The organism is Parabacteroides sp. Marseille-P3160 (assembly GCF_900162725.1).
Classification (GTDB): domain Bacteria; phylum Bacteroidota; class Bacteroidia; order Bacteroidales; family Tannerellaceae; genus Marseille-P3160.
The window spans coordinates 2,916,403-2,974,073 of sequence record NZ_LT799418.1 but is presented as its reverse complement, the minus strand read 5'-3'; the positions used below and the strand labels follow the sequence as shown (position 1 = coordinate 2,974,073).

Below are 57,671 nucleotides of genomic sequence, written 5' to 3'. Positions count from 1 at the left end.
GATGCAAAGATTCCCGTACATGCGAAATTGATTATCAATCCGGGATCGGAACAAATCCGTTATACCGCTGAGCGGGATGGAATCCTGGGTTCGTTCGAACAGCTCGGCGCCGTAATCATGGCCAATGCCTGCGGCCCTTGTATCGGACAGTGGAAGCGGCATACGGGAGATAACAACCGTCCGAATTCCATCGTCACTTCTTTTAACCGGAACTTTGCCAAGCGGGCGGATGGCAATCCGAATACTCATGCCTTTGTCGCTTCTCCCGAATTGACATTGGCTTTAACGATTGCCGGCAGCCTTTGCTTCAATCCGCTGACGGACTATTTGGCAAACCGGGACGGGAAACAGGTCAAGCTAGCTCCGCCCAAAGGAGTGGACTTGCCACCCAAGGGTTTTGCTGTGGAAGATTCCGGTTATATCGCCCCCTCGGCGGATGCAAAGGAAGAGGTAATCATTGCCCCTGATTCCAATCGCCTGCAGCGGTTGCATCCTTTTGCACCGTGGGACGGACAGGATTTATTGAATATGCCGTTATTACTTAAGGCGGCTGGAAAATGTACGACAGACCATATTTCGATGGCCGGCCCTTGGCTTCGCTTTCGCGGACATCTGGAAAATATTTCCGACAATATGCTGATGGGGGCAGTGAATGCCTTTAACGGTAAAACGAATTTCGTGCTGAATCAATTGACCGGCGCCTACGAAGCGGTATCCGCTGTTGCCAAACAATATAAGGCAAAAGGCATCTCTTCTGTTGTGGTAGCGGAAGAGAATTATGGGGAAGGTTCTTCGCGCGAGCATGCGGCTATGGAACCCCGCTTCTTAAATGTGAAAGCGATTCTTGTTAAAAGCTTCGCCCGGATCCATGAGACGAATCTGAAAAAACAGGGAATGTTGGCGTTAACCTTTGCAAATAAGGAAGACTATGATAAAATAAGGGAAGACGACCGGATCTCTATCCTTGGATTGGACGGTTTTGCTCCCGGAAAACCATTGGCGGTCCGCCTCCGCCATTCGGATGGAACCGAGGAAGATTTCGAAGCGAACCATACTTACAATGAATTACAGATTAAATGGTTTAAAGCAGGTTCGGCTTTGAACGCCATATCTTCGCACTAGGCGTTTATTCTATAAACACAAAACAAAAACAGAAATAAGGTCTTTATGGATAAGATTCAAAAGAAAGGCGACCGGCTCATTGTTCCTGATAGGGTAACAATTCCCTACATTGAAGGCGATGGCGTCGGCGCTGAAATTACGCAGGCCTCTCAAAGGATTGTCAACAAGGCAATCCGGCAAGTTTATGATGGAAAGCGGGAAATCGGATGGAAGGAAGTATTGGCCGGCGAAAAGGCCTTTCGCTCAACCGGTAATTGGTTGCCGGAAGAAACAATGGAAGCATTCCGTACCTATCTTGTGGGTATCAAGGGACCATTGACGACACCGGTCGGCGGAGGAATCCGTTCGCTCAACGTTGCTTTACGGCAAACACTGGATCTTTATGTTTGTCTCCGCCCCGTACAGTGGTTCAAGGGAATCGCGACCCCGATCAAGGAACCCTCGAAAGTCGATATGCATATTTTCCGGGAGAATACGGAGGATATCTATGCCGGCATTGAATGGCAGCAGGGAACGCCGGAGGCAGAGAAGTTTTTGCGTTTCCTGACGGAGGAGATGGGCGTAACGAAAATACGCTTTCCCCATACCTCTTCTTTTGGTGTGAAACCCGTATCTATCGAAGGAACCGAACGGCTTGTCCGTGCGGCCATCAGGTATGCGGTTGCCAGGAAGCTCCCCAGTGTTACCTTGGTCCATAAAGGCAATATCATGAAATTTACCGAAGGCGGCTTCAAGCAATGGGGATATGCTTTGGCGGAACGGGAGTTCGGAGAGCAGACTTTTCCCTGGCCCCGCTATGAAAAAATAAAAAAGGAACAAGGAGAAGCTGCGGCGAAACAGGCGCTCGNGGCGGACTCGGAAGTCATACTTCATCCGGAGGAATATTACGACCGGGTGATTGAAATTAATCTTTCCGAGCTGGAACCATACATCAACGGCCCCTTTACACCGGATGCAGCTACGCCGATTTCCGAATTTGCCGATAAGGTAAGGGCCAATCATTGGCCGGAGCAGATGGAAGTCGGCCTGATCGGCTCATGTACGAATTCTTCCTATCAGGATTTAAGCCGCGCCGCTTCTGTCGCGGATCAGGCGGCGGATGCAAAGATTCCCGTACATGCGAAATTGATTATCAATCCGGGATCGGAACAAATCCGTTATACCGCTGAGCGGGATGGAATCCTGGGTTCGTTCGAACAGCTCGGCGCCGTAATCATGGCCAATGCCTGCGGCCCTTGTATCGGACAGTGGAAGCGGCATACGGGAGATAACAACCGTCCGAATTCCATCGTCACTTCTTTTAACCGGAACTTTGCCAAGCGGGCGGATGGCAATCCGAATACTCATGCCTTTGTCGCTTCTCCCGAATTGACATTGGCTTTAACGATTGCCGGCAGCCTTTGCTTCAATCCGCTGACGGACTATTTGGCAAACCGGGACGGGAAACAGGTCAAGCTAGCTCCGCCCAAAGGAGTGGACTTGCCACCCAAGGGTTTTGCTGTGGAAGATTCCGGTTATATCGCCCCCTCGGCGGATGCAAAGGAAGAGGTAATCATTGCCCCTGATTCCAATCGCCTGCAGCGGTTGCATCCTTTTGCACCGTGGGACGGACAGGATTTATTGAATATGCCGTTATTACTTAAGGCGGCTGGAAAATGTACGACAGACCATATTTCGATGGCCGGCCCTTGGCTTCGCTTTCGCGGACATCTGGAAAATATTTCCGACAATATGCTGATGGGGGCAGTGAATGCCTTTAACGGTAAAACGAATTTCGTGCTGAATCAATTGACCGGCGCCTACGAAGCGGTATCCGCTGTTGCCAAACAATATAAGGCAAAAGGCATCTCTTCTGTTGTGGTAGCGGAAGAGAATTATGGGGAAGGTTCTTCGCGCGAGCATGCGGCTATGGAACCCCGCTTCTTAAATGTGAAAGCGATTCTTGTTAAAAGCTTCGCCCGGATCCATGAGACGAATCTGAAAAAACAGGGAATGTTGGCGTTAACCTTTGCAAATAAGGAAGACTATGATAAAATAAGGGAAGACGACCGGATCTCTATCCTTGGATTGGACGGTTTTGCTCCCGGAAAACCATTGGCGGTCCGCCTCCGCCATTCGGATGGAACCGAGGAAGATTTCGAAGCGAACCATACTTACAATGAATTACAGATTAAATGGTTTAAAGCAGGTTCGGCTTTGAACGCCATATCTTCGCACTAGGCGTTTATTCTATAAACACAAAACAAAAACAGAAATAAGGTCTTTATGGATAAGATTCAAAAGAAAGGCGACCGGCTCATTGTTCCTGATAGGGTAACAATTCCCTACATTGAAGGCGATGGCGTCGGCGCTGAAATTACGCAGGCCTCTCAAAGGATTGTCAACAAGGCAATCCGGCAAGTTTATGATGGAAAGCGGGAAATCGGATGGAAGGAAGTATTGGCCGGCGAAAAGGCCTTTCGCTCAACCGGTAATTGGTTGCCGGAAGAAACAATGGAAGCATTCCGTACCTATCTTGTGGGTATCAAGGGACCATTGACGACACCGGTCGGCGGAGGAATCCGTTCGCTCAACGTTGCTTTACGGCAAACACTGGATCTTTATGTTTGTCTCCGCCCCGTACAGTGGTTCAAGGGAATCGCGACCCCGATCAAGGAACCCTCGAAAGTCGATATGCATATTTTCCGGGAGAATACGGAGGATATCTATGCCGGCATTGAATGGCAGCAGGGAACGCCGGAGGCAGAGAAGTTTTTGCGTTTCCTGACGGAGGAGATGGGCGTAACGAAAATACGCTTTCCCCATACCTCTTCTTTTGGTGTGAAACCCGTATCTATCGAAGGAACCGAACGGCTTGTCCGTGCGGCCATCAGGTATGCGGTTGCCAGGAAGCTCCCCAGTGTTACCTTGGTCCATAAAGGCAATATCATGAAATTTACCGAAGGCGGCTTCAAGCAATGGGGATATGCTTTGGCGGAACGGGAGTTCGGAGAGCAGACTTTTCCCTGGCCCCGCTATGAAAAAATAAAAAAGGAACAAGGAGAAGCTGCGGCGAAACAGGCGCTCGCAGAGGCGGAGCAGGCTGGTAAAATCATTATCAAGGACGTGATTGCGGATGCTTTCCTGCAGAATACGATCTTAAAGCCGGAAGAATACTCCGTGATTGCGACATTAAACCTTAACGGAGATTATATCTCCGATCAGTTGGCCGCTTTAGTCGGCGGTATCGGTATCGCGCCGGGAGCAAATATCAACTATCAGACCGGGCACGCCATTTTCGAAGCGACGCATGGTACCGCTCCTGATATTGCCGGAAAGAATATCGTCAATCCCTGCTCTCTTTTGCTCTCTTCCGTTCTTTTGTTGGAATATATCGGATGGGCGGAAGCGGGCGAGCGTATTACCGCTGCAATGAAACAGGCCTTTTCAAATGGAGAGGCAACTTCAGATCTTGCCCGTTTCATGGAAAACGGGAATTCACTTGGCACAAGTCAGTTTACCGATCGTATCATATCACTTATTTAAAAGGAAAACAGGATGAAGAAAGAGTATTTGATTTATAAGTTGGCGGATGCCGTAAAGAGTACGTCTAAAATAGACAATGCGCTTTTTACCAAGTACAATGTAAAGCGCGGGCTGCGTAATGAGGATGGTACCGGTGTTTTGGTCGGGTTAACAAAAGTCGGTAATGTAGTCGGATACGAGCGAAAACCGGAAGGCGGATTAGTGCCTATACCGGGTAAATTGTTTTACCGTGGATATGATGTGGATGACATCGCGCATGATCTTATCCGTACCAAACGTTGCGGTTTTGAAGAGGTGGCCTATCTGCTTCTTTCGGGCAAATTGCCGGACAAGGACGAGCTTACTTCGTTCAAGGAATTGGTCAATGAAAACATGCCGTTGGAGCAGAAGACAACTATGAACATCCTCGACCTGCAGGGGCAGAATATCATGAATATCCTGGCGCGTAGCGTATTGGAGATGTACACCTTTGATCCGAATCCGGATGATACTTCCCGCGACAACCTGATGCGCCAATCGATCGATTTGATCTCCAAATTCCCGACGATCATTGCCTATGCATACAATATCCTGCGGCATGCTACCTTCGGCCGTTCCCTGCATATCCGGCATCCGAATGAAAAGTATTGCATTGCCGAAAACTTCCTTTATATGTTGAAGCGGGACTTTACGGATCTGGATGCGCGTACGCTGGATTTGCTCTTGGTTCTGCAGGCGGAGCACGGAGGAGGTAACAACTCCACCTTTACGGTCAGGGTTACCAGTTCTACCGGAACGGACACCTATTCTTCGATAGCAGCCGGCATCGGTTCGCTGAAAGGCCCGTTGCACGGAGGAGCTAACATTCAGGTCGTTGACATGCTGCATCACCTGAAGGAGAATATCAAGGATTGGACCAGCGTCTCTGAAATCGACGCTTACCTGATGAAGATATTGGATAAGAAGGCATATAACAAGACGGGACTGATCTATGGCATCGGACATGCGGTTTATACTATTTCCGATCCCCGCGCCGTCTTATTGAAGGAATTGGCGCGTGATCTGGCAAAGGAAAAAGACCGGGTAAAAGAATTCGAGTTCCTCGAATTGCTGGAAGAACGTGCGATCGAATGTTTCTCCCACTATAAAGGCAATAAATCGGGTAAGCGCGTTTCGTCGAATGTGGACTTCTACTCCGGCTTCGTCTATGAAATGATCGGTTTGCCGCAGGAAATTTATACACCCTTGTTTGCCATGGCCCGTATTGTCGGATGGACTGCCCACCGGATCGAGGAGTTGAACTTTGAAGGCAAGAGGATCATCCGCCCCGCCTATATGAATATCCTAGGCACACAGTCTTATGCCCCATTGGATGAACGGTAACTGAACTATTTCAAATTAAGAGAGACAGGAGGAAATCCGTATAAGATTTTCTCCTTTATTTTATATATCTCTGTGGATTTCGGAGGGTGGTTCTCCCGATCAGGCGATCGTAGCGGGCTCCCATGGGAGAATAGTAGACCGCAATCGTGTATTCGTTTTCCGTTTGGTAGTAATTGCCTTCGATGGGGCCGGTCTGGCCGGCCTGCTCTCCTTTGGGTACGTAGAGGTACTGATAGTTATAGTTGCCTCCCTTCAGTAGGACGGCCTTCTCATAGTATCCGCCCGATGCGTTATATTCCATCCGGTTGTTTTCGTCCAGCGTCTGGTTGAATAGGTCTCCGCTGATATAAATGTCGCCGTTCTGCAAAGGATTAGCGGCCAGCCTGAAATGGACGATGTAATAATCAGCTTCCGTATCGGGATCCGAACAATTGCTGCAGCGGATGAAATAACGGCCGTCCTGATCCTGATCGTATACATAACTTTTCCCCGAACGGAGCTCGTCTGTCATCACATCCNCATTAAACCTTAACGGAGATTATATCTCCGATCAGTTGGCCGCTTTAGTCGGCGGTATCGGTATCGCGCCGGGAGCAAATATCAACTATCAGACCGGGCACGCCATTTTCGAAGCGACGCATGGTACCGCTCCTGATATTGCCGGAAAGAATATCGTCAATCCCTGCTCTCTTTTGCTCTCTTCCGTTCTTTTGTTGGAATATATCGGATGGGCGGAAGCGGGCGAGCGTATTACCGCTGCAATGAAACAGGCCTTTTCAAATGGAGAGGCAACTTCAGATCTTGCCCGTTTCATGGAAAACGGGAATTCACTTGGCACAAGTCAGTTTACCGATCGTATCATATCACTTATTTAAAAGGAAAACAGGATGAAGAAAGAGTATTTGATTTATAAGTTGGCGGATGCCGTAAAGAGTACGTCTAAAATAGACAATGCGCTTTTTACCAAGTACAATGTAAAGCGCGGGCTGCGTAATGAGGATGGTACCGGTGTTTTGGTCGGGTTAACAAAAGTCGGTAATGTAGTCGGATACGAGCGAAAACCGGAAGGCGGATTAGTGCCTATACCGGGTAAATTGTTTTACCGTGGATATGATGTGGATGACATCGCGCATGATCTTATCCGTACCAAACGTTGCGGTTTTGAAGAGGTGGCCTATCTGCTTCTTTCGGGCAAATTGCCGGACAAGGACGAGCTTACTTCGTTCAAGGAATTGGTCAATGAAAACATGCCGTTGGAGCAGAAGACAACTATGAACATCCTCGACCTGCAGGGGCAGAATATCATGAATATCCTGGCGCGTAGCGTATTGGAGATGTACACCTTTGATCCGAATCCGGATGATACTTCCCGCGACAACCTGATGCGCCAATCGATCGATTTGATCTCCAAATTCCCGACGATCATTGCCTATGCATACAATATCCTGCGGCATGCTACCTTCGGCCGTTCCCTGCATATCCGGCATCCGAATGAAAAGTATTGCATTGCCGAAAACTTCCTTTATATGTTGAAGCGGGACTTTACGGATCTGGATGCGCGTACGCTGGATTTGCTCTTGGTTCTGCAGGCGGAGCACGGAGGAGGTAACAACTCCACCTTTACGGTCAGGGTTACCAGTTCTACCGGAACGGACACCTATTCTTCGATAGCAGCCGGCATCGGTTCGCTGAAAGGCCCGTTGCACGGAGGAGCTAACATTCAGGTCGTTGACATGCTGCATCACCTGAAGGAGAATATCAAGGATTGGACCAGCGTCTCTGAAATCGACGCTTACCTGATGAAGATATTGGATAAGAAGGCATATAACAAGACGGGACTGATCTATGGCATCGGACATGCGGTTTATACTATTTCCGATCCCCGCGCCGTCTTATTGAAGGAATTGGCGCGTGATCTGGCAAAGGAAAAAGACCGGGTAAAAGAATTCGAGTTCCTCGAATTGCTGGAAGAACGTGCGATCGAATGTTTCTCCCACTATAAAGGCAATAAATCGGGTAAGCGCGTTTCGTCGAATGTGGACTTCTACTCCGGCTTCGTCTATGAAATGATCGGTTTGCCGCAGGAAATTTATACACCCTTGTTTGCCATGGCCCGTATTGTCGGATGGACTGCCCACCGGATCGAGGAGTTGAACTTTGAAGGCAAGAGGATCATCCGCCCCGCCTATATGAATATCCTAGGCACACAGTCTTATGCCCCATTGGATGAACGGTAACTGAACTATTTCAAATTAAGAGAGACAGGAGGAAATCCGTATAAGATTTTCTCCTTTATTTTATATATCTCTGTGGATTTCGGAGGGTGGTTCTCCCGATCAGGCGATCGTAGCGGGCTCCCATGGGAGAATAGTAGACCGCAATCGTGTATTCGTTTTCCGTTTGGTAGTAATTGCCTTCGATGGGGCCGGTCTGGCCGGCCTGCTCTCCTTTGGGTACGTAGAGGTACTGATAGTTATAGTTGCCTCCCTTCAGTAGGACGGCCTTCTCATAGTATCCGCCCGATGCGTTATATTCCATCCGGTTGTTTTCGTCCAGCGTCTGGTTGAATAGGTCTCCGCTGATATAAATGTCGCCGTTCTGCAAAGGATTAGCGGCCAGCCTGAAATGGACGATGTAATAATCAGCTTCCGTATCGGGATCCGAACAATTGCTGCAGCGGATGAAATAACGGCCGTCCTGATCCTGATCGTATACATAACTTTTCCCCGAACGGAGCTCGTCTGTCATCACATCCACATGATAATAGGGAGCATGATAGGTGATCTTGTCGATATTCATCCCATTATAGCGGTTCGTCAGAAACTCGATCCGGCGGAATTCGTTTCCCGCCTCGAAAATCAACTCCCGGATATGTTCATAGGTCAATTGGTTACCGGCGATTCGCGTCGGTTGGATACTCGTTACGATCCTGTCCCGGCGATTATTTTGGTAAACTCTGATCTTCAAATCCGATTGGGGATAGGGGATGGAGAAATCTTTGGCATAAATAGAAAAGCTGAGTTGCTGATGCTCACGGTTGAAGTCGACATCCGTGTTGCTGCTAATGCTACCTGCCAGCGAAACCAACGGTTCTACCACGGAAAAGCAGGCCGTTAGGATGATTTCATCCGGATGATCCTCTTGGAAAAACTGAACTGCATAGTTTCCGGAAACCTTAAATTGAATCTCATCATTGGGAAGCAAAACGCGGTAGTTAGTATAATGCGTTATCGTTGCTCTCGACTGGGCATAATCATCCACATTCAGTCCCTGAAAACCGTTGAGATATTCGACCGGCAGCAACGGAGACGGAGTCCAGTCGGCATTGCAATGAATGATTTTATAGGCATAACGCTGAAGGTCATGTGTCGTTGCATCGAAATTGATCTCGATTTGTTCATTCCCGCTCAGTTCGATAAAGGGTTCGGATATTTCTTGTCCCGCCACTCTTACCTGCAGGCTACGTATTAACGGATTACTTACCTTTGTCCGGTAAACCGTCTGTGCCGGTAATAAGGAATAAGAGAAGCACAGCAAAAAAAGAAACATATGGGAGTTTGTTTTCATATTAATCGAGCCTTGCCACAAATGTAAATAATATTGATACAGCATGCAAGCCCTCGCGTTTCTTTTGTCCGGGTAGAAAGGTGATCTTTCAAATGCAGTATTTCTAATAAATAAACAGAAATAAAAAAAAGAATTAAAGCCACACAATTTTTCAGATAGATGCAGCGTTTATATGACAAGTTGCATCTATTAAATACAAAGCATAATTAATTAAGTGATGAAACCTTTGATATTATCTTTTTTTGGAGTTATTTTATGTTACTCCCTCTTCATAGATGACAAGCAGTCATCGCCGGAGATTGATACCCCGGGTTACTCGATCCGGTCAGAGATGCACGACCCCTCTCAGGTACCCGATTCTGTTCTTCTATATGCAGATTGGATGAGTGGAAATTTAGATTAGGTCTTGATAAATAGAAATATCTAAATCCTGTAATATTCTACAACCACGGATTTTGCGGAAAGAAACGGTCATGTTTCTTTCGGTGAAATCGATAGGATGAATAAGGCAATCTGTCTATCATCAATTTCGTCATTGACGGATAATACCTTTCAAAAAAGGCGTTTATCGAAAGAAAAAGAAGAATAAAAGTGACTTTCGAGGGTTCTAATGCATAATTAAATCAGAGGATCGGTTCTATCTGCTGATAATCCGGAATTTCTTTCAGATAGGCAAAACTAAGGGAATCGTAGTTCAGGCGGCAACAATAATGGACAAGCCCGTTACTGACAATCAGGTAGGGGACCTTGAGTTTCATGTTGTATCGTGCGATCTGATTGAACGCTTCCTCCGTAATGGCTATGGAGGGCGCTTTGTATTCCACAATCATTAAGGGATCGATGAAACGGTTATAGACAATCGTATCACATCGTTTGGAAAGCCCATTCAGTGTAATGCCGACCTCATTGGCAATCCGTTCGGGCGGGTAGGACTTATATTCCATCAGATAATGGATAAAGTGCTGGCGAACCCATTCTTCGGACGTAAGAGCGACATTCTTACGCCTCAACGGATCATATATCTTATATTTTCCATCTTTCACCGAGACTTTAGGTGTGAAGGATGGCAAATTTAATGTTTGCATTTACTATATTTGCTTACTTTTAAAAGAAACTGTTTTTCTTTTATCAAAGGTAGTTATTTATGAAAACGAAACAAGAAATTGTTGAAAACTGGTTGCCTCGCTATACCGACCGACAGTTGAATGAGTTTACGGAATATATCTTGCTGACTAATTTCACGAAATATGTAGAGCTGTTTGCCGAGCATTTTAATGTGCCGATCCGTGGGCTTAAAAATTCGATGCCCAACGCAACTTCTGATAAAATCACGATCATTAACTTCGGTATGGGAAGCGCCAATGCTGCCACTGTCATGGATCTACTGTCCGCCATCATGCCCAAGGCCGTTTTGTTTCTGGGAAAATGCGGTGGGGTGAAGAAAGCAAATAATCTCGGGGACTATCTGCTTCCGATTGCTGCGATCCGAGGAGAGGGTACGTCGAACGACTATCTACCGCCGGAAGTCCCTTCGTTACCGGCCTTTTCAATGCTTCGTGCGATTTCATCGGCTATTCGCGATTTTGGAAAGGATTACTGGACCGGAACGATTTATACGACAAACCGTCGTGTCTGGGAATATGACAGCGCTTTTAAGGAATATCTTGTGAAAACGCATGCTACGGGCGTGGATATGGAGACGGCAACCTTGTTTACCGCCGGCTTTGCCAATCAGATACCAACGGGCGCCCTTTTGATGATTTCGGATAAGCCGATGGAGGCTGACGGGGTAAAAACAGAGGAAAGCGATCGGCAGGTGACGCAGAATTTTGCAAAAGAGCATGTGGAGTTAGGGATCGAATCGCTAAAACAGATATTTGAAGAGAAGAAGACGGTGCGTCATATTCGTTTCAGCTGGTGATTTAAACGAGGAGAATGGCTAAAAAAGAACATACATTTGAGGAGATTTGCCGGGACATTCTTGTAAAGAAGTTCCTTCCGGTTTATGTTTTGATGGGAGAGGAGCCCTTTTTTATTGACAGGATTACCGATTTGTTGCTGGAGCATGTCCTGGAGGAATCGGAACGGGATTTTAACCAGATTGTGATATACGGAGCAGATGCAGACGCGGCTACCGTGCTGAATGCCGCCCGCCGTTTTCCGATGATGTCCAAATACCAATTAGTTGTTGTACGTGAGGCGCAGCAAATCCGGGATATCGAGTTGCTCGCCTCTTATGTCAAGAATCCGTTGAAAACGACCATTCTGGTCTTGAATTATAAATACAAGCTGCTGGATCGCCGCAAACTACTGGCCTCTGCCGCCGAAGCGAACGGGATTCTTTTTGAGTCGAAAAAGATTCCTGATTATAAAATGCCCGATTTCATCGTCTCTTTGGTGCATTCCTATCAGGTGGAGATTGAGCCGAAGGCGGCGCAAATGTTGGCGGATTTCCTGGGGAATGATTTAAATCGGTTGGCGAAGGAACTTGAGAAACTGACTATCTTGCTGGCGGATAAACCGAAGAAATTGATTACCCCGGAGTTGATCGAAGCGAATATTGGAATAAGCAAGGAATATAATAACTTTGAGCTGCTTAAATCGTTGGCCAATAATGATATCTTAAAAGCAAACCGGATCATCCAATACTTTGCTGCCAACCCGAAGAATAATCCGATACAGATGACCCTCCCCCTGCTTTATAATTATTACTCCAATTTATTGATCTGTTATTATTCGAAGGATCGCTCCGAAAGGGGAGTCATGCAGGCGCTGGAATTGAGAAGTCCGTTTCAGGCACGGGATTACCTAAGCGGAATCCGTCATTATACGCCCATGAAAGTTTTTAATATGATTCATGAGATCCGGATGACGGATGCGCACTCCAAAGGGATAGATAATTCCTCGGCAAGTGATGCCGACTTGCTCAAGGAATTAATCTATAAAGCTCTGCATTAATCCGTTTTCCCTATTTTTTTATGTTGGGTTTCTCCAAACCGTACCCTTTAATCCGGTCTTCCCTTTTAAGAAGGACAGCAACGATTAGGGCCAAGACACCGAAACAGGCAAAGATTGCCATCGGGAGAGTGAAGTCATAAGGTTTGTCCGGGTTTCCGGTTTGGCAATAAATATCCAGTACATAACCGATCAACAAGGGAACTAGCATCAATCCGATATTCTGAACCCAGAAGATTAGTGCGTAGGCGGATCCGATCTGCTTTTCAGGAATGATCTTCGGTACGGAAGGCCACATGGCGGAAGGAACCAGAGAGAAACCGATACCTAATAAGATCATCACGATCGTAGCAAACCACCATTCGTTCAGTATCGGAAGCATAAATAGCAAGTGTACGAGGATCAGCAGGGAGGCGCCGATAATCATGATCGTAGCTCCTTTCCCCTTTTTATCATAAATTCCTCCGAAGAGCGGCGTCAAAAGGATGGTTCCGAACGGAAGCAACGCCGGGATCGTTCCCGCCAGCTCAATATTAACATTGTACTTATTGACCATCAGGCTCGTTGCATATTTCAGGAAGGGAAATACGGCGGAATAAAACAAGACGCATAAGATGGCAATGAGCCAGAAGCCTTTGTTTTTTATGATCACCAGAACATCGCTCAGGCGGAAGGCCTCTTCCTCCGGTTCTGCCGAACTGTCGATGGATGCGTCTAATTTGCGATCCATCACGCAGAAGACAAGGAAGGCGATTAATCCGATACAGAGCAATACCAGACCAAATAGGATCGGAGCGGAAAGACTCTTAAAGTGCTGGGCGATCGGCACGGTTACGGAAAGCGCTAACGCTGTACCCAAGCGGGCGACCGCTACCTGCAACCCCATTGCCAATGCTATCTCATGTCCCTTGAACCAGCGGACCAGTACCTTGGTTACAGTAATTCCGGCAATTTCTACACCCATGGCGAAAAGAGCGAATCCGATAGAGGCAATCATCACTTGCGCCCTGATTCCTAAAAGCAGGCCTTCCATGGTGAAAAAGGAGGAAATAGCATAATACTTGAGCGAGCAGCCGATGATCATCAGGATGCAGGCCATCGTGCCGGTAAAACGAACTCCCATTTTATCTAGAATAAAGCCACCGAGAATGAGCATGAGGAAAAAGACATTAAACCATCCGTAAGCGGAAGTGAAAATGCCGTATTCCGTTCCGCTCCATCCGAATTGTTGTTCCAACATCATCTGCATTGGAGCCATTACATCTGTTATAAAATAGCCGCATAACATCGTCAGTGACACAATCACAAGTACGCTCCAACGGGCAACGGGAGAATCACTGAGTTTTTTTTGAATTTGTTCTACCATACACTCTGATTTATTAATTTAGTTATAATTCGCTTGGGAAAAGTGGCAATGCATCTGCAACCACAAAGGTACTTCCTCCGATAAAAATCAAATCATCTTCATTGGCCGCCGATAAGGCCGAATTGACTGCTTCGGGCACGGTCAGATATTCTGTTCCCTGCAGGCCGTGATTCCGGGCTTTAACTGCAAAATCTCCTACTAGGAATGCCCGCCGTACGGAAGCCTGGGTGAAATAATAGGTCGCTTTCTTAGGTGTTAACGCCAATACGCCGTCGATATCTTTGTCGTTAGCCATTCCTATGATGATATGTACCTGTTTATAGCTTTGGAGAGCCTGTTTCAATTGGAGGGCCAAATACTCCCAGGCGCCGATGTTATGCCCTGTATCGCAGATCACGTGGGGTTGTTCTTGTAGCGTTTGCCAGCGTCCCATCAATCCGGACAGTTCCACCACCCGGGCGAAGCCGGTATGAACCGCTTCCGGCGGAATCGTTATTTTTCCTTCAATCAAAGTACGTAGGGCCGTCAGGACGGTTTGGGCATTCTTTTTTTGCACGTTACCTCCCAATTCACCTTCCAGTTCACCGAAATCAGCCGTTCGGAACAGCCACTTCCCGTTTTCTTTCACCTTCGCTTCCTGCAGAACGTCCGATTCCTCTGCCCATATAATCGGCGCTTGCATCGTTCCGGCTTTTTCCCGGAAGACCTCCCTGACGTTCGGATCTGGAGCTTCACCGATGACAACCGGAACACCTTTTTTGATGATTCCGGCCTTTTCACCGGCTATTTTAGCCAATGTATTTCCTAAAAGCAGGGTATGCTCCAGGCTGATATTCGTAATGACGCTAAGGATCGGGGTAATGATATTGGTACTGTCCAACCGGCCGCCCAAACCTACTTCGATAATGGCAAAATCCACTTTTTCCCGACGGAAATAGTCGAAAGCCATGCTGGACGTCAGTTCGAAAAAAGACGGCTTCAGCGTTTCAAAGAAAGTATGATGGCGGGCTACAAAGTCAATGACATACGCGGAATCTATTTTCTGTCCGTTTACACGAATCCGTTCCCGGAAATCGACCAGATGAGGAGATGTGTAAAGACCTACTTTATAACCGTTTGCCTGCAAAATTGAAGCGATCAGATGGGATACGGAACCTTTCCCGTTTGTCCCTCCCACATGGATTGTCCGGTATGAACGATGCGGGTATCCTAAATATTCATCTAATGTATTACTGGTCGCAAGTCCCGGCTTATAGGCGGCGGCACCTACCTGATGGAAGACCGGCATGCTATCGTATAAATAACTCAGCGTTTCATCGTAAGTCATATTATTTCATTTCTTAACGCACAAAAGTAATGATTATAATTGGATCGGCAGTAAAATGACGATTTATCATTTTCTGTTAGCCTTTTTCATTTTACGACCCCTCTTGTAAAGCGGAAAGTGCGAAAACTTAATTCAAGATCGCATTGTTATATTTTAAATTAATTACTTGTTTTAAGAAGTATAACTTTATAACAATGATGACATGGGAGCGAAGAAAAACTTTGTGTTGGATACGAATGTGATTCTGCATGACTTTAAATGTATCGAAAATTTTGAAGAGAATGACATTTATCTTCCGATTGTAGTGCTTGAGGAGTTAGATAAGTTCAAACGTGGAAGCGATCAGATCAACTACAATGCTCGGGAGTTTGTCCGGGAATTGGACTTGCTTACTTCCAACGATTTGTTTTTAAAGGGGGCCTCTTTAGGACCGGGGAAGGGCATTTTACATGTGGTTACGGGAGATAAATACCAGGAACAGATCGCTTCTTCTTTCCCGGAGAAAACGCCGGATCACCGTATCCTTTCCTGTGCCTGGTATATTTCCGAGAAGTTTCCGAAAATGAAAACCATACTGGTAACCAAAGATGTCAACTTGAGGATGAAAGCGCGTTCCCTTGGCATTGAAGTGGAAGATTACATCACGGATAAGGTGGTAAACGTGGATCTTTTCGACCGGGCGCAGGAGATTTATGTCGATATAGATGCCGGATTAATTGATAAGATCTATGCTTCTCCCGAAGGTGTGGATGCTTCTTTATTGGAATTCAAAGATAAAATCGAACCGAATGCCTGCTTTATCCTGAAGAGCGTCCGCAACTCGGTGCTGGTTCGCTACAATCCTTTTACGGATAAAATAAAGAGAGTCGAGAAGGGAACCAATTACGGGATACAACCCCGGAATGCGGAGCAGAGTTTTGCCTTCGAAGTACTGAACGACCCGGAAGTCAAGCTGATAGGAATGACCGGTAAGGCAGGAACGGGTAAAACATTACTCGCCCTGGCATCGGCTTTGAAACAGACCGATAGTTACCGGCAAATACTTCTGGCGCGTCCCATAGTCGCCCTGGCAAACCGGGATATAGGCTTCCTACCGGGTACGGAGCAGCAAAAGGTGGCGCCTTATATGCAGCCTTTATTTGATAACCTGAATGTGATCAAGGCACAGTTTTCACCCAACAGCACAGAGGTAAAGAAAATTGACGAAATGCAAAATTCAAATAAGTTAGTCATCGAGGCGCTTGCGTTTATCCGTGGGCGAAGTCTCTCCGAAACCTTTTGCATTGTCGACGAGGCACAGAACCTGACGCCGCATGAGATAAAAACCATCATTACCCGTGCGGGAGAAGGTACCAAAATGGTCTTTGCGGGGGATATCCAACAGATCGACTCGCCTTATCTGGATGCCCAGAGCAACGGTTTAGCTTATATGATCGACAAGATGAAAGGGCAGGAGATATTCTCCCATATCAATCTTATAAAGGGGGAACGGAGCGCTTTGGCCGAATTGGCTTCCGATTTACTGTAAACATAGGAAGATCGCCGGTTAGATTGACAGATAAAAACGGAAGAGGAGCCATCGAATGATAACTCCTCTTTTTTTATTCGGATGGGTGGAGAATGGGGCTCGAACCCACGACCCTCAGAACCACAATCTGATGCTCTAACCAACTGAGCTACATCCACCATATAAAAGGTCTATACGACCGTTTTGTCTTAGACCGTGCAAAGATAGATATTCTTTTTTATTTGACAAGTAGATTGTTCAGAAAAGTATCTGCCTTTATTTATAAATTTCCTTTTTACCGGCCAAAAGTGTATTCCTCATCAGGCTGATGATGGTCATGGGACCAACTCCGCCCGGCACGGGACTGATATAGCTGCATTTAGGAGCGACTTCATTGAAAGCCACATCTCCGGTCAGTTTATAGCCGCTTTTTGTCGTACTACTCGGCAAGCGCGTTGTCCCTACGTCGACAATCACAACGCCTTCTTTGACCATATCTCCCTTCAGAAATTCAGGGACACCCAAAGCGGCGATGATAATGTCAGCCTGCAAGCACATCTCCTTCAGATTCTGCGAACGGCTGTGGCAGACTGTTACGGTACAGTCGCCCGGATAGGCTTTCTGCATCATCAACATCGCCATAGGCTTCCCGACGATATTGCTGCGGCCTAAGACGACGCAATGTTTCCCTTTCGTCTCGATATTATAACGTTTCAGCAATTCCAGAATCCCGGCCGGAGTAGCGGACAGGAAGCAGGGAAGTCCTAACGACATCCGGCCGACGTTGATGGGATGAAAGCCGTCCACATCCTTGCGATAGTCGATCGTTTCGATCACCTTTTGCTCGGAAATATGCGCCGGGAGCGGCAATTGTACAATAAATCCGTCGATATCCGCATCGTTGTTCAATTCAATTACCTTGCTGAGTAATTCTTCTTCGGTTACATCGTTTTCATAACGGATCAGCGTGGATTTAAAGCCGACTTCTTCGCAAGTCCTTACTTTATTTGCGACATACGTCTCGCTACCTCCGTCGTGACCCACAAGAACCGCTGCCAAGTGAGGTATCTTCCCGCCGTTTTTCTTTATCCGCGCGACCTCTTCGGCAATTTCTTGTTTCATCTGGGCGGCGACGACCTTTCCCTCCAATAGTTTTACTTGTTGTTCACTCATAATTCTCTTTTAATTATCTATTAGCGCTTGAAAGAAGGCATTCCCTTTTTGCCGGGCTTGCCGCCTCCTCCCGTCGTCATCATGCGCATCATTTTCCTCGTTTCTTCAAATTGCTTGATCAGCTTGTTTACTTCCGCTACATTGGTGCCGCTTCCGGCGGCAATCCGTTGGCGACGTGATCCATTCAGTATAACCGGATTAATCCGTTCGTCCGGAGTCATTGAATAGATGATGGCCTCGATGCTTTTGAATGCGTTATCATCGATATCCACATCTTTGAGCATCTTGCCGACTCCCGGGATCATGGATGCCAATTCTTTCAGGTTACCCATCTTTTTGATTTGATGGATCTGCGAAATGAAATCGTTGAAATCGAATTGATTCTTCGCAATCTTTTTCTGAAGCTGTCTGGCCTCTTCTTCGTCATATTGTTCCTGTGCGCGTTCAACCAAGGAAACGATATCGCCCATTCCAAGAATACGGTCGGCCATACGATCGGGGTGGAATATATCCAGCGCCTCCATCTTTTCGCCGGTTCCGACGAACTTGATCGGCTTGTTAACCACCGTACGGATTGAAAGCGCCGCACCACCGCGGGTATCACCGTCCAGTTTCGTCAGGACGACCCCGTCGAAGTTCAGTCGATCGTTAAATTCCTTGGCGGTGTTGACAGCATCCTGCCCGGTCATGGCATCCACTACAAAGAGGGTTTCATTCGGTTGGATAGCATTTTTAATCGCTTCGATTTCCTGCATCATCTGCTCGTCAACCGCCAGACGGCCTGCCGTATCGATGATCACCAGATCATAACCTTTTGCTTTCGCTTCTTTCACGGCATTCCGCGCAATTTCCACCGGATCTTTACTCTCCGGCTCGGAATAGACCGGCACACCGATTTGTTCGCCTAATATACGCAATTGCTCGACGGCCGCCGGACGATATACGTCGCAGGCTACCAAAAGGGGCTTCCGGCTTTTTTTCGTCTTGAGCATGTTGGCCAACTTTCCGCTGAACGTTGTCTTACCCGAGCCTTGGAGCCCGGACATCAGGATGATGGAAAGAGTCCGCTCGAGCGCTATTTCGGTCGTTGTTCCGCCCATCAGCTCGGCCAATTCGTCGTGTACGATTTTCACCATGAGCTGGTTGGGTTTCAGCGACGTCAATACGTTTTGCCCGATGGCTTTCTCCTTGACCGTATCAGTAAAAGACTTGGCGACCTTGTAGTTAACATCGGCGTCAAGTAACGCCCGGCGTACGTCTTTTAACGTTTCCGCCACATTGATTTCAGTGATCTTGCCTTCGCCTTTTAGCAGTTTAAACGATCTCTCTAACCTTTCGCTTAAATTCTCAAACATATTATCTTACGGTGTATTTGTTTTTATCTTCGGAGTTTCCCAATAATGGGTGCAAAGGTAAGAAAAAAGAGCAAATAGTCAATGTTTGATAGTTGGGAAAAGCTGATATATTTGTAACAGAGGGTAATGCCCGATAAACTATATAACCGTGATCTTGTTATTTCGAAATAAGACTCATCATTTACACCCTCTTATTCTATATACTTTTTTGAAGAAACTTTGTAGAGACACGAATCATAAGACAGTTAACGGCACAACGGGCTAATTTAAGTACGCCAGTGTGTTTCCAATCCTTGATTTCGAATGAATTCCTGAAATTCAGATAATGACTCTTTTCGTTCTCTAACAGCTTTGAGCGATATTTTTTTAATTTTTGCAAAGGAAATCAACATCCCAACGGCTTCTCCGATACTCCATTCTATCGGATGTAATCGATAACAACCATTAGTAATATGAGTCGTTCCGATGTTCTTATTTGCCGGTAATAAATTGTTAACCCTTTGGGGTAATAGTGCACCTAAAGGAATTTGAAATGGAAGAGAATCAATATCTATATAATTATTTCCTTTAGTACTTGGATGAAGATCAATATGATAATATCCAATGCCAACACTATCATAAAATTCAATTGCTTTTTTGCCTTCTGTTTCACCGGCAACCAATTTTCTATTTTCGGCACCTACATGTTCTTCCAATATGGTAAATAATGCTTTAATCCTTCTTGATTCACGGATATATGGATGTTTTGCCATTCCATCTTTAGTCCCCATAACATCTTCACGTAATCTTAATCCGGGCCAACCTAAACCTCCGTCTGTACGTGGTGCGCTTGTTTGGAGCCAATAAAACAGTGATAGATTAAGTTGTTTGGCAGATCTTACATTTTTTTGGAATTCTTCATCTGAAACATCTATTAAATTACCAAGTAAATAATCATTTTGAGGCCAATTTACGATAGTAATGTCTCCATTGTATGTTCCTTTAACGAAATTATTTTTATTTATTATTTTTCTGTAATTCCAAAGATTAAACAACGGATCAGTACTTTTTCCATCAGGTCTAAATCCCATTTTTCTTGGTTTTAAAGTACTTGGATCTGAATCAGTTAAATCTAATAATTTTCCTGACCATTCCGGAGTCAATTTAGGAATATAATTACTCCAAAAATCATAATCTTTCGGACGATCAATCATATTATTTGTTTCGGGCTGATAATCCATAGCAAAACATACCGTAAAAGCCTGATTATTTTTTGGATCAGCTTTTTCGGCAGCGTGCAATTCTTTAGTTTGACTTTTTGATTCAGATCCTGTTACATATTCTGTTTTTGTTAAAGGCAATAAATCACCACATTCGGTGGCATCAACAAAATAGGGAGCCGATAATACCAGATTTTCCCCATTTCTCAAATTGACCATTTGAACAGCCTTTACCTCATCTCCGTCCATCTCAGCAGATTTAGCTTTATAATTGCACAGTATAGTCAATCTACCAGAACTCATATAGGGAGCAAGCATCTCTATCAATACCGACACAGCTACCTTTGGTTCATGACATATTCGTGAGACAGAACCATCGCCGGGATTAAGATTTTTCCTATTTAGGGCATCAGCGGTCAGTGGATAATTTCTTTTATAATAGGCTCGAACACGATTCCTAAAGTCTATATAAGAGGCTGGAGCTCCATGAGTTTCAATCCATGGATTTTCATCTGGCGGAACCCCTTGTTGAGAAACCTGACCGCCAATCCAGTCAGTTTCTTCTGTCATGATAACATTCAGGCCATTACGGCAAGCCGCCAAAGCTGTTGCACAACCTCCTAAACCACCTCCAATAACAATGATATCTCTCGATAACTCTTTAGGTATATATTTATCCTTTTTTTTGTTTGTCGAAAATTCACCAACCTTATTAACGGCAGGATCTGCCATTAAAACAGCACTACAGCCTGTAGATGCCGTTAATGTTAAAAAGCTACGTCTGTTCATCTTTCTATGATATCTAAATAATAGTTTCTGCGTTCCATTCGCTTGTTTTATAAAATTAGAAACGTTAATTTCCTAACATACCCGCAATATGTTCTCTGATCTTCGACTCAGTTCCTTTCTCAATTACAGTGCAGCGCCCTTCATATCCTCCATCGTCTATCATTTTATCCGTGGGGATATACATTATTGTTCCTCCTGTCAGGCTTACTACCCACGGATTGAGAGTCTTGAATTTTTCTCTCAAATCCAGAGTGGTTTCAACCACTACCTCGGAACTCATGAAAACGATAGGGGTTGAATTTATTTGTAGAACGGAATATGGCATGGGCGTATAACCGTTTTGACGATCGGTTTCGCTGGTATAACCCAATGCGAAATAAGCTCCCCAGTCAAGCCAGTTCATTACATTGGCCAAACGTCGTATCTCATTCAATGTTCCATTTGTATTCCTATAAGCGTTGCATTCGTTTGTCAGTGCTTTGCGTATAATTTCAATTTCTTTTTTAGTATTTGGAAGTGAGGGGTTAAGTGGTATATTTAATAGTTTGAATGTATAGTTAACCTTAGTCAGTCTGGTGAATTTTTCTCTTTTCAAGGCTTTAATTGCAGCACGGGCAATATCCTCACCGATGCGGTTCATTTCAGAAAGTAATTTTTCTTCGTCAACTGCATAAAATCTACTTATCGGCCCCAAGTAAATGTCATTGAACTTATAATTGTCACTCAACTGGTACTCCACTTTTTCTTTGGGAACAAGGTTCCCGGCTCCTCCCTGCAGGAACAGGCATTGTCCGCCCAGTTCTTTTTCCATTAGCCTACGTGTACGGCCGGGAAAATCAGGATCGAACAACTGATTTTTAAAAAAAGACGCCAGATGAGGATGAGCTGAAAAACGGATAATACTTCCTAACGGTCTATCCTGTGAATCAACAAAATACATGGTTTGTACCAACGGATCTACTTCTCTGTCAAAATAGACCTTATCAGGCCCGCTTTTATAATTACCCATTTTACCCATCCAACGGGATGACATTTCGTTAATTAATGCGGAAGCTTCAGGTCTGTCGTCACTTTCAGTGTATTGATATCCGAACCAATAGGTTTGGACACCGAGACCTGTTCCGGTATCTTGCCTTCTGTTAACACTCAGACTTTTACCTACATTCTCTTCACCGATTTTCACCTTTGCCGGCTTGGCGTTTGCCATTGCTTCATTTGCAACATTAATCAGTAAAACCGCAAGCTCCTGTCTGTCTATTTCCGACTCCCCCCAATTATTAATCTGTCGAAGCGCACTATGAGTATGTGTGGTGTGAATGAGAATTGATTCGGGATTGATATTCAATTCTTTTCCGATTTGTGTCTGGAGATACCAGCAAAACTCATTAGACACCTCTGTGAGATCCAATGCACAAATCAATGCATTTAACTGGTTTCCTTCAAGGATCATACACTTTGCTTCCAGGGGTAGCCGATAACCTTGTTTACTTTTAATACAACTTGCCAATTCAACAGAGGAAAATCCGACTTTAACGGTATTATCTGTTGTTTTATTAGAGGCAAAGTCCGGAAAAATAGAAAACAATATCATGCAATAGATCATTGATGCACGTAAAAAAAATCTGTGTTCCATAATGAGACTCCTTATCTTTAATTTTCTTTGAAACAATTAGAAAAGTTCTTTCCTTAATCAAACAATCTATGAAAAACCAATCTATATATCCTTGTCTAAAACAAGTACAGGTTCTTCCCCATCCAAATCCTGTTTGGAGAAACGTACAGTAATCACTTTTTCTTCTCCCGGAAGTAAACTGAAGAAATTATCACTCCAGAAAGAAGGCAAAACCTCATCACCTTTATCTCCCTTTGTTATCATAAACCGATTGAAAAACGCAAGTTTATTTGAAGGATTCTCCACTTTTACTTCCATAACACCTTCGTTATCCTCCCAGTTAAGGTTGTGCGATATTTTCAATTTGACTTTTGGCATCTTGGTAATTTCACTTAAGTCAACTTTATCCTTTACGGAAGAGAACCAATAGAAATTATCGGATACAATGTTACCCTTAACATCCTTCAGCAGCAGTTTTACAAAATAAGCTGGAGTTAAGCCTTTCAACTCCGGCAGTTTGAAAAGTTCTTTGTAACGATCTTCCTCGATGTCGAATTTTACCTCTTTCTCCCATTTCATTTTCATATCGGAATCCAGTACCCTGACATTTGCTGTCAGATTAGTATGTGCTTGATGATTCGTGTTTATGACCGACACAGTAAAATCATTCTCATTCAACTGTATATGAACCGGTTCCAATGCTTTCTTCGTATAAAAATAGGCGGCATTGGGATTCAGGAACCAGTCGTAGATCTGCCACAATACCTGTGGCCAAGTAGCATTAAGCTTCCAAAGCATCACACCTGAAGTAATATCCCACATACGATGATTGGCTGCTTCAAACATCGCCCTGTAACTTCCTGCATTTATATATTGTGCATGGCGGATATATTCTTCAACCGTTGAAGGCTGCCCAAACCTTTCTCTTATGGCTCTGTCGTAAGCCCTGTAAGCATAACCATCCCCATCCCAGGCGTCATGATACGCCCATTTTTTATCCAAAGGATAGATAGAATCTTTCTTTCCTTGTCCTAAATCAAAGATGTATTTTTTCATGCTGGATAGCGTGGAAATTGCAGGAACACCCATTTCGTTTCGGAACATTTGCTGTTTAACTTCCAATATTTTTTTATAATAAAAGGGATGTGGATACCAAGTGTAATCAGGTTCACCTTCATCAGTCATTCCCAAAGGTAAATCTGGTTTTATGTACGGAGTTAATTTATCGACATCCCAACCACAACTTGACGTGGGAAGGAATGGCCTTGTTGGATCCAGTTCCTTAATGTATTGACGTAAGGGTACGTACAATTCTTCTCGAAACATGGTCTCGATCTGACCAACCCACATTACTAAACTGGGGTGATTTCTATATCTTTTAATGATGTCACGATTGTTTTTCAGTGAAAGTTCGGTATCCAACGGGTAAGCCATGCTTTTGGTTCCTGGATAACTAGTCCAGCACTGATAAAAGACTTCCCAAATTAGCATTCCGTATTTATCGTAAATATCCATGACATAATCAGGCGGTGAAGGCATGTCTTCGTTGGCAATCATGTTTATGTTTGCTTCCGCTAAAAACCGGGTTTCGTCATAAATTCTTTTCTCGTTCATATCAAGCATCATATCCGGTTGCAGAAAACCGCCCCGACAGAAAATCCGTTTACCATTTACCCAGAAAATTCGTCCGAATTCGCCGTCAATTTCTTTGAAAGTATTTGTGATTTCCCGAATGCCGAATGTCGTGTTCTGATTGTCGGAAACTTTTCCATCTATTTCAAAAGAAAGGTTCAGATTGTGCAGATACTGTTTCCCGTATCCGTTTGGCCACCATAAATATGGATTTTTGATGGTCAGCTGTGAAAATTCTTCCGGTGAAAACGAAACGGTTATCGTTTGTCCGGTAGGAATATCCACTTCTTTTTCAAACGTAACAGTCTTAAAATGACCTGGCATTTCCTTTTTGTAAGTATAAAAATCAACTTCCTTAACCAGGTCTATGGCACCTTTGAGTACTCCTTTTACAGATGATTTTCCTGCATTTTTCAGTTCTGTAGAAACAGTAATATTTGTACGTGTGGTGTCGGGTAATGGAAGGTCGGTTACGATGTAAGGGTCGATGATTACTACGTCGTTTGAATAGGTTAAATACACGTCCTGATAGATTCCCATGTTACGATCTCTGACTACGGGTGAACAGTCCCAACCTCCTGAAAATTTAAGTGTTACATTTTTCCAAATCTCTTCGCTACTTCCGCGACCAGGACCAAATGGCTCGAATTGAAAGCCTGGATTGGGTGTTCCTATATGGTCTACTTGATGAATTTTTACAGCTAGAATATTTTCACCTTCCTGATTTATAAAATCGGTAACATTATATTTGAAACGTAAAAACATACCTGCCATTTCCTGTGCATTGGCTATTTGCTCACCGTTTAGCCAAACATCGGCACGGTAATTTATACCATCGAAATTCAACCACACGTTTTTGCCTTTATTTTCCTTTGGAATGTGGAATGTGGTTCGAAACCAGTATGGGTCTTTAAAGGGATTCGGAATACCTTTCAAATGGGAATATTTATTTAAATCCAAACGTTTGCTGAGATCATCGGATGCATCCGGAATTTTCAGATCGTTCAAATCAAAATGCGGGTCGGGATAAATACCGGCTTTTACCAATGCGCTTAACACTGTAGTAGGCACCTGAGCTTTTATCCAATTCTCACAGTTAAAACCAGGAGTGGAAACGATTTTATCCGTGTCTGTAACCTGTGTTGATGACTGTAGCTTCCATTCTCTAAGCAATTGTTTTTTGTTAGCTGTATTTACAATTGTATTTTGTGCATTAATGCAGGACTGAATTACAATAAAGTAAAAGACGAATAATATGATTTTGATTTGCTTCATTGTTTTGATTTTTTAGTTTTTCAATTTTTAAATACTAAACAAGCCGCCCCGATAAAACCTCCATAATCGCCCAACTGAGCGAGTTCTACTTTCGTTTTCTTGGCGGGTACAGGACAAATTCTTTTTCGCAGATTAACTTCCATTGTATCTTTGAAAAACTTGTAGGCTGTAGTAATGGAACCTCCCAACACGACAACTTCAGGGTCAAGGATATTGATACTCCAAGCTAATGGTACGGCAAGATGTGTCCCAAACACTGCCCAAGTTTGCAATGCATCCACATCGCCGTTTTCGGCCATTTGATATATTTCGAGTGACGATCTGTCATTACCCGAAATGGATTGGTAAATTTTTGAAACACCTGTACCCGAAATGTAATCTTCGATGATGCCTGACTTATAAGGCGATGTCCAGATTTCACCCGCTGTGCTGGTGGTACCGTTCAATATTTTTTCATCTATCACAATGCCGCAACCAATACCAGTGCCTAGTGTGAAACCCACAACAGTTTTTTTATTGGTTGCCGCACCAAAAATACACTCGCCAAAGATCAAGCAGTTTGCATCATTATTTATGAAAACGGGAATGCCAAAATATGTTTGTACTGCATCACGCAATGGGAAAAACTGCATAGTAGGTAATTGCGGACATTCAAGGATAACCCCTGTTTCAATATCCAATGGTCCTGTGGTACCAATACCGATACCTGCCACATCGTTGATTGTCAGCGTTAAATTACTGATAATCTTTTCAATGGCATCTGTTATTTTTTTTAGAATAATTTCTTTTGGCAAATGACTTTCAGTAGGTACTTTCACAGGTGTACCTAGTACTTTTCCTGCCATATTAATGGCACCTGTCATAATTTTGGTCCCACCCAAATCAATTCCGATAATTATTTTCCTCATATTTACTTATTTTTGTTGATATCTAACTTTCTTTTTCCAAAATAGGATAAAGAAAGTATGTATTTTGTTTTGAATGAACCATGGTTTATTCTATTGAAGTTACTTTAGCACCATGCGAAAAACTACCGGCTTCGAAATTTTTGGCTTTGGCATATGAGTCAATGAAGAGTTGTACAGGGATGATACTTTGAATGGAGAAAAGGAATTCATCCGATTCATCTATAAAAAATGGAATAATATTTTTATTATTCCAATCCCTCTGAATGTTGGTTATAAGCCAAACCTTACCACCGAAGTTTGCTATATCTTCTGCCATGCGCAAGCTTTGTTTTAAGGTCTTACCTTTGGCTGCGAACAAGATAGCCTGAAAATTTTCAGTAACCATTTCCATTGGCCCATGTCTGAATTCTCCTCCCAAAAAACTTGAGGCAGCGATATGTGTAGCTTCTCTAAACATAAGAGCACTTTGACTGGCTGTTGAAAAGGCTGGTCCTCTTGCAATAATTTGTATGGCACCTAGGTCTCCAAAGAATATAAGTATATCTTTTAGCCAACTGTCAGAATGAAAAAATAGTTCAAAGTTTGTCTGTAAACGATTTAACATTTTTATTTTGGCGGTATTCCAATCTCCTGAAAGATACCAGCCTAGGATAAATGCAACCAGCGATGTTACTACATAAGTTTTTGTGGAAGTCATTTCTTCCTTTCCGCCTTTGCAAAACAAAGCTACATTAGCTTTTTTTGCAAGTGCACTTTTTTCATCATTCACAATGCCTACTGAGAAAACAGTTGATGGCAGCCGCTCTAAAATTTCCTTTATTTCAAAACTCTCACCTGATTGTGATAAGCATATCAACATGGTTGGTTTATTTAATAAAAAATAGTTATAATGCAACAATTCACTCGTGTTGATGTATAAGGAGTGTATCTCCAAGTTATTGAACAACCCTGAAGCTGCGTGAGAAATGAAATAAGAACTACCCATACCGGTAAAAATTATTTGTTCGATATGTTTTTCTGAAATGATTGTTCTTATTTTTTTTAAAAGTTCTAAGCCTTCGGTATGAGTATAAAAATTGATAACATTCTCAATAGCCTTTGGCTGTTCTAATATTTCTTTGAGAAACTTATTCATGTTATTTCTTAAAATTTGTATGAAATTGCGATATTTTATTATCCGAAAAAGTTAATAGATTTCCAATTTCTCATATATAACTAAATCATGATAAAGATGATGACAGTAATATTCGGTTATTTTCTTTAAACACTTTTTTATACAATAAGTACATCAATTCCGTCATTAGCGAATTTTTTTTGTTCAGTATCCGACAGTTTTTTAGTAGTGATTATTGTATCAATATCTTTTACTTTAGATATAACTCCCAGACTTCTTCTTCCGAATTTGGAAGAATCGACAACTAAAATGATCTCACTGGATATTTCCATCATGACACGGCTTGTTTTTGCCTCTTGAAGGTTTGGAGTAGTAAGACCTCTTTCAAAATCTATTCCGTCAACTCCAATAAATAATTTAGCAGCTGATAACTTTCGTAGAGAATCGTCTGCTAAAGGTCCTACCAATGTAGATGTTTCTTTCAATAAAGTGCCTCCGATAAGTATTACTTCAATATCACTTTGTAATAGTTCATTCGCTATGTTTATAGCATTTGTAATGACTGTCAGTCGATGCATATGTTTTATTTCTTTAGCCAACAGACTGGTTGTAGATCCAGAATCGAGAATAATGGTATCCCCTTCGGAAATGAGTTTTGAAGCTTGTTTCGCAATTCTTATTTTTTCGTCCAGATTGATTTTTTCTTTTTCCGTCAGGGCGAGTCCGGGATAAAGTTTATTGACTTTAATAGCGCCTCCATGTGTACGTTTTAATAATCCTCTTTTTTCGAGAATTATCAAATCTTTGCGTATTGTTACTGAAGTGGTATTAAACTTTTCTGGTAAATCATTTGTAACCAAACGGTTATCTTTCTCAAGTAATGCCATGATTTTTTCAAGTCGTTCTTCTTGAAATATTGCATTATGATTTTCGACTTTCATATTTTTATTTTGTTTAATTGTTTTTTATCTATAAATAAAAAGAAGCCAAATTTGTTTAATTCTATTTCTTTTACTTGCGTATATTTTTTTTCTCTGTAACAATCAATCATTATTTATTTTATATCAGCACTTAAAATAATAAAGAGTGTTTCCCACGACAGAAGTTTTTAAATGATTCATTTATTATTGTGAAACTATACAAAAGTAAAAGTAATCAAAAGAAATCAATTCAAACAATGTAAAAGTATTTATTTAACATTGTTTAAGGTGTCTTGTATTTGGAATGTGTGCTTCGTAATCAAGTATTTTCTCTTAGAATAAGATTGGATCCAATGCAAAGAAGAAAAGTACAACATACGAAAACAGAGCTTTTACTTCTTCCTACGGATAAAGAGCATGCCTATGGAGCTGACAATTCCGACCCTTGGTCAATTTCTTGTATACGCTTTTGTGGAGAAAGTCAACTCAATGTAAGAAATCAGTAAAGTAGATTACTTAAGGTTCTCTATCAAATTATTTATTGATTTTGTTTTATGGCAAGGTCAATGCCTTGTTTTGCATAAGTCCATTGATTCGACATTTTCAGGTGAACTATATCAAACAAGAAATAACCGTCACATACATCTATACAGGCTTTTACTGAGTTCACTATTGCTTGATTTTCATCTTCCTGACTAACAGAGTTTGAAGAGTCCCAGTTACCGACATCCGGACCACCTGCCACCATTGGACAATTGCCTTTTGTTTTATCTGCTGCCAGTTTACAAAAACCTTGCATCGTCCATTCAGTAGTACCATAAACTTGAAGCGGAGAAGCATAAGCTCCAATCAACATTTGATCCATCAAAGCAGCAAATCCATATTTTTTGTAATTAATAGTCGCCCATTTATAATATAATGAAGTATTATAGTTCGGACTTGCCCAGTTAACGCCAACTTCATAATAGGTGGAATACCAACCACCGACATATACGCCAAATTTGATTTTTGAATTAACGGACTTGACTGCATCGCGTGCTTTCGACATAAAATCATACATAACCTTGGCTCTGAATTCCAACCACTTTGGGAAATAGATAGGATATGTGCTCATAGACATCACATCGTTCATAGTAACTCCGGCGGGCAATATATCACCCGGGTAATTTGAAATAATTGTACCTCCAAGATATGCTTGAAATTTCTGACGGGTAATATCTGAAAAATCAGATTGGATACCGTCAAAACGACCTCTGTCAAGAAAAATACCATCCAGGTCATATTTCGCCAGATCCTTTAGTAAGCTGCATAAATATTCCTGAACTTCATCATTTGCAGGATTAAAAAATTTTATCCCTAATCCCTGATCCGTTGTATTCGTAATACCGGTAGACAAGTTCTCATAAGTCGCCCAAGATTTCTTACTGTTATCTCTGTAAAGAATTCCCTGATTACCCAATATACTGCTATCTCCGCCAACCATGGTATTGAAACCTGCATGTACTTTCAATCCTAACTCATGTCCTTTATCTATAAAAGCCTGCAGATAATCCCAGGTTGCCGTACGATTGACTTTCGAATATATACCGTTTATCCAGGCTCCCAGCCATGTTACTTGCTGAACTCCTTGTCTTGACGATTGGTAAAGAATATCTCCATTTGTGGGACGAATATCCACAACTATATCGGTAAACCCTGCATTTTTAGCCAAAGTCAGATCTCTTGTAATATTTTCCTTGTTATTTGCAAAATCATTGAAATTTCCTGCCGCATCAACCCACAAATAGCTCGGTTTTAATCCATTAGTATCCGTTCCGTTATTCCATTTCCATTCAGGAATCTTATCCCTGTCTCTACAAGACATCCCTCCAAAAAGAACAAAAACGGAAACTATGAATATAGCTCTTAATACATCTTTCATGTTTTATTTTATAAAGTCAAGTGGTATCTTCTCCTTTTTACAGAAAAGATACCACCGACCAGAGTTTATCATTTATTTATACAATCAAAACTATATGCCCCAAGGATCTTATGATTGTTATCCCAATAATAGAGATGGAGATAAAATCCATTGGAAGAGGGTACCAACAGAACGTCTCCCTCTCCGAAAATAGGATCCGCCGCATTGTTAGAATCCAATGTTTGTGTATAAACCAAAGCCGGAGAGTTGGAAACATCCCCTGTTAGTAAGCTCAGACTCGTTATATCATACAAATATATCATTCCTTTTATAGCCCATTGAGGAAAGTAAGACATAGCCCCGAGCACCAAATAGCGAGCATTGTTGAATTCTTTCACATCCAAACGGCCTTGATTCCTTGCCCAACTAAGAGAACTTCCATCCGCAACCTTAGCTGTACCTGCATTTGTTTGTCCATCCACATGATAAACAACATTGGCACTATAGTAAGAAAGGAGATATCCATCATTTTTATTTGTCGAAAGAGGAACGACTCTCGTATTGCCTGCATCATTACTTTGTGCACCCCATGATCCGACTCCCGAGAATTCAATAGCTTGTGGAGTTCCGGCAACACCACCACTGATATCCCAACGTACCACCCGGCTTGAGCGGTCACAGGTTGCAATAATCGTTGCAGTTCCGTCAATATCTCCTTGCACGGCAATGCGTGAAATTGCCAAACCGGTCGTATTCTCGTATGATAAGTATAATGTCGGTGCAGTTCTTACTGATTTCGTACGATAAATATTCAATGTCTGGCCAGCATCGGTTGCGTTTGAAATTAATAAGTTATCATTTGCATCATTTGTAACACATCCGCTTGCATTGGCCGACCCCATAACAATAGTTCCCAATTTAGCGCCAGTTGTACGATTCAGATAGATAGGAACCGAACCGTCTCCAGCCGAAACAATCAAATGATTTCCAATAGATGCTAATGATGTACTTCCTCTTCCCCATGATATACCTAAATCACCCGAATTTAATTTCCATAAGACTTTCTCACTCCCCTTCGCATATCCGTAGCTAACTTTCTCAGGAGTTTCTTTCCTTACAGTATAGGTCTTTGAATCTACCCCATTGTGAGCAGTTACTGTAAACAGGGTAGGATTGTTTAAATCAAACTTTACTCCTTCAATAGCCGGAGAAAATGTCGCATGCGAAGAAACAGACAGATCCACAGAAACGGAAGATAAATCTTCAACAGTAATAAGAGAAATCACACCATTTGCTTCATCAATAGAGCCTGTTACTGTCAACTCTTTCGTTTCGTCCTCCACCGAAAAGAATGTAATACTTGATTTATTTAATTTAGTTACTTCCCCTTTAATGGTAATTTGCTTTTTTTCGCCTGTTGGTGAAGTAAGAGTAAAGATATTGTCCTTTGTAAGATCCAGAATACCTAATGACGGAGTTAATGAATAATTATTAGCCAGATTGGCTTCTACCTTCATTGCCTCCATGTAAGGGGCTGTTTCATTATAGCTTTCTTCGGGATAATACCATGGGACAGGAATTATATAAGTATCCGCTGTCATGTCTGTTATAAAAATTTCCGCAGCTATTTGCTCATTATAATCACCGGATGTGAATTTTGCGGTAATACGCGTTAGGCCTTGTGTATCAATCGGAATTTCTATACTATCAGGACTTTGACATCCTGAGAGGAGAGCGAAAGATACAGCAAGAATGCAAAATATTCTATTTTTCATAATCGTTACTATTTTAATATTTATCTCCATTCCGGATACTGTTGTACCAATGTATTGTTGTTTAATTCATCAATAGGTAACGGAATCTGATACATTTTACTTGGAAAGTTACGGTTTTGTTTATCACAATCAACATAGGTGTAAGTAAATGTATTATCCGCATTTTTCTCAATCTTTTGACCATGTACCCGTATTCCTGTGAATGCTGACTCTGCTAATTTCCAGCGTTTCATATCCCAGTAATATTGTCCTTCATACGCTAACTCGACTTTTCGTTCCTGACGTATTGCAGCCATAAGCGCATCACCTGTTTTATCATTATAAGGAAGCCCTACCCGTGAACGTATAGCCCGTATCGCAGCATTAGCACCCGCGTTATCTCCCAGATGATAACATGCTTCGGCTTTATTCAATAAAACTTCGGCATAGCGTATGGCAATCCATGGTTGGGTACTCGCGGTAAGTGCGACAAAATCATGTGACTCATCAACCAACTTACGCAAATAATATCCCGTAGTCGTACGTCCGGCAGGAACTGCGTCATCTCTCCATGAAGCCCATCCATCCGTACCGCCTACATAGGGTTCTATCGTACGTCCTTTCCATACTACTCCGTTATAAAGTACTGTTGCCTGAAAACGAGGCTCTAATTGAGCATATGGAGGAGCATCCGAAGTTCCTTGTTCGTTATGCCAGGGAGACCAATCAGGAAATCCTCCTGTTGTTGCCAATTCAAAAGACTCTACCATTTCCTGCGTAGGTGTACCGTAGCCTCCGGTCGTATTGTTTCCGGCATCTCCTCCCGGAGCATAGTAGTTATCAAAATTATGATTCACCGCACTCTTATCATAAGAATATTGTAGAATAGCCTCACTACTGTTGCTTTTAAAAGCATCAACGAAATTAGGGGTAAGTTCATAACCGGTCACTTTCTCCGCTGCGCTTTTTGCTATATCCCATCTTTCCGCATACAACATGGCCCGCGAGAGAAGTGCATATGCAGCGCCACTTGTCACGCGTCCATGTGCTTCAGGGCTGATCCGTAGATTTTGTCCGGCAAATTCCAAATCAGTTTGAACAAAGTCCCAACCTTCAGCTTCGCTGCTGAGCGCTTTATCCGTATTAATCTGAGTTAGATCATCGTCATAGATTATGACTTGTTTATAACGTTTTACAAGATCAAAATAATTGAGCGCCCTGAAAAAACGCATTTCAGCTTCCAAACGAATATTGTCTGCTTCGTTCATTGTGCTGTATTTTTTCAGATTGTATAAACCCTCGTTTATTCTACGCACTTTAGTATAAACTGTTTTCCAGTTACCCAAGTAAACAGATACATACGATACAGTCAGTACAGAGCCACCATAAGCTAATTCATTCGGAATATACGCATGTGAGTTATAGTTCATTGCTCCATATTTAAAGATGTCGGTAAAACCTTCCGTCATGCCGGCGGTACTCTGACCATTATGAAAGTTTCCGTAATAATTAATATCGTGATAAAAATTATTAATAGCTAATTCGGCATATTCAACTTTACTCCATGCCAACTTATCAGAAATAGAATTTGTTGGGTCCAAATCAAGAGAATCGCTACAGGATGTAAAAACCAGAAACGCACCCAACAGTAAAGTCGTTACTATTTTTGTTCTCATAGTGCACATAGTTTAAAAATTCGCATTAAAATGTTAAAGTAATACCTCCCATAAAGGCCTTTTGTTGAGGATAATATCCATTGTTAATTTCAGGAGACTCCGGATCGATACCTTCAGGTAGACCTGAAAAGGTAAATATATTGGATCCTTCCACGTAGATTCTCAAATTTTCAATCCCTATTCTGCTAAGAAGTATCCGTGGAATGCTGTATCCTATCTGGGCTGATTTAAGGCGTATATATTTACCATCGCGGAACCAGAATGTAGACCCCAACCCGTTAATATTTGCTGAGCCGGAAGATCCTAAGGTTATACGGGGAAAAGTTCCATTTGGATTATCTATGCTGTAAGCATTCTCAACAAGATAAAGAGGTGAATTAGAGCCTTCAACGAAAGTCTGTGTCCAAACCGTATTGCCATCGCTATAATTATAATAAGTACCCGCTAAAGATACATTAAACAAAGCCCCCCCCGTAAATTGTGCATTGAAATCAAAGCCATTCCAATCACCCGATAAATTAAAGCCGAACATTAGTTCCGGACGATTACTTTTTCCGATTCTTCCCCGATCCTGGTTATCTACTTTACCATCACCATTGATATCCTTATATTTAATATCTCCAACATTCGGTCTGGTTTCAAACCATGCCGATTTATCTATTTCTTCTTCCGAACGGAACAATCCCTCAGCAATCCATCCATAGGTAGCATATACATTGGAACCGGTCACTCTTAGCATTTCCTGTATATTGGCTTGATCAGGATAACGCAACCAGCGGCTTTTCGCATAAGTCATATTACCCGTTATCGCATAGTTGAAGGGCTTCCCTGCAACCTGAAATTGATTCTGATGTTTCAATAGAAAATCAACCCCTTTTGTATCCGTTTTCCCATAATTTTCATACGTCGAATAATATCCTCCCATTGAAGGGGATTTATCTCCGCTCATTCCTTGCAGAATGTCATAAGTGTAGTTATAAAATGCATCAAACTCCATCCCTAAAAGTCCTCCCCACAGTGTGAAATCGTAGCCTAAATTATAAGAAAGCGTCTTTTCCCATGTTAGATTCGGATTTGCAATAACATTCGTATATAAAGCATCTTCTAAGGTCCCGTTGAGAGATATTTTATCTCCATACCCATATGTGCTTAAAAAAGCATAGGCAGGAATACTGTTATCATTCCCCAATAGACCGATTGAAGCGCGAATTTTCAAATCATCCAAGAAACTGAGATCAGACATAAAACTTTCTTCCGAGATTCTCCAGGCTAAAGATCCCGAAGGAAAGAATCCCCAACGTTTTCCACTAACACTTCCTGCAAACTTGTAAGATCCGTCATAACGACCGGTAAACTCAGCCAAATATTTATTGGCGTAGTCATATTTCAAACGGAAAACATAACCTACGCTACGTGTAGCATTGCTTCCCCCACTAACAGGATCGTTATCGGCAACACCCAAATCCAACTCAGGTAATTCAGGAAAACTAATATTTTTAGCATAAGCTGAAAATGTATTGTATTTATAGTCGCGTATTTCCACCAATCCCATCAAATCAACGTTATGTTCACCAAATGAATTGACATAACTAGCACTTCCTTGTCCTGTCAGATTCTCAACGGTTGCCTGTCCTTCGCCCAAGGTGATATAAGTGATTGCACGAGGGTCATTGGACAAAGTATATCCTAATTTACTGGAAGAATCCGGCAGTTTGGCAGCCATTAATTTATAAGGTATATTTAGGTTCTTGTTATGGGAAGTACCGTAATCATAGGCCCCCGTAACCTTAAATGCTAATCCTTTTAACCATGGAGCATCATACTGGATAGAAAGATTTGTTTGTATCTCCGTGCTACGAGTCTTCTTATATCCCGATTCATTAATTGCTGCCAGCGGACTCATAGGAAGCCCTGTGTTCCGGATCGGAATAGAAGTATAATAACCATCGTATTTCTCAGGTAGATAAGGATGCATTGCGATGGTCTGACGAGCGATAGACAGCCATGATTGTTCCCCAAGATCAGGATTGGCGTCTGTCCCTCCTGATGAAAAAGCCGGAGTTTGACGGCGTCCCACAAAACCGGCAACCCCTAAACTAACCGTAAAGTACTTTGCTACTTTCGCATCAATATTGGTACGCAAATTATATCGACGATAATTAAAATTATCAATATTCCCATCTTGCTCCAGATACCCCAACGATGAGAAGTAGCGTGCATTTTCATTCCCCCCTTGCAAAGTGATGTTGTGTTTTTGGTTTACACCCGCTCCAAATACCTTATCGATATAATCGACATTATCCCATCCATCTGTAGGGTCATTATTTTGCATCTTAGCAATGTCATCCTGTGTAAAGATAGGTGTGTATTGATTTCTGTCCGTAATGGCACCATTTGCTAGCTTATCCATCATATCAGCCATATTATAGTAATGTGCAAACTGTGGCCCATTCATAAACTCGGGAAAGTTAGCGTTCATAGAAACACCTACTGAACCATTATAGGTAATTTTAGATTTTCCTTCTCTTCCCTTTTTAGTCGTTACAATAATCACACCTCCGGATGCTCTCAAGCCATATACGGAAGCAGCAGCAGCATCCTTCAAAACAGAAACACTCTCAATGTCATTCGGATCGATTTCGTTGATAGAACGCACCATACCATCTACGATATAGACTGCTGAGTATCTTGATCCGCGGATTGTAAGAGAAGCCTGATCCAAACCCGGCTCACCGGATGCCTGAACAGAAGCTATTCCCGGTATACGTCCTCCCAACATACTTGAGATATTGGTTGAAGGAGTTTTTAACAGATCATCACCTTTAATGGCGGATACAGCACTTGTTAGGGATGTTTTCTTTTGTACGCCATATCCTACGACTACAATCTCATCTATTAACTCTGCTTTCTCCTTTAGTGTAACATCAAGCTGGGTTTTACCATTTAGTTGAACTGAAAATTTTTCGTATCCGATGTACGTAATCTCCAAAGTTACATTCGCATTGGGGACAGTAATTCGATATTTACCATTAAAATCCGTCAGCGTTGCATTTTGAGAATCTTTCACAGAAACCGTAGCCCCGATCAGAGGTTCTTTGTTACTATCTTGCACAGTTCCAGTTACAGAGACCTGTGCCTGCATACTTACAAAAAAGAATGTGAATAGCAATGTAAAGAATAATTTCCATTTAACAAACCTTTTTTTCATAACTCATATTTTTTAAGATCGATGTACGAAAATTCGAGAGTAGCATTCCTTTCGGGAATATTCAGGCTGAATTCTCCAGCAGCATTCGTTATCATGCCGATGCTGGTTCCTTTTAACTTAACACTTACACCCATCAGGATTTCTCCCGGCGTATCAACTACTTTTCCCTGCACTATTGTTGTTTGAGCAAATGCAATAGTAGAGTATAAAAGTAAAAAAACACAAAAAAATGGAATCAAATACCTTGATTCACCTTGATTCCATTTCAGTAAAATGATTTTGTTCTTTTTCATAATTTTTTTAAAAAGTTCTTAGTTCTTATATTCACCCCAATAGCTCGTTCAAAGGATATTTAAATTGTTGATTCAGAAAATGGATACAAAATATTAAAGAGTGTTTCCCACGATAAAAGTTTTTAAACGATTCGATTTACTATTGCGAAACTATACAAAAGTAAAAGTAATCAAAAGAAATCAATTTAAACAATGCAAAAGCATCCATTTAGTATTATTTAAGATATATTATTCTTTAAGTGCTAGGTAATTCAATAAGTACTTATTAGTTATTTTTGTTTAAATGGATAATTACTTTAATGGAATAATCCATCTTTTTTGAGTTTTATTTATTGATAATACGAATCAGTAGTTGCAACTAATTACTTGTTTATATAGTTAAAATATTAATTATCAATTAAAAATTTACTATACAGGTGCCTTCATCGACAGGTATTACCAGGAAGTTGATTCCTTTTTCACCTTGGGAATAAAACACACACCGGATTTAAAACAGTAGGCTTGAGGATTCTTATGAAATGGAGATTAAAAAAATAAAAGTCGCTAATTATTAGCGACTTAGTGTAATTTTGCTATTAATATATATTATTGATAATAAGGTCATTATTTGCCGATACAGTTTTTGTACTTTGCTTATTATTAGTCGTCTAATTTTTAAACGGTACATACTTCAGTCGGGACGGGTGCTCCCGCCCCTTGCTGCGGAGGCATTCTCCGAGCAATGAGTTGTTATTGATAAAATAAAAGCTGATATAGCTCATCGGACACTGCCTTCTGTTCAAATATATCAGCTTTTCCCAACTACTAAACCCTATACTTGTTGAATGTTAAAATTGATAATTGATTTTTGAGATTCGAGATTATCGACCTGTAACTTGTAAATATTCACAACGTTTCTTTTGGTAACTGGCAAAAGCTTCTGCTCGTTTATCACGGCACTGTTGAAGTATACTCTGGGCATTTAATAAATCGCTCATATTAATTATTCCCGCTTTATAATTGTCTTTATTTATTCTTAAATTCTCATTAGCCTGCTCAATTGACTCTTCTTCAATAAGTAACTGCCGGTATGCTTTATCAAGTTCATTCCTTATATTTTGCATTTGAATTAATAATTGTTCCTGAGTATCAATCTTATTATTAACTGCTATCTGTTCTTTAATTTTTTGTTGTTTGATAGCATGACTTCCTTTCCACCAATCTGTTATAGGAATACTGACGGAAATAAAAGCCGCACTGTTACCTTCCCATTTATCCATAAAATTATGCTTAAAATAGGCTGCGCCCACTGCAACGGATGGTAAATAGTCAGCTCGTTTCATTTTTGTTTGATATTTTGCTATTTTGACATTGTCTTCAAGCAGTTTCTTTTCGGCCCGGTTTTCCATTGCTTCAAAATGATCGATATAATACAGTTCAGGATTATCTACTTTTTCAATTGATTTTTTAGCAATATCGAAATCTTCATATCCGGTTATATCTATTCCGATCAATTGACATAGTGACATTTTACAAAGTTTTATGCCATTTTCAAGGTCAATCTTATTGCTTTTCAAACTGTTTTGCTTCAATTTTACTTCCAACAAATCGTTGCGTGTTATTAATCCGGCTTTGAATGATATCTCAACATCAGCATATAAAGAAGTAAGTAATTCGTCTAAAATATTTATTGTATTAACTTTTTCATATAATGAAATGAGTTCCCAATATAAATTTTCAACATGAAGCATCACTTCATTCTCTGAAAGACGAAGCTGTTGTCTGCTTACGTTTAATGCCAGTTTTGATAATTTATTACCGTATACAATCTTTCCTCCTACAAAAACAGGTTGAGAGAGCATAATAGAACCTGTTAATCCATCATCCAGAAAAGTTACAGGAGTTCCGTCCATATTCATAGAAACAAAAGGGTCTTTAGCTTTAAATCCCAACCCCGTGGCGCTAAGTGACGGGAAATAGTTTGTAAAAGCTTCCTTTTGGGCATGTTCTGAAACTGAGATTTCCATCGTGCTGCTTTTTATCTTTCTATTATTCTCCATTGCCATTTGTTTGCACTCATCAATTGTATAAATTTTTTGTGCAGACAAGTTTGAAAAAAACAGCATGAAACATATAAATAAACTATTTTTTTTCATATATAAATTATTTTCAATTATACCTTTTGTGTTCAGTTGTTTGAAGGATATTTATCTGTTTTTTCATAAATCTTCCAATAAGCAACGGGTAATACAGTAACTATAAAAATCATTGTTATCATGGTTCCAAAGCAGATAACCGTACCCAATGGGCTCCAAAGAAGACTTTTGCTTATTATCATTGGGAGAACTCCTACTGAAGCTGCTGCAGAAGTAAGAAAGATTGGACGCATACGTCTTTTGGCTGCTTCGAAGGCCGCTTTTTTAACACTGAATTTATGCTCTCTCCGTAAAATCTCCGTATAATCAAACATGATAATTCCGTTACGTACGATGATTCCGACCAAACTTATAATCCCTAACATCGCAGTAATACTAAAATCTATACCCATCACCCAAACACCGAATGAGGCTCCAAAAAGGCTTAAAAGCGCTGAACCAAGAACCAAGTTTGCCATGCTTAGTTTTTTGAAATGAAATATCAATATAAAATAGATGATAAAAAAGGCTATCAACATGGCTTTTATCATAGGTCCCATAGTCTCTTCATCAAGTTCTTTAGAGCCTCCATATTCTGTTTTTACTCCTTTTGTTAAATGAGGGATAATTTCATTATCCATATATTCCTGTACCTTTGAGAATATTTTATCTGTATTTTCCCCACGTTTGACATCGGCCAGCACCGAAATGCAACGCATTCCGTTACGACGTACAATTTGACCCTCTGTCCAATCCGGTTCTATACTGGCAATTTGCCTTAATGGTACCGTAGCTCCGGGCATTATTCCGGAAACATGAACATTACCGATATCATCAAAAACAGGATGTCTATTTTCGGATTTTATTTTTACAGAAACAGGATAATCTCCTTCCCAAACCGTACTAACTCCCATTTCTCCTAAATTAGAAGAAAGATAAGTTGAGGCAAAGGCTCTGTTAATACCTAATCGACCGGCTTCAACAGGGTCTAAATCGATCCTGACACCCGGTAATAAATCTTCATAATTGGTACGCACCCAAAGAAGTTGATTAAACGTATTTAGGTAATCTATCATTTTATTAGCCTCAACCTTTAGGTCAGAAAGATTATCTCCATAAAAACGAATTTCAATTGGTGCATTAACTGCCTGAAAATCTAACTGTCTAAAACGGATATATGCATTGGGGAAATAAAATGCGTATTTATTTGTATACTCATCAAGCATTTCTTCAGTACCTTTATTTGAATAGGTATTAACAATAAATTGTCCGTAATTTTTTGATGGCATATTAGGAGCATAGACAGAATGAAAACGGGGAGAACTTGCTCCGACAAAAGCGGTTACTGATTTAACCCGTTCATCTTCTCTAAGGATATTTTCCACGCTGTCGCAAACAACAGTTGTTTTTCCCAAAGGACTACCTTTAGGTAAATAGATCTCTATAGCAAATTGGTCACGTTCTGCAACGGGCATCATACGTTGCGGTAGAATATTAAATAGCATGATTGCAAAAATGACAGATATAAGAGCAAGACCTATTGTAGCTTTCGGATAATCAAAAGCTTTTTGTAGTAGTTTATCATAAACTTTTTGTAGCCGCTCAAGGAAAGATACGGAATTCTTTTCCCCTTTTGCTAACTTTTCATTTTTACGTTGTATCAATCCTTTTCGGATAAAGACATACTGTAAGAAAGGAATAATTAATACAGCTATAGCAAGAGATACACCTAAGGTGATTGTGATTGTCCAAGGGAAAAATTCAAGGAAATCATACATCGTTCCTGTAGATGTGATAAGAAAGGGGAAAAAGGTAATACTTATGGCAAGTGTAGCTGAAAGTATGGATTTGAAATACTCTTTCGCACTGTCTATTGCAGCATGCCATCGGGACATTCCGTGGTCGAGTTTTTCAATATAACAGTCAACAATTACTATGGAATTGTCAACTATCATCCCCAAAACAACGATTAATGCAGCCAAAGTAACCGTATTGAGCTCTACTCCAAAACTGAACATCACTGCCAAAGAAATAAATATGGTAATCGGAATAGAAGAGGCAGCTACAGCAGCCACACGAAATGGAAGTAATATAACGGTTACTAACATCACAGCTATAATAGCCAGCAATATTTCTTTCAGAAAAGTGTTTATTGATTCTCCAACTAATTTGGGTTGGTCTGCAATCCTATACATACTGACACTTGTCGGCAGGTCACTTTGGAATTCTTCCAGAACAGCATTTACTTCTTCACCGAATTCAACTATATTATATCCATTTTTCATTTCAACTGAAAGTATAATACATTTCTTCCCGTTGTTTGTGATATAACTATCCGGTTCAGGATATTCGCGGGCCACTCTTGCTACATCTTTTAATCTTATGATATTGCCTGACGGATCGGAATATACTATTAACTCTTCTATTTCATGTTCAGACTGTAATGCCGGTGATACATATATCGGAGCCTCCATTTCTTCATTATCAATTGTTCCGCTCCCTGTTGTAAATCCTTCGGCAAATAAGTTCATCATCAAGGTGGTCTGACCAACTCCATAAGCAGTTAATTTGTCGTTATCAAGGTAAATAGCGATTTGTTCTTTTTGTTCACCCGAACGTTTTAAACTGGATACCGATTCAACCTGTCTAAGCTTGTCTTCAAGTATATCAAGAAAAGAACTTAATTCGCGATAGCTTTTATCCTCTGATTCCATTGTTATTAAGATAGCAGAAGTATCACCGAAATCATCATTGGCGATTAAAGCCATTACCCCTGATGGTAAATTGGATTTGAAAGATGTAAGCCCATGTTTTATTTTAGACCATACTTCATCCTTGTTGTTTACATTATCTTCCAATTCAACAAATACGTATACAATGCCATTTTGAGAATGTGAATATGTTTTTTCTCTTTTAACCTCTTTGAAAGTGAGAAGATATCTTTCCAAGGGTTTTGTTAATTGTTCTTCTACATCCTGTACATTGGCACCAGGATATACCCCAATTACAACTCCTTGACGTATAGTGTAAACAGGAAACTCTTGTTTAGGCATTTTTTGTAAAGAATATATGCCCACTATAATAAGTATTCCTGTGATCAGCAATACTATTTTATTATAGCGCATAGCCCATTCTACAACTCCTCGTTTTTTCATAGCTTCCTATTTACAGATTTAACTTTCATACCTTCACTAACCTTTTGATAACCATCGATAATAATATTTTCATTTTCCGACAAGCCGCTTATTATGTTTATACCTTTTGCTGTTAGTTCTCCTATCGTGACAAATCGTTGATGGGCAGTTCCATTCTCTTCAATCCAGACAAAATGTTTTCCTTCAGGAGTCATGAGTATTGATCTGTTAGGAATATTAATACGTTTTACTTCGCTCTCTTCATCTTTAAGATAAACTTTACAAACCATCCCTGGTAGTAGTTTAAACTCTGGATTAGTCAAGTTAATTTTTATTTCATATGTATGTGAAAGAGGATTTGCCGTCACACTCTTTTCTGAAACTTTACCGGTATATTTGCTGTTGTTTATTGCCGTAACCAGAACATCAGCATTTCGACCGATTTTAATTTGGCCGATTTCTTTTTCGGGTATTGAAACCTTAATATTTACATCTTCGATTTTTATGAGTGTAAATGCAGATTGAATAGGAGAGATTGACATTCCCGGCTCAACATCACGACTTCCGACTACTCCGCTAAATGGTGCATACAGATCGCAATCAGTCAAGCTCTTTTTTGCTGAATATTCGTTACTCTTGGCTTGCTCCAATGACGTTTTAGCTTCAATATATTTGATTTCCGGAAGACTATTATTATTGTATAATAAACTCATTCTGTCAAAAGCATCTTGAGCCTGATTTAGAGTCGCAACGGCGGCATTATAGTTATTTTGCATAGTTGATTTATCCAAACCTGCAAGCAATTGTCCTTCTCTTACTCTTTGACCTTTAGAAACATAAACTTGCTGCACAATTCCCATACTCTGAAAACTAATGGACGAAGAAGACGATTCTTCAACAACACCAATATAATGCCTTTGCGTTTCATCAAACTCCGCACTTACAGTTTTCATTATAGTAACCGGAATAATTTTTTCCTGTTCTGAATGTTCTTTTTTACTATTACAGCTAATCAAAAAAAGTAATATCAAACTTGAAAAGTAAAGTTGGTAATTTGTAAAAATGCGATGATAACAATTTGATTTCCTCATACGAACATGTTTTTTAATTAAATTAATTTGCTTACAAATATCTAAATGTAAAAGTTCTTAATAGATATGTTTAATGTGGTAGAAATGTTCTAAAGGATGGAATTTGGGAAAAAATAAATATCTTTGACGTATCAGGAGAAAAAGATATTGGATTATATTTTAAAATACTTAAATAATTGGACAGAACAGTGATTGTTAAAAATGAAAATCAAACTTGGAATTCTCAAAATAGTAGTTTGTTGAGTTATTTTGTTTTGTCTGATGAAGATTTTGTTTATCCAAAACTTGATTTTTCTACCCCTTTTTTCTTAGATGGAATTACTCTTGTTATATTTAAAGAGGGAGAATGTAGAATAAAAATAAACTTAAAAGAATGGCATATAAAAAAGAATACTTTATTAACAATATTTCCTGGAAGTTTATTAATTCCTATAGAAAAGAGCGATGATCTAAAAATAGAATTTTTATTTTTTTCAATTGACTTTTTTTCGAATTGGGATATTGTTCCTGGGTTAGATATTGAAAGGCTTGAAAATCACCTTATCTTAGAAGAAAAACAAATCAATGATATACTTGAATTTCATTCATTTATTCTAAAAAGATATAAAAACAACATGCAATTACATCGAGACGAGCTTATTAAATCACTATTGAATGGATTTATTATAGAATTGACATCGATTTATCAGCAAAATTTGAATGATAATGTTCCACCCCAAATAAGTAAAAATAGAAAAGCGCTATTATTCAAACATTTTATACAGCTTATAACTAAATACCATACTAAGGAAAGAAGAGTTTCATTTTATGCGAATCAGATGTGCATCACGGATAAACATTTAGGTCAGGTTATTAAAAAAGCAAGTGGTAAATTAGCTTCAGATTGGATTTCTTATATGACAATTTTATCAATTAAGGCATCTTTATGTCATACTCAAAAAACTATCTTGCAGATTTCTGAAGATTATAATTTCCCTAATCCATCTTTTTTTAACCAGTTTTTCAAAAAACACACCGGATTAACACCTAAAAAATACAGAGAGAATCATTAGTGTCTTGTTGGGGTTTCCCGAGATGTGAAGAACTTAGCCGAAAAACTATAGATAATATGGGAAAAACTAAAAGAGATAACTATTTTAGATGTCAATATCAAAAAAAATGAAACGTGTGAATCCGTTGTTGTATCGCATAAAGAACCTATATCAGCTCCCGAAATAATGACTGCATTATGTGAATTGGCTGTCAAAGTAAGGGATAATGTTAGCCCAAGTACAGGAGAAAAAGTTGCATTGGAGATTTTGAGTATCCACGAACACTTCATAAAGGCAATAAAGTACTTAAAAATGGGAACAGGAGCTTCCCAAAGTTATCCCTTAGACAGGAAAGGCAAGAAACGTAATAATAGAACAGAAAGGGTTGATTTAGAGTTTAATGGCGAATATGGTATTGATAATCAGAATCACCCTATGTCAAAGTACATTGAATTATATCGTCAAATGAAAGATTGGAATGATTGACCGCGTTGATGAAGAGCTTAAAGAGCCACAGACATCAAAGCTGCAAACAGTCAAGACAAATATTCCAGCGGCTTAGCCTTCTATTTTTATTATTAAATTATTGAAATGTAGAATTAATTATTGTAATATAAAAATATAGTATTATTTTTGCATTAAATAATCAAGGATATGAGAATTATTGCACATAGGACATTAGTTCTTTTTTATACAAAACACGCAGAGGTAGAAACAGCATTAGAAGAATGGTTTACTAAAGCAGAACAAGCTGATTGGTCTTGTTTCGCTGATATAAAGAAAACTTTTAATAGTGTAGATAGTGTAGGCAATCAACGTTATGTTTTTAATATAAAAGGAAACGACTATAGACTCGTAGTCCTGGTTAATTTTAAAATAAAGATGGTGTATATCCGTTATATCGGCGCACATAAAGATTATGATAAAATAGATTGTTCAAATATTTAAGAATATGGCAAAAATAATGAGTGAAACGGCCTATAAGGCGACAATGGAAAGAATAGAAGAACTTCTTTCCCTTGTAGATGAAGATACTCCAATGAGTGATAAGAATCTCATTGAGTTAGAATTGCTCTCAAATCTTGTAGCAGACTATGATGATGAACATTATCCTATTAAAAGGCCTTCTTTGATGGATGTTATTAAACTCCGTATGTACGAGATGAAAATTAATCAAAACAAGCTATCAGAGATGTTGAATGTTAGTCCATCACGCGTAAGCGATTATCTAACAGGCAGGAGTGAACCTACCCTGAAAATAGCTAGAGATATTAGCAAAAAATTGGATATTGATGCTAATATCGTATTAGGAGTATAAGGAGAATTTTAATAACTTAGATAGGCGTGATTCCGAAAGGTTTCACGCTTTTTTTGTTTACAAACCTCACATTCTACCCGATTTTACAACAATCGCTCCATTGTTGTGGATGGAACCCCTTAAAATTTCCCCACCCAATAACCTCCAACTACTTTTATACAAACGAATTTAATAAATAATTCATATGGTATGAAAGAAAAGATTTTAGCAACATTGAAGACCAAATTTAATGGGATAGATCCTGCCATTCTTGACCGGATAGCCACTAAAAAAGCAGAAGGTCAAACGGACGAAAGCCAAATACCTACCATTGTGGAGGAAGTTAGTTTTCAGGACGTGTTAACAGGTTACGGTGATTTTCGTGCCGGGGATGCTACTCAATCAGCAGTTAGAAACTACGAGAAGAAGCATAACCTTAAAGACGGTATATCTATCGAGAATCCCAATCCGAATTCGAAAACAGACACTCCTCAGGCATCTAAACCGGATGATATGGCCACCATTATCGCTAATGCGGTAAATACAGCAATGAAACCTATGCTTCGATGGTGAGATTGCCTATCTGGGTGACCGTTACCAGATGTCTATTGACCGTCTTTCCGAATTGCAGGATTTGATTGACAAATATAATGCAGCTAAACCTTCCGATTAAAACGCAACTCTTAACGAGATCGTTAGTTTTATCTATGACGATTTCCGCCAGGTATTGTTAGCAGCTCACAAGCGTATGGATTTAGTCGTAGGTTCATTGCTTATTGGATATTCCGATTAAACTAGTCCCTTTGCTTCCATTCAAAGTGACCCCTCTTAAAGGATTTTCTGCGATCAACCTTTTCGGGATAATATTCGTGTGCAAGGGTGTAATGATAGATAAGGTTATGCTCAATCATGAAGCAATCCATACAGCACAAATGAAAGAGTCGCTGTATGTGTTCTTCTATGTACTATATGTCGTTGAGTGGCTTGTGAATCTATTCATGTACGGGAAGAAGGCTTATTCTAATATCTCATTTGAAAGAGAAGCGTATACTTTTCAATACGATCTGAAGTATTTAGGCATTCGAAGAAAATATTACTGGATTAGAAAGATATAAAGAAGGGTATTTTTAAATTCTGTGTCCTTCATATCCATACCAATGTATTATAGACAGCATACCAAAATTTATAATCCTTGATGAAATGACATACTCAAGGACTATTCCATTTATATTTCGAGGGCCAACATCGGTAATTTTATCTTCTTCTTCTTTTACTTCTATTCTCATAGGAATAGGAACGTTTTCACCTTCAAACTCTAAATATACTGTAGATTCATCAATAGCACTGACTTTCAATAATACATCATTATATACATCATTGCCATCACGCATGACTCCTTTATAATTTCCAGACATTATCATGGCAGGAGAATCATCTTTGTTGCAGGATATAATAAGTGATAGTGCAAATAATAGACTAAGTATCTTTTTCATAACTAATTAATTGGGATATACAAATGTAGGGAAATTACTATTACAACGTAATAGTATATATGTATTATAATACGTTTGTGATAAGTAGGGCGGTTTTTGTTCTGTTATTTGTAACATATGTGATGCTTAAAGGTGAACAAATAGAAAACATTAGGGTGATTTTTGCAAGTGAATCCCTGTGTGTCTGAAAATTGGTTTTTTAACAATCTTATACCGGTAGAAATATATATATTTTGTTGCTACTTCCCTTTTCTCTTACTTCAATCTGAAGAAGTCCGGTTTTTTTTATTGTCAGATTCGTTCTTTCGATCAAACACGTATCTAATAATAGCGTTATCCATATTTTCTACCTTGTTTTCTACTTTGTCTTCAAAGGTAGAAAATAATGTCTAAATATATCCAATAATGGGTATGTTTGTCTATCTGGAAAATATACTAAACTGCTTATAAACAAAAAAAGTCCGTGAATAACACGGACTTTCAATGGTTTACTTGGTAGTGGTATCGGGAATCGAACCCGGGTCTCAACCGTGAGAGGGTTGCGTGCTAGGCCACTACACTATACCACCTTCAAACTCATTTCTAATGATGCCACAAAAGTACGGATAATTTTTGATTCCTCCATTCTTACCTGCATAGTTTTTTACAATGTCTATCCCTTTTCTTACCCATTCTTGCTTGGCGTTTGATCATTTTTCACTTTCTATTTGGAGCGGTAATCGTTTTTCTTTTACCTTTGTAAATTGTGTGACCAGATACTATTTTGAAACGATTTATATAGATGAAAGCACAAATCAAGTTTTCTTAATATAACAAATTAATTATGGCAGAATTAAAAGAAAAGCTCTTCTCTGAATTTCCGCCCGTGTCTACCGAAGAGTGGATGGCGAAAATTACGGCCGACCTGAAAGGGGCGCCTTTTGAAAAGAAGCTTGTTTGGAAAACGGGTGAAGGATTCAATGTGAACCCTTTTTATCGTGCAGAGGATATTGAAGGATTGAAGACTCCTGCGTCTCTTCCCGGAGAGTTTCCTTATGTGCGTGGAACTAAAAAGGATAACGATTGGAAAGTTCGCCAGAATCTAAAAGTGGACGATCCCAAGGAGACCAACCGAAGGGCTAAAGAGGCGTTGAACAGGGGAGCTGATTCCCTCGGTTTTTATTTGGAAGGTGAGGCGGTAAGCAGGGAGAGTATCACTCTTTTGCTCGACGGCATTATACCGGAGGCGGTTGAGCTGAACTTTGCAACTTGCGGCGGTGCAGCGGAGAAGCTGATTGGTATTCTTGTCGGTTACCTGAAAGAACATGGGGCTGACCTGAACCAATGTTTTGGTTCGGTGGAGTATGACCCGTTTGAGAAATTGCTCGTTCAAGGAACGGAACAGGAGAATTGGATAGACGAAACAGTCAAAGTTTTGAAAACCGGAAACAGCTTGCCTAATTACAGGACGCTTGTAGTAAATGCTTATTTACTGAGTGACGCGGGAGCTTATATCACCCAGGAATTGGGATATGCTTTGGCGTGGGGAAACGAGCTGCTGTCCAAACTGTCGGATGCTGGCCTGACGGTAAGTGAAATCGCCCGAAAGATCAAATTCAATTTTGGAATCAGTTCCAATTATTTTATGGAAATAGCGAAGTTTCGCACCGCCCGTTGGTTATGGGCCGAAATTGTAGCGGCTTACGAACCGAAGGATAAGGATGAGGCTGGGAAAATGGTGGCTTATGCGCGCACTTCAAACTGGAACCTGACGATTTATGATGCTCAAGTAAATCTGTTGCGTACCCAGACTGAGACGATGTCGGCCGCCCTTGCGGGAGTCGATTCCATTTCAGTGACTCCTTTCGACGCCATTTACAAGGAGCCGGATGATTTCTCCGAGCGTATTGCGCGGAATCAGCAATTATTATTGAAAGAAGAATGTCATTTCGATAAAGTGGTGGATCCTTCCGCCGGTTCTTATTATGTGGAAGTCCTGACCAATTCATTGGCGGATGCCGCCTGGAAGTTGTTCCTCGAAACGGATGAACAAGGCGGTTTTTATGTGGCCATTCATTCCGGAGCGATCCAGAAGGCGGTGAATGCCTCGAACGAGGCGCGGCGCAAAGCGGTAGCAACACGCCGGCTCTCCCTCCTTGGAACCAACCAGTTCCCGAATTTCACAGAGATGGCTGCCGATAAGATTAAACGGACAGAGCAGGAATCAGGTAACGTTCCGGCGTCCGGCATACCGTCGCTCGACTTTTCCAGGGGGGCTTCCGATTTCGAAAAACTTCGCCTGGCTACCGAAAAGAGTGGAAAAACGCCTAAGGTATTTATGCTGACGATCGGGAATCTGGCCATGCGTCTGGCTCGTTCGCAATTCTCATCCAACTTCTTTGCCTGTGCAGGTTACCGGATAATAGATAATCTGGGCTTTGAAACGGTTGAAGCGGGAGTGAAGGCGGCGCGCGAGAAAAAGGCCGATGTGATTGTGCTTTGCTCCAGTGATGACGAATATGCAGTCTTTGCACCCGAAGCCTATGAATTGGTAAAAGGTAAGGAATTATTTGTCGTTGCGGGAGCTCCTGCCTGTTCGGAGGAGTTGAAAACGCAGGGTATCGAATATTTTATCAATGTGAAAAGTAATGTGCTGGAAACATTGAAGACATTTAACGCCCTGTTAGGCATAGAATAAAGGAGGAAGCAGTATGAAACCAGATTTTAAAAAGATAGATATAAATGCCGGCTTCGCATCGGTCGATGGGGCGGAGTGGGCAAAGGCAAACGGCATCAAAGCCGATTGGAAAACGCCTGAACACATCGAGGTTAAATCGGTCTATACCAAGGAAGATTTGGAGAGTATGGAGCATCTTCATTATGCCTCCGGAATTCCTCCTTTCCTTAGGGGACCATACAGCGGAATGTATGCGATGCGCCCGTGGACCATTCGCCAATATGCGGGCTTCTCTACAGCCGAAGAATCCAATGCGTTTTACCGCCGGAACCTGGCCGCCGGGCAGAAAGGACTTTCGGTCGCTTTCGACCTTCCGACTCACCGCGGGTACAATGCGGATAACGAGCGGGTGGTGGGCGACGTCGGCAAAGCCGGGGTATCGATTTGTTCTGTGGAAGATATGAAAGTGCTGTTCGACGGCATTCCGTTGAACAAGATGTCCGTATCCATGACGATGAACGGCGCCGTATTGCCGATTCTCGCCTTTTATATCAATGCCGGTTTGGAGCAGGGAGCCCATCTCGAGGAAATGGCCGGAACGATTCAGAATGATATTCTGAAAGAGTTTATGGTGCGTAATACCTATATCTACCCACCTGAATTTTCCATGCGGATCATTGCCGATATTTTTGAATATACATCGCAGAAAATGCCGAAGTTCAACTCCATCTCCATTTCCGGTTATCACATGCAGGAGGCCGGGGCAACGGCGGATATCGAGATGGCCTATACCTTGGCGGATGGAATGGAATACCTTCGCGCCGGAATCAACTCCGGAATCGATGTGGATGCTTTTGCTCCCCGCCTTTCCTTTTTCTGGGCGATCGGGGTCAATCATTTCATGGAAATAGCGAAGATGCGCGCCGCCCGCATGTTGTGGGCGAAGATTGTCAAGAGTTTTGGAGCGAAGAATCCGAAATCGTTGGCGTTACGTACACATAGCCAGACTTCCGGTTGGTCGCTGACCGAACAGGATCCATTCAATAATGTAGGACGTACTTGCATCGAAGCGATGGCTGCTGCATTGGGACATACGCAATCGTTGCACACCAATGCGTTGGACGAAGCGATCGCCTTGCCGACGGATTTCTCCGCGCGTATCGCCCGGAATACGCAGATTTATATCCAGGAGGAAACGCAAATATGCAAGGAGATCGATCCCTGGGCAGGTTCCTATTATGTGGAGAGTTTGACAAACGAACTGGTACACAAAGGCTGGGAACTGATCCAGGAAGTAGAGAGTGTAGGAGGAATGGCAAAAGCAATCGAGACCGGCTTGCCGAAGATGCGCATTGAAGAGGCCGCCGCCCGTACTCAGGCGCGGATCGACTCCGGCGTGCAAACGATTGTCGGAGTCAATAAATACCGTCTGGAAAAAGAAGATCCGATCGACATCCTCGAAATTGATAATACGGCAGTGCGTAACCAGCAGGTCGAGCGGTTGAAACAACTTCGTGCCAACCGGGACGAGGCAGCTGTCCGGAAAGCATTGGCCGATCTGACCGAATGTGTCCGGACGAAGAAAGGCAATTTGCTGGATTTGGCCATAAAGGCAGCCGGACTGCGTGCTTCCTTAGGTGAAATTTCGGATGCTTGCGAAGAAGTGGTAGGTAGATATAAAGCAATTGTTAGAACCATATCAGGCGTGTATTCATCAGAGACAAAACAGGATCATGATTTTCAGCATGCTTGCGAGCTGGCTGAAAAGTTTGCGAAAAAAGAAGGGAGGCAACCGCGTATTATGATTGCCAAGATGGGACAGGATGGACACGATCGCGGTGCGAAAGTCGTTGCGACCGGCTATGCGGATTGTGGATTCGACGTCGACATGGGTCCTTTGTTCCAGACTCCGGCCGAAGCGGCACGCCAAGCCGTTGAGAATGACGTGCATGTGTTGGGCGTTTCTTCTCTTGCAGCCGGTCATAAAACGTTGGTTCCGCAAGTAATAGAGGAGCTGAAAGCCTTAGGGCGCCCGGATATTATCGTCATCGCCGGAGGAGTTATTCCCGTACAGGACTATGATTTCTTGTATAAGGCCGGTGTAGCCGCCATCTTCGGGCCTGGCACATCTGTCACCAAGGCGGCTTGCCAGATCTTGGAGATACTGTTGGACGAATAAATAGGGAAGCTTATATAAGGAAAGAGAGGGAGCATTCTAATATGCCCCCTCTCTTTTTGTTTGCCATATATACTTTATGATGGGTATTCCGGATTTTCAGCCGATTTCCAAAGCACCAATCAACTCCTGTACCGACTTAAATCCTTTTCGGTCAAGATATTCGTTAATACCGGTTATGACTTTAGCAGAAATAGTCGGATCAATAAAGTTATAGGTTCCGATTTGGATGGCTGTAGAACCTGCCAGGATGAATTCAACAGCATCTTTCCAGTTGGAAATGCCTCCCATCCCGATAATTGGAATTTTAACGGCCTGATAGACTTGCCAAACCATGCGCAAGGCGATCGGTTTCACACAAGGTCCGGAGAGTCCCCCGGTTACGGTCGACAGAATCGGTCTCCGCTTTTCCGCATCAATTGCCATTCCTAAAACGGTATTGATCAAAGAAATAGAGTCGGCTCCTTCCGCTTCGACTGCCTGGGCAATTTCGGCAATGTCCGTTACATTTGGAGACAGTTTGACGATCAGTGTTTTTGGGTAAACTTTGCGAACTTCACGGACAACTTCTGCGGCTCCCGCACAGCTTACGCCGAATGCCATGCCCCCTTCCTTTACGTTCGGACAGGAAATATTCAACTCAATGCCCGGGATATTATCCAGCGAAGCAATAATTTCGGCGCATTTTACATAACTTTCTACGGAAGACCCGCTCACGTTGACAATCATAGGGGTTCGGATATCCTTTATTTTCGGATAGATCGTTTTGGCAAAATAGTCGGCACCTTTATTTTGCAAACCAACGGCGTTCAGCATTCCGGCCGGAGTTTCCGCCATGCGAGGGTAGGGATTTCCTTCACGATGCTCCAGCGTGGTTCCCTTGACAACAATTCCCCCGAGACTCGAAATATCCAGAAAGTCTGCATATTCAATGCCATATCCAAAGGTGCCCGATGCCGTCATGACAGGGTTCTTTAGTCGCAGTTCCCCTATATTTACACTTAATTCAGCCATTTCAATTTTTCTGTATTAAATATCGGTCCTTCCGTACATACACACAAATTCCCGTCCTGCGTATCTTCCACACAGCACAAGCAGGCGCCGAAGCCGCACGCCATCGTATTTTCGAGCGAAGCCTCGCAAGGGATTGTGTTTTCCGCCGCATATTTCGCTACGGCTACCATCATCGGTTTGGGGCCGCAGGTATAAATCCGATTGTACTCTGCATTCCGTAAGATCGAATGATTGGTTACATATCCCTTTTCACCCAGGGAACCGTCCTCGGTCGTTATATGTACGGGACCGATTTTGTTAAAATCTTCCAGTTGAAGTACATCACCCTGTGAACGGGCTCCGAGGAGGAATTCCGGTTGATAGCCGGATTTTTTCAATACTTCACCCAAATACAGGAGAGGAGCTGTGCCGACTCCGCCGCCTATCAGTAAAAGTCTTTGTCCTTTCCCTCCGGGGATGTCAGTGGTAAAGCTATTACCCAAGGGAAGCAGGAGGTTGATAAAGTCTCCGGTCTGATATTCGGCCATTCGCCGGGTTCCGTCACCGATCAACTGAATCAGCAACCACAGTTCATTCTTTTCTCTATCAATATAATTAATCGAGATGGGGCGGCGAAGAAAAGTCGTTGAAGAATGTTCGACCTTCACTTCCACAAATTGTCCCGGAAGCATATCCGGCAGTGGTTCGGCGGCTGTTAATATCAGCAGACAATAATTGGGATGAAGGCGTAGATTCCCGGTGACCTCCAAGTCTAACATATATTTTTTCATACGGGTATAGAATCTCACACTATTATTTATGCAAAGATAGTGGAAATATACCGGATAGACAGAACCTTTAGGTTTACTCTTTTTTGTTTTTCTCGGGGGTAAAAGTCTCGTACGTGTTATCTGAGTAGAAAATCATTATTTTACTGATATTCTTAGATGGTCTTTCTTTGTATGCAACTTGTTCTATTACAGCTTGCTTCGGTGCTATTTCGATGCGCTGAACCCCCAAATCCTTGCGATATTCAGTATCTGTCCTTCCCTCGGGGCGATTTAGGGGCGTATTTGAGAATAAATCGGGCGTTCCGCGGCGGGCATCCGATTTCATCATTTCTCCTCTGCCGAAAAGAAGCCAGTCGGTATTGATATAATTGAAACATTCCAGTATTTTCATAAGGACATCGAGACTTGCATTATTTCTACCGGAAAGAATATGCGATACGGCAGACCGCTGAATACCGATAAGCTCTGCGAACTTTGAGGAAGTCAGCCCTTCATGCTCCATAATACGAATAATGCGCTCTTTCATCATCTTTTTTCCTTATGAATTTGTGAAAAATAAGCCAAAATGTCCGTTCACATAATTATGTGTTATATATGTAAACAGGATACAAAGATAACAAATAATTTAAGAAATGCAACTTGCGTTTACTAAAATGAACAAGTGACAAAAGTAAACAAAGACTTGTTCCCCTCCTGTTTACGGTTGGATTCACTGTAAATAGGAAGCTTATACTATTGAAGTTTTACTTTATATATTAATATTAATTATATGATATACAATTAATAAATCTATATATAATCCTTTCTATTTTTCTCTTGTATACGCTTGTGTTTAATTCTGTAGCCCATATTGAAAGTATTGCTTTAGTTTTATTATTTATATATCTGAATATTAATGAGTATATAGATATTTATCAAACTAATGTAAACTACCGTATTCTTTTTTGTATACGTTACATTTATATCTCTATCCAATGTTATTATTTATAAATTATACTCGTTTTTACGGTTACTTTTGTCTACTTGCTGTTATTTATTTGTACTTTTTACTTTTGTGAACAGAAGAATATTTATACATATTTGTTTCTTTTGAAATTAAAAGACCAATGATACTGCCAAAATGACAAAGTAAACCATCTTCTTAAAAGACCCTTGTGTTTACAAATGTTTTTTACCGTATTATTGAAAAAATGTATCTTCGCAATGAATTAATAAAATAGAACGCATGGATATACAAGAAGAAAAAACGGAGCTAAACGCACATAATAAAAAGGAATACCCTCCTATGCATACGGCTGAACATATTCTAAACCAGACAATGGTTCGTTTATTTGGCTGTCCCCGCTCAAAAAATGCACATATCGAACGGAAGAAGTCTAAATGCGATTATGAATTGGCGGAAGATCCGGGCGCGGAGAAATTAGACGAAGTAGAACGTATTATCAATGAAGTGATCGACCGTCATTTACCCGTAAGTTATGAGTATGTAAGTTGGGAGAAAGCCGGGAAATTGGTAGATCTAAGCAAACTGCCCGATGATGCCTCGGAAACCTTACGCATTGTCAGGATCGGTGATTATGACGTCTGTGCATGCATAGGCGATCACGTACAAAATACGTCGGAAATCGGGCATTTCAAGTTTCTTTCCCACGACTTTACCGATGGACGCTTGCGCGTTCGGTTTAAACTGACAGAATAATGGCTTATATATTTCAGCATCCTGTTTTTTTGTGTAAATTTGCGATGCTTGAGACAACATAGTAATCTATTTAAATAATAATGTTATGCAAACGATTGACAAGTTCAATTTTGCCGGTAAAAAGGCTTTTGTTAGGGTTGACTTTAATGTTCCTTTAGATGAGAATTTTAATATTACGGATGATACCCGGATCCGGGCTGCCCTTCCGACATTGAAGAAAATACTCAATGATGGAGGAAGTGTTATTATAGGCTCTCATTTGGGACGTCCGAAAGGGCCTTCCGATACGTTTTCATTGAAACATATTCTGCCTCATGTCTCTGAATTATTGGGTGTAGACGTTCAGTTTGCCAATGATTGCATCGGAGAAGAGGCCAAAGTGAAAGCTTCCGCTTTGCAGCCGGGTGAAGTATTATTGTTGGAGAACCTTCGTTTCTATGCTGAAGAAGAAGGGAAACCGAGAGGATTAGCGGAAGATGCCTCCGACGAGGAGAAGAAAGCTGCTAAAAAAGCAGTAAAAGAAAGCCAGAAGAAGTTTACCGAAACCTTGGCTTCGTATGCAGACTGCTATGTGAATGACGCATTTGGAACAGCCCACCGTGCGCATGCTTCCACCGCATTGATTGCAGCTTATTTTGATACCGACCATAAGATGTTCGGCTACCTGATGGAAAAAGAGGTGAAAGCGGTAGAAAAAATACTTAATGATATTGTCCGTCCGTTTACGGCCATCATGGGAGGTTCGAAAGTTTCTTCTAAAATAGAAATTATTGAAAATCTGTTGAATAAGGTGGATAACCTGATCATTACCGGCGGTATGACCTATACCTTTACCAAAGCGTTGGGCGGTTCGATCGGCCAATCTATCTGTGAAGATGATAAGCTCGATTTGGCCTTGGATCTTCTGAAGAAAGCCAAGGAAAAAGGAGTGAATTTGGTTTTGGCTGTGGATACAAAGATTGCCGACAGTTTCAGCAACGACGCTAAAACAGCCTTTGTCGACGTCGATAAGATTCCCGATGGATGGGAAGGCCTTGATATCGGTCCTAAGACAGAAGCCATCTATGCCGACATAATCAAAAAATCGAAAACCATTTTGTGGAATGGCCCGACGGGAGTTTTTGAATTCGACAACTTCACCCATGGCTCCAGAAGCGTTGGAGAAGCCATCGTTGAAGCTACTAAGAACGGTGCGTTCTCTCTCGTAGGAGGAGGTGATTCCGTCGCTTGCGTAAATAAATTCGGCTTGGCGGACGGTGTTTCCTACGTATCGACCGGTGGTGGAGCGTTGCTCGAAGCGATCGAAGGAAAAGTGCTTCCGGGTATCGAAGCTATCAGAGGTTATTGATAGAAAAATACTATATCTTAAAGAGTTTGTGCCAAAAGAAAATCCTGCAAAAACTCATAACTATGAATGCGTTCGTTCATAGTTATGACTGAATTAGTTCATAGTTATGACTAAGTTCATTCATAGCTATCCATTTTTCAGTTGATAGGCGATGACTTTTGGCACATTTTCTTTTTTTGACTCGTTTTGGAATAAATAAGGGGCAATCATCTGACCGTTTCGATGGGAGGCTGTACTTTGCCGTAAAGGTCGAAAGCTTCCGCTTCTTGGATGGAAACGGGGTAGAAATACCCTATCTTGAGAGGCTTC

The 57,671-nt window shown here is 41.3% G+C and carries 42 protein-coding genes, 2 tRNA genes and 4 pseudogenes (2 of these 48 only partly in view); 20 read left to right on the top strand and 28 right to left on the bottom strand.

The window, feature by feature from the left end:
• From BQ8014_RS11855 to BQ8014_RS11840, 4 genes are all read left to right on the top strand, one after another.
• Positions 1-1,122, top strand: the 3' portion of a protein-coding gene (locus BQ8014_RS11855; RefSeq protein ID WP_080904526.1) for an aconitate hydratase. 1,134 nt of this gene lie to the left of the window's left edge; the window shows 1,122 of its 2,256 coding nt (coding positions 1,135-2,256); its start codon lies beyond the left edge, outside the window; the stop codon is at positions 1,120-1,122.
• A gap of 45 nt (positions 1,123-1,167) precedes the next feature.
• A complete protein-coding gene (locus tag BQ8014_RS20060) occupies positions 1,168-3,342 on the top strand; it encodes an isocitrate/isopropylmalate family dehydrogenase (RefSeq protein ID WP_080904525.1) in 2,175 nt (724 codons plus the stop codon).
• Positions 3,343-3,387: 45 nt separating this feature from the next.
• The gene (icd, locus tag BQ8014_RS11845) at positions 3,388-4,647 is read left to right on the top strand and encodes an NADP-dependent isocitrate dehydrogenase (protein WP_080904524.1); all 1,260 of its coding nucleotides are present in this window, start codon (positions 3,388-3,390) and stop codon (positions 4,645-4,647) included.
• Between the two features lie 12 nt (positions 4,648-4,659).
• Positions 4,660-6,009, top strand: a complete 1,350-nt coding sequence (locus BQ8014_RS11840) for a citrate/2-methylcitrate synthase (RefSeq protein ID WP_080904521.1) — start codon at positions 4,660-4,662, stop codon at positions 6,007-6,009.
• A gap of 55 nt (positions 6,010-6,064) precedes the next feature.
• Here BQ8014_RS11840 and BQ8014_RS11835 read toward each other — a convergent pair.
• Positions 6,065-6,535 (bottom strand): annotated as a pseudogene (locus BQ8014_RS11835) (DUF5103 domain-containing protein); the annotation flags it as partial.
• On the opposite strand from BQ8014_RS11835, the pseudogene BQ8014_RS11830 reads away from it, so the two are divergent.
• Both BQ8014_RS11830 and BQ8014_RS11825 read left to right on the top strand, forming a co-directional pair.
• Positions 6,492-6,884: pseudogene (locus tag BQ8014_RS11830) on the top strand (isocitrate/isopropylmalate family dehydrogenase); the annotation flags it as partial. The pseudogenes BQ8014_RS11835 and BQ8014_RS11830 overlap by 44 nt on opposite strands.
• 12 nt (positions 6,885-6,896) lie before the next feature.
• A complete protein-coding gene (locus BQ8014_RS11825) occupies positions 6,897-8,246 on the top strand; it encodes a citrate/2-methylcitrate synthase (RefSeq protein ID WP_080904521.1) in 1,350 nt (449 codons plus the stop codon).
• A 55-nt stretch (positions 8,247-8,301) separates the two neighbouring features.
• Here the strand turns inward: BQ8014_RS11825 and BQ8014_RS11820 are convergent, their stop codons facing one another.
• A complete protein-coding gene (locus BQ8014_RS11820) occupies positions 8,302-9,576 on the bottom strand; it encodes a type IX secretion system plug protein (RefSeq protein ID WP_080905942.1) in 1,275 nt (424 codons plus the stop codon).
• 623 nt (positions 9,577-10,199) lie between these two features.
• Positions 10,200-10,661, bottom strand: coding sequence for a type I restriction enzyme HsdR N-terminal domain-containing protein (locus tag BQ8014_RS11815; RefSeq protein ID WP_080904520.1), 462 nt, complete (start codon positions 10,659-10,661; stop codon positions 10,200-10,202).
• Positions 10,662-10,720: 59 nt separating this feature from the next.
• Between BQ8014_RS11815 and BQ8014_RS11810 the strand changes: the two genes are divergently transcribed.
• Together BQ8014_RS11810 and holA are read left to right on the top strand one after the other, a co-directional pair.
• Positions 10,721-11,497: an AMP nucleosidase gene (locus tag BQ8014_RS11810; protein ID WP_080904519.1), complete on the top strand. Its 777-nt coding sequence runs from the start codon at positions 10,721-10,723 to the stop codon at positions 11,495-11,497.
• Between the two features lie 14 nt (positions 11,498-11,511).
• Positions 11,512-12,534 carry a DNA polymerase III subunit delta gene (gene holA, locus BQ8014_RS11805; RefSeq protein WP_080904518.1) on the top strand — a complete coding sequence of 341 codons (1,023 nt, stop codon included), beginning with the start codon at positions 11,512-11,514 and terminating at the stop codon, positions 12,532-12,534.
• A 10-nt stretch (positions 12,535-12,544) separates the two neighbouring features.
• On the opposite strand, the gene BQ8014_RS11800 is transcribed toward holA, so the two are convergent.
• Positions 12,545-13,897, bottom strand: a complete 1,353-nt coding sequence (locus BQ8014_RS11800) for an MFS transporter (RefSeq protein ID WP_080904517.1) — start codon at positions 13,895-13,897, stop codon at positions 12,545-12,547.
• A 22-nt stretch (positions 13,898-13,919) separates the two neighbouring features.
• Positions 13,920-15,224, bottom strand: a complete 1,305-nt coding sequence (locus tag BQ8014_RS11795) for a bifunctional folylpolyglutamate synthase/dihydrofolate synthase (protein WP_080904516.1) — start codon at positions 15,222-15,224, stop codon at positions 13,920-13,922.
• 202 nt (positions 15,225-15,426) lie between these two features.
• Here BQ8014_RS11795 and BQ8014_RS11790 point away from each other — a divergent pair, with 202 nt between their 5' ends.
• The gene (locus BQ8014_RS11790) at positions 15,427-16,752 is read left to right on the top strand and encodes a PhoH family protein (RefSeq protein ID WP_080904515.1); all 1,326 of its coding nucleotides are present in this window, start codon (positions 15,427-15,429) and stop codon (positions 16,750-16,752) included.
• An 83-nt stretch (positions 16,753-16,835) separates the two neighbouring features.
• On the opposite strand, the gene BQ8014_RS11785 is transcribed toward BQ8014_RS11790, so the two are convergent.
• The 9 genes from BQ8014_RS11785 to BQ8014_RS11745 all read right to left on the bottom strand — a co-directional run bounded on the left by BQ8014_RS11785 (position 16,836) and on the right by BQ8014_RS11745 (position 28,729).
• A tRNA-His gene (locus tag BQ8014_RS11785) sits at positions 16,836-16,911 on the bottom strand.
• 96 nt (positions 16,912-17,007) lie between these two features.
• A complete protein-coding gene (folD, locus tag BQ8014_RS11780; RefSeq protein WP_080904514.1) occupies positions 17,008-17,904 on the bottom strand; it encodes a bifunctional methylenetetrahydrofolate dehydrogenase/methenyltetrahydrofolate cyclohydrolase FolD in 897 nt (298 codons plus the stop codon).
• Between the two features lie 20 nt (positions 17,905-17,924).
• Positions 17,925-19,259: a signal recognition particle protein gene (ffh, locus tag BQ8014_RS11775; RefSeq protein ID WP_080904513.1), complete on the bottom strand. Its 1,335-nt coding sequence runs from the start codon at positions 19,257-19,259 to the stop codon at positions 17,925-17,927.
• A gap of 266 nt (positions 19,260-19,525) precedes the next feature.
• A complete protein-coding gene (locus BQ8014_RS11770; protein WP_080904512.1) occupies positions 19,526-21,247 on the bottom strand; it encodes an FAD-dependent oxidoreductase in 1,722 nt (573 codons plus the stop codon).
• A gap of 64 nt (positions 21,248-21,311) precedes the next feature.
• Positions 21,312-22,880 (bottom strand): hypothetical protein, encoded by a 1,569-nt coding sequence (locus BQ8014_RS11765; protein ID WP_139785122.1) that lies wholly within the window; start codon positions 22,878-22,880, stop codon positions 21,312-21,314.
• Positions 22,881-22,961: 81 nt separating this feature from the next.
• Entirely contained in the window at positions 22,962-25,766 is a 2,805-nt protein-coding gene (locus BQ8014_RS11760; RefSeq protein WP_080904510.1) for a glycoside hydrolase family 2 protein, read from the bottom strand.
• A gap of 20 nt (positions 25,767-25,786) precedes the next feature.
• Positions 25,787-26,674: an ROK family protein gene (locus tag BQ8014_RS11755; RefSeq protein ID WP_080904509.1), complete on the bottom strand. Its 888-nt coding sequence runs from the start codon at positions 26,672-26,674 to the stop codon at positions 25,787-25,789.
• An 85-nt stretch (positions 26,675-26,759) separates the two neighbouring features.
• Positions 26,760-27,809 (bottom strand): SIS domain-containing protein, encoded by a 1,050-nt coding sequence (locus tag BQ8014_RS11750; RefSeq protein ID WP_080904508.1) that lies wholly within the window; start codon positions 27,807-27,809, stop codon positions 26,760-26,762.
• A gap of 137 nt (positions 27,810-27,946) precedes the next feature.
• The gene (locus BQ8014_RS11745) at positions 27,947-28,729 is read right to left on the bottom strand and encodes a DeoR/GlpR family DNA-binding transcription regulator (RefSeq protein WP_080904507.1); all 783 of its coding nucleotides are present in this window, start codon (positions 28,727-28,729) and stop codon (positions 27,947-27,949) included.
• Positions 28,730-29,061: 332 nt separating this feature from the next.
• On the opposite strand from BQ8014_RS11745, the gene BQ8014_RS20055 reads away from it, so the two are divergent.
• Positions 29,062-29,214, top strand: a complete 153-nt coding sequence (locus BQ8014_RS20055; RefSeq protein ID WP_369808793.1) for an AraC family ligand binding domain-containing protein — start codon at positions 29,062-29,064, stop codon at positions 29,212-29,214.
• 32 nt (positions 29,215-29,246) lie between these two features.
• Here BQ8014_RS20055 and BQ8014_RS11740 read toward each other — a convergent pair whose 3' ends face one another.
• The 8 genes from BQ8014_RS11740 to BQ8014_RS11705 form a co-directional block, all read right to left on the bottom strand.
• Positions 29,247-30,629 carry an alpha amylase family protein gene (locus BQ8014_RS11740; protein ID WP_080904506.1) on the bottom strand — a complete coding sequence of 461 codons (1,383 nt, stop codon included), beginning with the start codon at positions 30,627-30,629 and terminating at the stop codon, positions 29,247-29,249.
• 68 nt (positions 30,630-30,697) lie between these two features.
• Positions 30,698-32,383 carry a DUF5018 domain-containing protein gene (locus BQ8014_RS11735; protein ID WP_160150086.1) on the bottom strand — a complete coding sequence of 562 codons (1,686 nt, stop codon included), beginning with the start codon at positions 32,381-32,383 and terminating at the stop codon, positions 30,698-30,700.
• Between the two features lie 20 nt (positions 32,384-32,403).
• Positions 32,404-34,038, bottom strand: coding sequence for a RagB/SusD family nutrient uptake outer membrane protein (locus BQ8014_RS11730; protein ID WP_080904504.1), 1,635 nt, complete (start codon positions 34,036-34,038; stop codon positions 32,404-32,406).
• A gap of 25 nt (positions 34,039-34,063) precedes the next feature.
• On the bottom strand, positions 34,064-37,246 hold the full coding sequence (locus tag BQ8014_RS11725; protein WP_080904503.1) for a SusC/RagA family TonB-linked outer membrane protein: 3,183 nt from the start codon (positions 37,244-37,246) through the stop codon (positions 34,064-34,066).
• Positions 37,243-37,539, bottom strand: a complete 297-nt coding sequence (locus tag BQ8014_RS11720; RefSeq protein WP_080904502.1) for a carboxypeptidase-like regulatory domain-containing protein — start codon at positions 37,537-37,539, stop codon at positions 37,243-37,245. Before BQ8014_RS11720 ends, BQ8014_RS11725 begins: the two co-directional genes overlap by 4 nt.
• An 860-nt stretch (positions 37,540-38,399) precedes the next feature.
• On the bottom strand, positions 38,400-39,674 hold the full coding sequence (locus BQ8014_RS11715) for a TolC family protein (protein WP_080904501.1): 1,275 nt from the start codon (positions 39,672-39,674) through the stop codon (positions 38,400-38,402).
• 32 nt (positions 39,675-39,706) lie between these two features.
• On the bottom strand, positions 39,707-42,808 hold the full coding sequence (locus BQ8014_RS11710) for an efflux RND transporter permease subunit (RefSeq protein WP_080904500.1): 3,102 nt from the start codon (positions 42,806-42,808) through the stop codon (positions 39,707-39,709).
• Entirely contained in the window at positions 42,805-43,878 is a 1,074-nt protein-coding gene (locus BQ8014_RS11705) for an efflux RND transporter periplasmic adaptor subunit (protein WP_080904499.1), read from the bottom strand. The genes BQ8014_RS11710 and BQ8014_RS11705 overlap by 4 nt, the downstream gene beginning before the upstream one ends.
• Before the next feature lie 176 nt (positions 43,879-44,054).
• Between BQ8014_RS11705 and BQ8014_RS11700 the strand changes: the two genes are divergently transcribed.
• From BQ8014_RS11700 to BQ8014_RS19735, 6 genes and pseudogenes are all read left to right on the top strand, one after another.
• A complete protein-coding gene (locus BQ8014_RS11700; RefSeq protein WP_139785121.1) occupies positions 44,055-44,930 on the top strand; it encodes a helix-turn-helix domain-containing protein in 876 nt (291 codons plus the stop codon).
• A 165-nt stretch (positions 44,931-45,095) separates the two neighbouring features.
• Positions 45,096-45,395, top strand: coding sequence for a hypothetical protein (locus tag BQ8014_RS11695; RefSeq protein ID WP_080904497.1), 300 nt, complete (start codon positions 45,096-45,098; stop codon positions 45,393-45,395).
• A gap of 168 nt (positions 45,396-45,563) precedes the next feature.
• The gene (locus tag BQ8014_RS11690; protein WP_080904496.1) at positions 45,564-45,857 is read left to right on the top strand and encodes a type II toxin-antitoxin system HigB family toxin; all 294 of its coding nucleotides are present in this window, start codon (positions 45,564-45,566) and stop codon (positions 45,855-45,857) included.
• A gap of 4 nt (positions 45,858-45,861) precedes the next feature.
• Entirely contained in the window at positions 45,862-46,227 is a 366-nt protein-coding gene (locus BQ8014_RS11685; RefSeq protein WP_080904495.1) for a helix-turn-helix domain-containing protein, read from the top strand.
• 189 nt (positions 46,228-46,416) lie between these two features.
• Positions 46,417-46,722, top strand: a pseudogene (locus BQ8014_RS11680) (hypothetical protein); the annotation flags it as partial.
• Between the two features lie 52 nt (positions 46,723-46,774).
• A pseudogene (locus BQ8014_RS19735) lies at positions 46,775-46,984 on the top strand (hypothetical protein); the annotation flags it as partial.
• Between the two features lie 349 nt (positions 46,985-47,333).
• Here BQ8014_RS19735 and BQ8014_RS11665 read toward each other — a convergent pair.
• Entirely contained in the window at positions 47,334-47,699 is a 366-nt protein-coding gene (locus BQ8014_RS11665) for a hypothetical protein (RefSeq protein ID WP_080904493.1), read from the bottom strand.
• A 493-nt stretch (positions 47,700-48,192) separates the two neighbouring features.
• A tRNA-Glu gene (locus tag BQ8014_RS11660) sits at positions 48,193-48,268 on the bottom strand.
• 254 nt (positions 48,269-48,522) lie between these two features.
• Here BQ8014_RS11660 and mutA point away from each other — a divergent pair.
• Together mutA and scpA are read left to right on the top strand one after the other, a co-directional pair.
• Positions 48,523-50,376, top strand: a complete 1,854-nt coding sequence (mutA, locus tag BQ8014_RS11655; protein WP_080904492.1) for a methylmalonyl-CoA mutase small subunit — start codon at positions 48,523-48,525, stop codon at positions 50,374-50,376.
• Positions 50,377-50,389: 13 nt separating this feature from the next.
• Positions 50,390-52,534, top strand: a complete 2,145-nt coding sequence (gene scpA / locus BQ8014_RS11650; RefSeq protein ID WP_080904491.1) for a methylmalonyl-CoA mutase — start codon at positions 50,390-50,392, stop codon at positions 52,532-52,534.
• A 96-nt stretch (positions 52,535-52,630) separates the two neighbouring features.
• Here the strand turns inward: scpA and BQ8014_RS11645 are convergent, their stop codons facing one another.
• The 3 genes from BQ8014_RS11645 to BQ8014_RS11635 all read right to left on the bottom strand — a co-directional run bounded on the left by BQ8014_RS11645 (position 52,631) and on the right by BQ8014_RS11635 (position 54,841).
• Complete coding sequence (locus BQ8014_RS11645) at positions 52,631-53,545, bottom strand: dihydroorotate dehydrogenase (RefSeq protein WP_080904490.1); 915 nt, start codon at positions 53,543-53,545, stop codon at positions 52,631-52,633.
• On the bottom strand, positions 53,533-54,315 hold the full coding sequence (locus tag BQ8014_RS11640; RefSeq protein WP_080904489.1) for a dihydroorotate dehydrogenase electron transfer subunit: 783 nt from the start codon (positions 54,313-54,315) through the stop codon (positions 53,533-53,535). The genes BQ8014_RS11645 and BQ8014_RS11640 overlap by 13 nt, the downstream gene beginning before the upstream one ends.
• A 73-nt stretch (positions 54,316-54,388) precedes the next feature.
• Positions 54,389-54,841, bottom strand: coding sequence for a helix-turn-helix domain-containing protein (locus tag BQ8014_RS11635; protein ID WP_080905940.1), 453 nt, complete (start codon positions 54,839-54,841; stop codon positions 54,389-54,391).
• A 699-nt stretch (positions 54,842-55,540) separates the two neighbouring features.
• On the opposite strand from BQ8014_RS11635, the gene BQ8014_RS11630 reads away from it, so the two are divergent.
• Both BQ8014_RS11630 and pgk read left to right on the top strand, forming a co-directional pair.
• Positions 55,541-56,014, top strand: coding sequence for an alanyl-tRNA editing protein (locus BQ8014_RS11630; protein WP_080904488.1), 474 nt, complete (start codon positions 55,541-55,543; stop codon positions 56,012-56,014).
• A gap of 85 nt (positions 56,015-56,099) precedes the next feature.
• Positions 56,100-57,362 (top strand): phosphoglycerate kinase, encoded by a 1,263-nt coding sequence (gene pgk, locus BQ8014_RS11625; protein WP_080904487.1) that lies wholly within the window; start codon positions 56,100-56,102, stop codon positions 57,360-57,362.
• 206 nt (positions 57,363-57,568) lie between these two features.
• Here the strand turns inward: pgk and rimO are convergent, their stop codons facing one another.
• Positions 57,569-57,671 carry the 3' end of a 30S ribosomal protein S12 methylthiotransferase RimO gene (gene rimO, locus BQ8014_RS11620; RefSeq protein ID WP_080904486.1) on the bottom strand. 1,214 nt of this gene lie beyond the right edge of the window, so only the last 103 of its 1,317 coding nucleotides appear in the window; the start codon falls outside the window, past its right edge; its stop codon occupies positions 57,569-57,571.

Coding starts and splice junctions, on each gene's coding strand:
- BQ8014_RS11760 (WP_080904510.1), bottom strand. CDS start 25,766: ATGAAGCAAATCAAAATCATATTATTCGTCTTTTACTTTATTGTAATT.
- BQ8014_RS11755 (WP_080904509.1), bottom strand. CDS start 26,674: ATGAGGAAAATAATTATCGGAATTGATTTGGGTGGGACCAAAATTATG.
- BQ8014_RS20055 (WP_369808793.1), top strand. CDS start 29,062: ATGCAAAGAAGAAAAGTACAACATACGAAAACAGAGCTTTTACTTCTT.
- BQ8014_RS11715 (WP_080904501.1), bottom strand. CDS start 39,674: ATGAAAAAAAATAGTTTATTTATATGTTTCATGCTGTTTTTTTCAAAC.
- BQ8014_RS11705 (WP_080904499.1), bottom strand. CDS start 43,878: ATGAGGAAATCAAATTGTTATCATCGCATTTTTACAAATTACCAACTT.
- scpA (WP_080904491.1), top strand. CDS start 50,390: ATGAAACCAGATTTTAAAAAGATAGATATAAATGCCGGCTTCGCATCG.
- BQ8014_RS11810 (WP_080904519.1), top strand. CDS start 10,721: ATGAAAACGAAACAAGAAATTGTTGAAAACTGGTTGCCTCGCTATACC.
- pgk (WP_080904487.1), top strand. CDS start 56,100: ATGCAAACGATTGACAAGTTCAATTTTGCCGGTAAAAAGGCTTTTGTT.
- BQ8014_RS11790 (WP_080904515.1), top strand. CDS start 15,427: ATGGGAGCGAAGAAAAACTTTGTGTTGGATACGAATGTGATTCTGCAT.
- BQ8014_RS11815 (WP_080904520.1), bottom strand. CDS start 10,661: ATGCAAACATTAAATTTGCCATCCTTCACACCTAAAGTCTCGGTGAAA.
- BQ8014_RS11695 (WP_080904497.1), top strand. CDS start 45,096: ATGACTGCATTATGTGAATTGGCTGTCAAAGTAAGGGATAATGTTAGC.
- BQ8014_RS11645 (WP_080904490.1), bottom strand. CDS start 53,545: ATGGCTGAATTAAGTGTAAATATAGGGGAACTGCGACTAAAGAACCCT.
- BQ8014_RS11690 (WP_080904496.1), top strand. CDS start 45,564: ATGAGAATTATTGCACATAGGACATTAGTTCTTTTTTATACAAAACAC.
- folD (WP_080904514.1), bottom strand. CDS start 17,904: ATGAGTGAACAACAAGTAAAACTATTGGAGGGAAAGGTCGTCGCCGCC.
- BQ8014_RS11635 (WP_080905940.1), bottom strand. CDS start 54,841: ATGAAAGAGCGCATTATTCGTATTATGGAGCATGAAGGGCTGACTTCC.
- BQ8014_RS11630 (WP_080904488.1), top strand. CDS start 55,541: ATGGATATACAAGAAGAAAAAACGGAGCTAAACGCACATAATAAAAAG.
- BQ8014_RS11745 (WP_080904507.1), bottom strand. CDS start 28,729: ATGAAAGTCGAAAATCATAATGCAATATTTCAAGAAGAACGACTTGAA.
- BQ8014_RS11820 (WP_080905942.1), bottom strand. CDS start 9,576: ATGAAAACAAACTCCCATATGTTTCTTTTTTTGCTGTGCTTCTCTTAT.
- BQ8014_RS11730 (WP_080904504.1), bottom strand. CDS start 34,038: ATGAGAACAAAAATAGTAACGACTTTACTGTTGGGTGCGTTTCTGGTT.
- BQ8014_RS11840 (WP_080904521.1), top strand. CDS start 4,660: ATGAAGAAAGAGTATTTGATTTATAAGTTGGCGGATGCCGTAAAGAGT.
- icd (WP_080904524.1), top strand. CDS start 3,388: ATGGATAAGATTCAAAAGAAAGGCGACCGGCTCATTGTTCCTGATAGG.
- BQ8014_RS11710 (WP_080904500.1), bottom strand. CDS start 42,808: ATGAAAAAACGAGGAGTTGTAGAATGGGCTATGCGCTATAATAAAATA.
- BQ8014_RS11750 (WP_080904508.1), bottom strand. CDS start 27,809: ATGAATAAGTTTCTCAAAGAAATATTAGAACAGCCAAAGGCTATTGAG.
- mutA (WP_080904492.1), top strand. CDS start 48,523: ATGGCAGAATTAAAAGAAAAGCTCTTCTCTGAATTTCCGCCCGTGTCT.
- BQ8014_RS11740 (WP_080904506.1), bottom strand. CDS start 30,629: ATGAAAGATGTATTAAGAGCTATATTCATAGTTTCCGTTTTTGTTCTT.
- BQ8014_RS11725 (WP_080904503.1), bottom strand. CDS start 37,246: ATGAAAAAAAGGTTTGTTAAATGGAAATTATTCTTTACATTGCTATTC.
- holA (WP_080904518.1), top strand. CDS start 11,512: ATGGCTAAAAAAGAACATACATTTGAGGAGATTTGCCGGGACATTCTT.
- BQ8014_RS11800 (WP_080904517.1), bottom strand. CDS start 13,897: ATGGTAGAACAAATTCAAAAAAAACTCAGTGATTCTCCCGTTGCCCGT.
- BQ8014_RS11640 (WP_080904489.1), bottom strand. CDS start 54,315: ATGAAAAAATATATGTTAGACTTGGAGGTCACCGGGAATCTACGCCTT.
- ffh (WP_080904513.1), bottom strand. CDS start 19,259: ATGTTTGAGAATTTAAGCGAAAGGTTAGAGAGATCGTTTAAACTGCTA.
- BQ8014_RS11735 (WP_160150086.1), bottom strand. CDS start 32,383: ATGAAAAATAGAATATTTTGCATTCTTGCTGTATCTTTCGCTCTCCTC.
- BQ8014_RS11665 (WP_080904493.1), bottom strand. CDS start 47,699: ATGAAAAAGATACTTAGTCTATTATTTGCACTATCACTTATTATATCC.
- BQ8014_RS11685 (WP_080904495.1), top strand. CDS start 45,862: ATGGCAAAAATAATGAGTGAAACGGCCTATAAGGCGACAATGGAAAGA.
- BQ8014_RS11765 (WP_139785122.1), bottom strand. CDS start 22,880: ATGGAACACAGATTTTTTTTACGTGCATCAATGATCTATTGCATGATA.
- BQ8014_RS11795 (WP_080904516.1), bottom strand. CDS start 15,224: ATGACTTACGATGAAACGCTGAGTTATTTATACGATAGCATGCCGGTC.
- BQ8014_RS11720 (WP_080904502.1), bottom strand. CDS start 37,539: ATGAAAAAGAACAAAATCATTTTACTGAAATGGAATCAAGGTGAATCA.
- BQ8014_RS11825 (WP_080904521.1), top strand. CDS start 6,897: ATGAAGAAAGAGTATTTGATTTATAAGTTGGCGGATGCCGTAAAGAGT.
- BQ8014_RS11770 (WP_080904512.1), bottom strand. CDS start 21,247: ATGAACAGACGTAGCTTTTTAACATTAACGGCATCTACAGGCTGTAGT.